Below are 57,671 nucleotides of genomic sequence, written 5' to 3' on the forward strand. Positions count from 1 at the left end.
CTTTTACCGAACGCAGTGCCACCCCAGCCACCCCAGGGCGGCTTTGTTCGTTCTGAGATGCTCCCAACGCCATCAAGCCCGCCAGTTTCCAATGAGTTCAATTGTATATGTCCCATCTTCCGGGACCAATCGAATCTCTGATAGCCGACACTGGCATATATTTAGAGGGGTCCTTAGTGTCATTTCGCAGTTTGTGGCAGTTGGTCAAATCTATGAAAACCACCCGTAACTTATGGATCGATTTTTCAGCGACTTTATCGCAATGAACAATCACTTGGCGGATCTAGGAGACCCGCTTCCTCTATTCCATGTTACTAGGTAGTAGCGCGCTAGAAGCCCCCCTTTCTAACAGTCCTTAAGTATCGTCCGTCGTTCGGTAAGCCTACCCGTTGAGTTATCATACTATCGGAATCTCAAAATTTCGATTAATTTGAAGTTACGTGCCCCAACTCAATCAAACCTATTTCTGAAGGAAAGGGAGCATAGTTTTGTCTATTGATTTTCCAAATTGGCCACCAGAACCTTACAACTCTGACAGTTGGCCACCACCGTGGCTTAGATTTGAGCGCGAGTATCCAAATTCGGAACGGCGTTCGCGACTAATATCGCATTCCGATGCGCCATATATCGCCATCGCGACGGATGAAGAGACTGATCGGGAAACACTTGGAGCTATTGCTTCGGACTATTTGGATAAAGTTGAAGATTATCTAACAAGTCATGGGCAATCGTTGAATTGGCCTGAAGGGTGGGGCGGAAATCAGTTTAATGACAACGCCAAAGCCGGAAACTGGGACTTGGTTCACTGGCTGAATATCTGGCCTCCGGTTGACAGCGGTGCGAATGACAACCCACCTCAAATTGCGTCATGGAACCTGTCCCGCGATGAACTCCACAGATTGCCAGCAACGATAGTCATGGTGGCGACAGAATTCATAAATGATCAGGGGGAACCTGCCGAGTTCTCTATCGGTGTCAGCATTCCTATGCTGGTGGAGGAAACAGATGGTGGTAAACTCCGCGTCATCATTCGCTCGTTCACAGCAGAATACCCGGTTGTATCGCAGCAGAGTTGGTCGACCGTGGATGCCAAGGCCGCATTTCCGTCTCGAGAGGAACGACAGATCGAACTTGGGGCACTTACAAATGATTTGGTAAACTATCCATCTGATATTCTAAATCAAATTGGAGCCGCGGCTTCTGTTGAACCGAGATCCATCGATCTAGAGCAAATCTTTATCTTGTCCGATGTTGACCCGGATTTTCTGGAAGAACCGGTTGTTATCGAAACAGTTTCGAAAGCGCTTGGGTCAATCGAGCGATTTCCAAATCGCTTGAGTTATTCGGTGACCAACAAGATCAAGGCAATACCAATTGGCGGTGCGCAACAGCGACAATTCCACTTCGAATTGCTATCCACTGAAACCTGCCCACTGATCACCCATGTAGGTGAGGGCGAAGCAAAAATTTGGACTCAAGTTCCGCCTGCTTCGAAATTACCTTTTGATCCTGCAAATCCAGCATTGCCTTACGATTGGGATCGAAGGCGACCCACTCGTACAGATGATTTCCTTGATCGCTTCAGAGAGTTGGGAAAACTGACGAACGGGAATGAATTGACGCTGGAAGATCTGGGGTTTCGTGTTCGCCGATGCCCAGATTTTGTTCCAGGTGACCAAGATGGACTTGGCAATCCCGGTCCGACCAAAGTTTTAAGGCTACCCGCGAACAAGGAGATTCTACTACGAAGTAATGAGTATTCAGCACTACTTGCCTATGTTAACTGCGTTGAATTTTTCGATTTGTTGAGATCGTTTGGAATTATCTTGGACGATTTCGTTGTTCGGGCAGAAAGGGACATTCAGATCTTTTACCGGTACGGTATTGCTCCGGGTCCTGGCAAAGATGGGCGAACGGTGAACGCGCAGGTCGCCTATGACTGCAAATCTGATGCTGCGACGTTGCCGACAATTCGAATGAATCTCGCACTTGCAGAACTGACACGTTGGGACCGGCCATTGAACAGCGACGGAGAGCGTACCTGGGCGCAGCCCCTTGGCCTCGCGACTGACAAGCGCTGGATGCTTCATGAGTTTGGGCACTATTTGTTGGCTGCGCGTCTTGGGAAGCTTGAATTTGATTTTGCGCACAGCGCCGGTGACGCAATGGCCGCTATTGTTTGTGATCCGGAGTCTAGGCTGGCTGACCCGCGAAATGGTGTCGCCGAAAGCTATCGTGGAATCACATTCCCATTCGTGTTTTCGACGCGTCGCCACGACAGATCCCCCACGTTAGGTTGGGCGTGGTACGGAGAATTGAACCGGTCTGTTATTGAATCGCCGCCAACTGGTTGTGACGACCTGAAGGGTTATCTGACGGAACAGATCCTTTCGACAACGCTCTTCCGGCTTTATCGTGCGCTGGGTGGAGACTCGATGGATGCGGACGCACCGGATGTTTACCTGCGCCAACGTGCGTCTTTTGTGACGGTGTACTTGTTGGTACGGGCAATCCAATCATTCGGGCAATCGCCATCGAGGGCAGAAATGCTGGAGCTGGCGATCGAACAAATTGACCGTTTGCAGGCTGGAGTGATTGAAATGCCTCCTATCCCAGATCTACCAAATAACCTACCCCAACCGGATTGTTGGAAAGGGGGTATGGTCCACAAAGTGGTACGGTGGTCATTTGAAACGCAAGGCATGTTTGTCGAGAACCTTGAAGAGACACACAATGGCATGGGCAAAGCGCCTGACGTCGATGTCTATATCGAAGATTCCCGCCCGCTTAGAGAGATGGTGAACGGCAGTTGGTTTAATTTCGGCGTGGGCAGTTATTGCCCGGTTTCGCTAGATTGGCGTGATGATGCGCAATGGACAATGCCGGATCAGGTGATTTTCGGGAATCGTGGATCGGTTACAGCTGAGGGCTGCACGCTTCGCCGCTGGTATGGGGTGGTCTTTAATCCAGAAGAGGATTGGGGTCTTTCCTCCATTATTATCTGGCTTCCGCTCTTTTCACAGGAAGACAATTTGCCGGACATTGGAGCAGGCGACAGGCGGGTTCTGCCGTTCAACGATGAGGGCGAAGCCCTGGCAGAGATTGAGCGAATAGTGAACGCCGACCGACCGCAAGGTAGCACAGCATATGGTCTGGCGCTTTATGAAATCACTTGTCCAGACGATCGTGCCAATACAGATCCGCTGCAAAGCCTTGGGGTGGCTGTCGGGACAACATCCAGCAACCTACCCAAAACACCCCGAGCATTGACCGACCTCGTAGCTAATGACAATAACCTTGGGTTGCGGGTTATTCGGTTCATATGACTTCCGGCACAGGATCACTGTCCCATGGCGTGGGCCATTCGACTTTTGACGCGTCCAGCACCGTCATCAGCGTCGGACAATCGATACCCGCTATTGGATTTCCATCGACGTCTGTGTCGTTGGCTCTGTCAAACAGGGCATCCCAAATACCTGCAGCCAGATGGCGACTGGCCGTACTGTCGGTCGGGTAGTGCACGCCAATACGTTCTCGGTTCACTGCTATTCGATGCGCAATTGCAAGCAGTGGTGACTTTATGGGCGCGGTCCCGCGCAAGTCACTCCATCGTGGTTTCCGAAGCAGATGCCCATCCTCTGGGCTTGGAACAATATCCGCACCATCAATCGAAACTTTATCTTTCAGCACTCCGTAGCGGTAATAAATTCCCGGTATTTCTAGCAAAAGAAGCGAAATGAAATGCGCAAGAAATGAATGTCCGCTTGGGAATGCCGGATGTGCGGGTGGGCCGAACGGTACAGTCAGGCCGGGGCGGAGGATCGATGGTCGCACTCTTTTGTAATGTGCTTTGTAAGCCATGTAGATCACGTTACCGATTGCCAGCCCGACGTTTATCAGGTCGAGCGTATTGGGGTGATCAAACGAATTGATGCCCAGAAAATGAATGAGATAATCCGGTAGACCATCTGCCTGGACGTCGCTTTCCACAAGATAGTTCCACCGATCGTCCTCCATATAGATTTTGAGTTTCTCCAACTCGCCCTTGATAAATAGGAACGCGGCCAAATTCTCAGCGGCTGTATCTCCGGGTTGCCATTTCAGGTCGTTTGCTTCCAGCCAACGCAGCTTAATCGGGTCGATACCTGGCGGGATGCGGCCAAGGGAAATCGGTAACCATTTCCCGAATTGCCCAGCGATTTCAAGGGCTGCGAGCGTACCGGGCTCACTCCGGTCAGCGGCGCGCAACCACTCACCCAATTGCGGATCAAACGGAAGTGTCCAGAAACGCAAATCCGGATCCCAGTCGGCGGTCGTCCATTCCAGCGGGTCACTGTTAGGTTGGTAGGGATTGATTATGAATTCGAGCGGAAATGGAGTTTCACCGGAATTGTCTGGTGTGAAGTTAAGCGACCAAGGCAACAGCGCCAGTTCAATGGGGGTAGCATAGTAGCTACGGATAAAGCCAATGCCACCGTCAGCTCCGACCGGGATCGCACCCATGCCCATGCCGTTACCCATGCCCATGCCCATGCCGTTACCCATGCCCATGCCCATGCCGTTACCCATGCCCATGCCCATGCCGTTACCCATGCCCATGCCCATGCCGTTACCCATGCCCATGCCGCTACCCATGCCCATGCCGCTACCCATGCCCATGCCGCTACCCATGCCCATGCCCATGCCGCTACCCATGCCCATGCCCATGCCACTACCCATGCCGTTGGCTGTGTCCTTTCTAGAAGTCATTGGAAATCCCCCTATCGAATAATATGGACTTGAGATTTCGTCGGCTCAAAGTCCTCTAACGCGGCAAACCCGCAATAAATAACCCACTTTTTAGGGCCAATTTGTCTTCTCTACGTACAAATGGATACCACGAAACAAACCGATCCACCGAGAAATCTTTGTCGAGCCTTAGAATCTCGGCTCCAACGGCCCGTGCCTTTTCCTCTTGACCGTTCATTGCAAGACTGGCCGCCAGAATTCTCAAGGTCGCAATAAAGCGAGAGTTGACCTGACGTGCCTTCTGCAACCAGGAAATCGCTTCAGCATAATTTCCCGAGGAAAACTCGGCGATTCCAACCCCGGTCCACCAAGTAAAGTTCAAGGTGTCAAACGGGCTTAGTTTAAATGCATTCTGAAACCGGGGTATCGCCTCGTCTCTTCGGCCTAAATACGACAATGTTACTCCACTGGTTGCCCAGCCGAGTGCATTATTCTGATCAAGGGACAGGGCCAGATCAAACATCGACATCGCTTGATGTGGATCACCCTCAATGAGGCTTGTCAGATGCCCAGCGACCACTTGGCAGAAAGGATCATCAGGATCCAATGCGATGGAATGTCTGGCATGCTCAACAGCCAGCAGTTTGTCGCGCTCAGGATTGTTGGAGCGTTCCTCGCCAACGAGGTAATTCAATCGCCAAGCGGAGTAAGCATAGGCTCTGGCATAGGTAGGATCCAGTTCCATAGCCCTTTGCAACGCTATTCCGGATTGATGATACCCCTCATCTGTGAACCGATACAGTTCTGATGCCGCCTTGAGAACGCAATCATACGCATCAAGGCTATGGGTAGAGCGATTTCGAACGCGTTCAATCCCGTGCGCGTTCAGGCGAGGCTCGAATGAGCCGACAACTGCGGCAACTATTGTGTCTTGAAAATCGAACAGATCTTCGGCGGTCCCGTCGAACGACTCGGACCAGATTGATCGGTTCAAGGCAACATCAACCAATTCCGCTGTAATCCGAAGCCGATTGCCCTGTCGGCGCACGTTTCCATCCATTACATAGTTTACGCCCAACTGCGCCGCGATCTCCTGGAGATCAATCGATCGATTGGCAAAACGCAATGTGGAGGCGCGGGCGATTACGTGAAATGCATGGCTGCGGGATAGGCCGCTGATAATGTCTTCGGTGATCCCTGATCCAAAATACTCTTCCATTTCATGGCCAGAAGACGCGCGAAATGGCAAGACGGCCACTGTAGGTCGCGATGTCCATTCAATGAAAGGTTGGTGTAGGCTCGCGCTTTCTGAGGAAGAAGTTTCCAGTGGCACGACTTGAAACAAGTGGATAACTCGATTGATGTTTTTTAGTCGCGGCGTACCAATATCTCTGAAGCGAACATTGATCTTACTTCCTGCCAGTTCTCGAACCAGTCCTGTCGCAACGATTTGACCCGGCGCTGCAGCGTCATGAATACGCGAGGCAATGTTGACGCCGTCACCCAATATGTTTCCGTGGCTCACCAAAACATCTTCGACATTTACTGCAATCCTTAATTGCAAATTTTCACGGGTGCCCCTTTGCGCCTCTGGATGTGGTTTCTTCTGAGCGTCGACAGCCCATTTCAAGGCAGCCACCACGCTGCTGAATTCAACGAGGATCGCGTCTCCGACAGTTTCGACCAATCGGCCATCATATTGCTTAAGCAATGGCAACAGCAACTCTTCTCTGAGCGATTTCCACTGGTTGCTTGTCCAAACATCGTCTTCTGCCATTAGGCGGGAAAAACCGGCAACATCTGCGAACGCGACAACTGCAAGCCTGCGCGTTTCAGAAATTGGAGGTTCGTTTTCACTCGCCATTGAAAGTCTTTCTGAAGAATCCTGTTCGTTGTTTATGAATGATAACTTGAAGGCAGAGTAACGATAGGATTGTCTTCGGTCTATTGCCTCATCTAATGAATGGCGTCTTCTAACTGCTCTGATATAGTCGATATGCTTCTTTTGCCGAACGTTTTGGCTTCTTTGACTTCCTGTTTGGTCATAGGGCGGATCATCTTGGAATAGAAACTAATTCTAAAAAATCGTGCTGAGGCGGCGCGAGTACCTTCGACTAGCAGACCGATGCTTGAAAAAGTGGTCGAGGGCTTTTGGATTTGAGGCTTCAAACCAGACATTGCAACCGTATTCGACAACGGTGGTTGCACCCTCCCGCAACCAGCGTCAGAAAATCTAAGTACAGCCCGTTCAGACTACAATTGATCCACTGGATCAATTAATTAACGTCTTCACCTCGTCAGGCTCATAACCTGAAGGTCAGAGGTTCAAAGCCTACTCCCGAAACCAAATTCCAAACAACCCGCTCAGACTATTTTTCATCACACGGTTCAATAGTTTAAAGCACTCCAAGCTATAAGTCTCTTGGGGTTAACGAATAGCTATGCAACTGAGCCGCTGTCTCTGATCTCAACTATTCTGGTAATAGAATGATAGCCTGCGGCTTGAACCGCTTGGTGGGCGAGGAAATGGGGCGGCGCGGATGACTTGATCTCTGGCGGCGCGCTCGATCTCGGGTGAGCCTGAGCTGTCGACGATGTCGACCCAAGCCAGTGATCCATCAGGATTAATTTCGAAGAATACCTGCGCAAATCCTCGGACTGGTACATAGACGACGGGTGTTTGATTTAGATGGACCAGAACCTGTCCGGCATAGTTCGTAGTGTCGGAGTTTCCTGCGCCGCGGCCTGAGGATTGATTTCTGCCACTGCTGGTTCGGAACGGGTCAGCCCCTTCCTTTTGATACAGGCTTAAGGGCGACTCTACTGTCCGCGAAGGGTTGCGCAAATTGTCGAAGTTACTGAACCCATCCAGCGATTTTGGCGTATCCGTTGCGGGCCTTTTGTCCGGAAGGCGGGGACGCTTGGAGACAGATACAGCCTGATCGGAAGCCCCGGTTTGTTCTTCCGGCAGCTCTGTTGTTGGCTCATCGACGGTACTTGGGATTTCCGGTTCGACTGCCGCACTCTCCAGTGGAGGGACCGGAGCAGTTGGGGCGTCTGTGGGTGGTAGCACTGCCAAGCGCTCGGTCGCCGGGGGTGTTGCGGTAGTCACCGCGTCTGCGGCTGGTTCGGCGCTGGACGGGGCGACCGGTTCGGTCGGCACCCCTTCCTGCAATTCTGATTGTGGGGCGACGGGCGCTCCGACATCGGGTGAAGATACCTGCTGAGGATTGGGGGAGGCGACGAGTGTTTCGCTGATCGGGATGTCGGCAGTATCGGGCCTAATAGTGTCTTCAACCGGAGGCTCGGGTGCTTCAGCAGATTCCGGTTGCACCGGGTCCGTCGTGTCTTCGGTGAATTCTTCGAATGTGTTGCCAAGCTCGATCAAGCTGACCGATTCCCCCTTGGATCGCAATTGTGGCAGACTTGGTCCGTAGAAACTGATCCCAAGGATGTGCAGGACAAGCGAAAGCGCACCCGCCAACGCAGCGACGGCTGCTGACTTCCGGATCATTTTAACGCCTGCTGGGTCACGAGGAACACAGACGGCGCGCCATACCGTCGAAGGGCACCGGTTAACTCCATCAACCGTTGGCCTGAAACATGGCGGTCGGGGACAATCCTGACCGGTCCGTCATCATGTCTGGCCATGAAAGCCTCAGGGTCGGTTTGCACTCCGCGAAAGCTGAGGATGCCATCAGCGTTCAAGACAAGCGCATCGGGAGGGTCGCGGCCTTCGAGTTCCGATGTGTCGACAAGCTGAAGCTCGGGATCAAGCGGTGGTGCCAGGGTGCCTGCAATCAGAAAGAAGATCAGCATCAAAAAAACGACGTTGATCAGAGGGATGGTCGAGTCTCGTTTGCGGCTTGGGCGACCAAAGCGGATCATCGGTCTACTCCAACACCGTGACGGTCAAGCCATCGCGGCCGCGCAAAATAACCAGCAAATCCACAAGTCGTTGCGCGGACGTATCGGCATCAAGGCTTACCAGAGCCTGACCTGTCCCGATCCTTGCAGACAGGTCATCCAGCGTCAGCGTTTCGCCGTTCAAAGTCACGCGCTCCGCACCGATCTGGATGAAAATTCGCTCGACGGGCTCAGCCGAGGCTGATGCGCCTGAGGTTGCACTGCTGATCTCGATCTCCGCGAATTTTGAGAAGGTTGAAGACAACATGAAGAACAGCAACAGCAAGAAGATGACATCGATGAGCGGCGTCATTGACATAGGTCGTCTGACAAAGGGTGCCGTGTTACACATGTTCAGCGTTCAGAAACTCGGTCGCACCGGTGGCGGGCTGGTTCGAATGGTTTGGGACAAGAACTGTGCGCAGTGCTTTGTCCGCAAACACCCGTTCGCGCGCGGTTCGGCTTTCAAACCAGGACAAGACCATCGAGGTCGGCATCGCCACCGCTAGGCCAACAGCTGTGGTTACCAGGGCAACCCAGATGCCGCCTGCCAGCAATGAGGGATCGACAGAAGACCCGGCAGATTGAAGGCTTTGGAACGCATTGATCATTCCCAAAACTGTCCCGAACAACCCAAGCAGCGGGGCAAGCTGGGCAACCGTGTCTAAAAGTCGAAACCCCCGCTCAAGCCCGGCAAGTGCCAACCCGGCTTCGGCATCCAGCCGTGCGTCCAGATCGGGTGTGTCCGGCGCGTCCATTGCGGCTTCGACAAGTGGTGCAAGATAGCTTCTGCTCTGTGCGAGGCGTGTGCGTGCCTCGGCCCGATCCCCGGCATCCCAGGCTTGCAGCGCTTGTGACAGCACTTTGTGCCGTCCCACGCCACAGGCTGCGAACTGCCACAGCTTATAAAGACTGACCGCCACCGTCAGCACCGACATGACAATAAGAATGGCTACTACGGGCCCGCCAAGGGCCAGGATTTCCCGAAGAGAAGAGAGAATATTCATCCAAGTAACTCCACTTCAACTCGGCTGCTGAGCGTTAGGGTCGATTGGCAGACGTCGCTCTGAGATCCGTTTATCACGCATGAACTCGCGCCATTGATCAATGCTCGCCCAACAGACGTGCAAGACATCCCAGGCAGGTCAAACTGACGGACACGCGGGCGATCTAAGGGTAAGTCTCGAAAATCAAAAAGTGAAAGGGTTACAACACTCCCTTCATTGTCGAATATCACCGTCTCGAATATTGCCTCATCGATGCTGGTTCCGGATTGGTTGGTCACCAGGAAGGTTAATCTACAGGCACCACTAACGTCTGCCAAGGCATTGAGCTCCAAAGAAATCTCAGCGGTAGGTGCCTCAGCGGATTGCGCCAGAGCTCCGCATGAGAGCAGGCATGCGAAACAGGTAAGCAGGACACGGAGAGATCTCATTGAAGGGCACCTATATGCTTGGGCGAACCGCGTTTGTCTGCGTTGTGTAGCCGACAATGGTCCTCTCATACCTGATAGTACTCTCACTTCAAAGGATCGCTAAAACGATTGTGAATTCGACAATATTTAAGGGCGAATTTGAAGATGCAGTCTAGCAAATTGACATAATATATGACAATATGACGGATATCTGCCTCATTTCGTCAAGACATGATCTGCATCCCGAACAATTCGCCCCTCATAATCGAAAGAAATACAGTATGGAGGCGCGTTTTGAGCTGGAATATTTGCATAGTCGGGGCAGGAAAGATCGGTCAGATGATCGCGACCTTGTTGAAATCCTCGGCGCATTACTCGGTAACTGTTGCCGATCATGATCTGTCGGCATTGTCTGTGTTCAACAAGCGAGGGATTTCAACGCGGCAGATCGATGCCCGTGACAGTGCAAGCCTCGAACGGGGGCTCAGGGGGTTTGATGCTGTTGTTTCGGCGGCTCCATTTTTCCTGACGCCAGAAATTGCCGGTGCTGCAAAAACAGTCGGAGCCCATTATTTTGATCTGACAGAAGATGTTGAAGCGACCAATGCGGTACGCCAACTTTCGCAGAACAGCGATACAGCGTTCATGCCGCAATGCGGATTGGCACCCGGATTTGTCGGTATCGCTGGCGCCGCGCTGGCTTCGGAATTCGATGAGTTGGAAAGCTTACATATGCGGGTTGGGGCACTGCCGCTGTTTCCGACCAATGCATTGAAATATAACCTGACGTGGTCCACTGACGGATTGATAAATGAGTATTGTAACCCTTGCGATGCCATTGTGAACGGCGAGCGGGTTAAAACAGCACCACTCGAAGATTATGAACTGATCGGCCATGATGGTGTGGAGTATGAATGCTTCAACACGTCCGGTGGGCTGGGCACGCTGCCCGAAACGCTTGAAGGCAAAGCGCGGGCTGTGTCCTATCGGTCGATCCGCTATCCGGGACATCGGGATATTCTTCGATTGTTGCTGAATGACCTGGGATTAGAGCGGCGGCGCGATCTGTTGAAAGAGATCTTTGAAACCGCACTGCCGCGCACAGATCAGGATGTAGTGCTTGTCTATTGCACTGCCAAGGGAATGATTGATGGTTCCCTGCGCGAGAAGTCCCTGATCAACAAATCCTTTGCCCGCACCATTGATGGGCAAATCTGGAGTGCGATTCAGATCACCACCGCAGCAGGTGTGCTGGGTGTCGTCGATCTGATGCGGACGGGTGCTTTGCCGTCCAAGGGTTTTGTCCGGCAGGAGCAGGTAAAGCTTGCCGATTTCCTGAACACAGAATTTGGTCGGCTCTATCGCGCCGGCGATGTCACCGAACAGAACAAGGCGGCCTGAGATATGAAAGATGTTGTAATGACTGCTGAAGCTACTCTTGCGAAACTGGACCTGACGGCGGCAGAGCTGACTGGTGGATCGCTGCGCGTAACTTCTCCAATTGATGGAAGTGTGCTGGCTGAAGTGCACGAAACGCCTCTGTCCGAGATGAAATCCATATTTGCGCGCTCGAAGGAAGCGTTCCAAGCATGGCGGGTTGTGCCTGCCCCGCGCCGCGGAGAACTGATCCGCCTTCTGGGCGAAGAACTGCGCGCAGCTAAAGATGATCTGGGCGCGCTGGTCAGCTGGGAGGCCGGTAAGATCACCTCGGAAGGGCTGGGCGAAGTGCAGGAGATGATCGATATCTGCGACTTTGCCGTTGGACTGTCCCGACAGCTCTACGGTCTTACGATTGCATCGGAACGACCTGGCCATCGGATGATGGAAACCTGGCATCCTGCAGGACCAGTGGGCGTGATCTCGGCCTTCAACTTCCCGGTTGCGGTCTGGTCATGGAATGCGGCGTTGGCGTTGGTGTGTGGGGATCCGGTAATCTGGAAACCTTCAGAGAAAACGCCCCTGACCGCGATGGCCTGTCAGAAAATATTCGAGCGCGCATTGGCCCGCTTCGGGGATGCGCCTGTCGGCCTGCTGCAGACCCTGATCGGAGGTGCTGCGCTGGGTGAAGCTCTGGTCGCGAGCGAGGATGTGCCGGTAATCTCGGCCACCGGCTCCACTCGGATGGGCCGTGCAGTTGCTCCGATCGTGGCGCAGCGCTTTGGTAAATGCATTCTGGAGCTCGGTGGCAACAATGCGATGATCGTCGGTCCTTCGGCCGATCTGGAAATGGCGGTCCGGGCGATCGTGTTTTCAGCCGTCGGGACGGCGGGTCAACGCTGCACCACGCTACGCCGTCTGATCGTGCACAACTCGATCCGTGAAGAGCTTGTTGCGCGCCTCAAGAAAGCTTACTCGGGCCTGCCAATTGGCAATCCGCTGACGGAAGGGACATTGATAGGTCCGCTTGTCGACGAAGCCTCCGGCGACGCAATGACCGGAGCGCTTAAGAGGGCAGAAGCCGAGGGTGGAACGGTCTTTGGTGGCAAGCGAGTAACCGAGGGAATGCCCGGTGGCGTCTACATGGAACCCGCCATTGTCGAAATGCCCAGCCAGACAGCAACTGTGAAGACAGAAACCTTTGCTCCGATCCTGTATGTCATGGGTTATGACGATTTTGCCGAGGCGATCGAGCTCCAAAACGATGTGCCCCAAGGCCTGTCATCCTGTGTTTTCACGTTGAACATGCGTGAGGCAGAACAGTTCCTGACCGCAGCTGGCTCGGATTGTGGCATTGCAAACGTCAATATCGGCCCGTCCGGCGCCGAGATCGGAGGCGCGTTTGGCGGTGAAAAGGAAACTGGTGGTGGGCGCGAAAGCGGTTCAGATGCCTGGAAAGCCTATATGCGCCGTCAGACCAACACGGTGAACTATTCAGCCGAGTTGCCGTTGGCGCAGGGTGTCAAATTCGACATCTGATTGGCGGGTCTTGATCTTAAGTATATCCGGCGGTTTTAATATACGCCGCCGGAAATCAATCCGCGAAAAGGTAATCCAAATGCATAATCGATTTGGCCTGGACCTCCGTTAGGTTCAGAAACTCGGCTATTGCCTCTTCGTTGACCAAGCGATCAGCAGTTTCGCGCAAATGAAACAAACCATCGTTTTTGGAGTAGCGGATCTGCTCAGATTCATAGGCAAGTGCGTTCCGCAACGTCGGAAGCAATCGGGCCATTGACTCGGCCGAACTGTTCTGACCAGCCAACCCGACACGCAGGGCGTGACCAGCAAGGTATTCGTCGGAATATTCGCATTCGATTTCCAGTACACGCGTCTGGGCTTGATCCCCGCCAAAATCCTGAATGACATCTAAATTCGCAGGATCAACGCATAAGATCAGTTTGTCGCTGTCGAAATGTTCGAACAGCAATTTCGCGACTGCGCGACGATGTCGGGAGCGTTTGGTCAATGTCGTCTCAATACCACCCAGATCGGGAAGCGGAGTGTCTTGCTCATCGTATATGTATTCAATACAGGGAATGCTGGTTTCCGAGGCAATCTGATCAACCAATCGTTTGGCAACGTGCCATTTTTTGCAGACAATCAAGTATATTTCGCGATCGGGTCCCAGGGTGTTACCCGCTTCCCAGAACCGTTGTGTGTACCGCCGTCCGACGCGTCCACGGCTGGTCAAGAAATGATACAGTTTGCGCCCTTCCCCAGAAATACCAAATGCGACCCCTTCGCTGGCATATAATTGCCCTAATCGTTCCTTGAGCTCATGGGCTTCAGGGCTGATCTTGCGTGAGAAGAGGTAATCCTGACCCAGCAGCATGTCATAGTGATCGTTGTAAAAACTAACGGGCATGCCGTAGTCGGAGAACATCAGAAATGTCAGCGTTCGGTTCTCGATCTCGTGCTTTGGTATCAGATGGCGAACGAGAGTTTGAAAGAACGTCTCATCTGGAATCCACGTTGTCTTGAAGAACCGAAGCACATCCGGGCGTTGTTGCAGGAATTCGAGAATCATCTCGACAGTACGACGGCGAAGACACCACCATTGGCTGCCAATCATGATCTGAAGGTCTGACGGTATGTCGCGAGTGAGGCCAAACCGTTTTTGCATCTCGTAAGCGGTGTAGAAGAGGCGCGGTTGATTGCGTTCGTTAAAGTAATGGCGATAGATCAGCCGGTCTTCTTTCATTCCGGTCTTGATCCAGTTGCTTGCGAAAAAATCGTGGCTCTCGATGAAATCCACATCGCGATCATCAAGGAAACCGCACACATATTCAGCGGTCTTGATGGCCATGCAATCGCCAGACAGCATATAGAAATGGGTGGCCCTGGGGAACTGCTCTACAGCCGACTGAAGCGCATGCAGCGTAGCCTGTACCAGGGACCATTCACCCCATCCGCATTTAATGCGCTTCTTCGAAAAGGTGACATTAGGGTTGTCGCTTAGGGCCTCGCGAATTCGCGCATAATCTGTGTCGCTGGCACGGGCATCAAAATGGATCGCCATGCAATCACCGGCAGCGGTCAGCTGACCGGCCTGCGCGATGATCGCGTCCGGATCTTTGTGACACAGCAAGATAAAGGCAATCTTTGCCATTCTATATTCGTATTTCCCCGTTTCTGCCGTTTGCAACCGTGATACTGAGGATGAGCGATTGAATAAACAGAATATTTTTGGTTCTTTGAGCCAATATGCCGGAGTATCAATACGATAACTGGCTAAGGAGGCACAGCAGATGGGTTTTCCCGGTACATGGATGACCGAAAGTCAGAGCATGGTCTATCGTGTCGTGCCAAAATGTGCTTGCTCGACCATTGGACAGATCATGTACTTCTCGGATCATGGCCGGTTTTTTGATGGTGATATTCACGACGCCAATGATGGGATGCATAAGTGGGCTTTTAATGCCAGTCAGGACCCAATTGCGCGGAATGTTCAGTCGCATGGGTCATACACTTTTACCTGTGTGCGCAATCCATATACGCGCATCCTAAGTTCGTTCTTCGACAAGATTTGCGGTATTCAGCGGAACGGTAAACGCTATCGCGGAAATCTGGTGCCGACATTGATTTACAACTACGGGATTGAGGTTGGCGGTGAGGATGGCAAAGGTGAGTTTGACCAAATCGCTAGTTTCCGCAGGTTTCTACTGTTTGCGCGCGATACGATCCGCTGGCGACGCCCGATGGATCCAGACATTCATTGGTCCGCCATGTCCGGTCATGTCTCAACTTTGATCGCTAATGGTGGCCGATATGATCGCATTTTCTGGACCGAGAAATTCAATGATGGAATGCAGGATGTTCTGGATCACCTGGACACAGCGCATAGGGTGACTCTGTCCGAAATTCCACGCTTCAATGAATCTGAAGGCCATGGGCCAAAGCGTGCGCATCCGGTCGAGGACTATTTTGACGACCTGTCCATGCACTTGGTCTATGAAATCTACAAGCAGGATTTCGAGTTGTTCAAATACGATTTCGAGAATCCCGCGAACAAGATGCCAATTGGTGAAATCGATCTGGACGAGATTCACGCAAAACTAGGTGATTGAGCTAAATCAGAAGGCTCCCGCCCATCGTCAACGTCTCTGACAAGACGTCTCCTCTGGTTGGGTCCGGCGCCGCGCATGGCGCGGTGCCGGACCCAAGTCTACAAGGGCTATCGGTGCAGCCGATGCTCCGCTGCGGGCGCGGGAGCACTTACGTTTGAACTAGGTCAAACCTGGCGTACTGCGCCTTTTGCGGCACTGGTTGCCAGTTTTGCATAGGCTTTGAGGGCGGTTGATACCTTGCGTTTGCGTGGGTTGGCGGGGTGCCAGCCTTTTTCGTCTTGTGCCTCGCGCCGGGCCGCAAGCTCCTCGTCAGAGACTGCCAAATGAATTGTGCGGTTGGGGATGTCTATTTCGATTTTGTCGCCCGTATGTACCAGACCGATCTCGCCACCTTCAGCGGCTTCTGGTGAGACATGGCCGATCGACAGCCCCGAGGTTCCACCCGAGAAACGCCCATCGGTCAGCAAGGCACAGGCTTTACCCAGACCTTTGGATTTCAGGTAAGAAGTCGGATACAGCATTTCTTGCATGCCCGGACCTCCGCGTGGGCCTTCGTAACGGATAACCACCACGTCCCCCTCTTTGACCTTACCGGTCAGAATATCGTTCACCGCCTGATCCTGGCTTTCGCAAACATAAGCAGAGCCGGTGAATTTCAGGATATTCTCATCAACACCTGCCGTTTTCACGATGCAGCCGTCGCGCGCGATGTTCCCGAACAACACAGCCAGACCGCCATCCTGACTGAACGCGTGTTCTTTCGAGCGGATAACGCCGCCTTCACGATCGATATCAAGCTCTTTGAACCGGTTTGATTGGCTGAAGGCCTGCGTGGTGCGCACGCCTCCGGGCGCGGCCTTGAACAGATCCTGCGCCTTCGGGTTGTTGGCGATCTTGATGTCCCAGTTGGCAATCGCTTCACCCATCGTACCCGAATGCACCGTATGGCAGTGCTCGTGCAACAGACCCGCGCGGCTGAGTTCGCCGAGGATTGAGAAGATGCCACCGGCGCGGTGGACGTCTTCCATATGCACATTTTCGATATTTGGCGCGACCTTGCACAGACAGGGCACCTGGCGGCTGAGCCGATCCATGTCGGACATGGTGAAATGAACTTCGCCCTCATGCGCGATGGCCAGCAGGTGCAGCACGGTATTGGTCGAGCCACCCATTGCGATGTCGAGGCTCATGGCATTTTCAAAGGCATCAAACGTCGCGATTTCACGCGGCAAGAAGCCTTTTTCGTCCAAATCATAGTGCCGCTTGGTAATCTCGACGATGCGGCGACCGGCCTCGAGGAACAGCTCTTTGCGGTCCGCGTGCGTAGCCAATGTCGAACCGTTGCCCGGCAGGGCCAGCCCCAGCGCCTCGGCCAGACAGTTCATCGAGTTTGCGGTGAACATGCCCGAGCACGATCCGCAGGTCGGGCAGGCGTTTTCTTCGATATGCTGGACCTGTTCGTCAGTGAACTTGTCGTCAGCAGCAGCGACCATCGCATCCACAAGGTCGATCTTTTTGGCCTCTAGATCGGCGATGTCGATTTTGCCGGCTTCCATCGGACCACCCGAGACGAAGATCGCCGGGATGTTCAGACGCATGGCCGCCATCAGCATACCGGGTGTGATCTTGTCGCAGTTCGAGATGCAGACCATCGCATCAGCGCAATGGGCGTTAACCATGTATTCGACCGAATCCGCGATCACCTCGCGCGAGGGCAGGGAATACAGCATCCCGTCATGGCCCATGGCGATCCCGTCATCCACCGCGATGGTGTTGAACTCTTTAGCCACGCCGCCTGCGGCCTCTACCTCGCGAGCAACCATCTGGCCCAGATCCTTCAGGTGCACGTGGCCAGGTACAAATTGAGTGAACGAGTTGACGATCGCTATGATTGGCTTGCCAAAATCGTCGTCGCCCATTCCGGTGGCGCGCCATAGGCCACGGGCGCCGGCCATGTTGCGGCCATGGGTGGAGGTTCTGGATCGGTACATTGGCATGATGCTGTTTCCCTATTGCCCAAGCTGCGATATTGGGTGTGTACGTTATAGCGCACGTATCATATGTACGTTATAACGCACAAGGCAAATCGCAAGGCTTGGGTATGGAATCAGACGAGTTAACGCTGAAACTAAGGGATGTTCGCGCTGCATCGGGGTTAAGCCTGTCTAAAGTGGCCGAACTGACCGGGGTTAGTAAAGCCATGTTGGGTCAGATCGAGCGCGGCGAATCAAGCCCGACCATCGCGACCTTGTGGAAGATCGCGAAGGGCTTCCAATTGCCGCTGAGCGCTTTGATTGGCACCGCCGCAATGCGCGACACGGCAGATACCGATGTGTTCAGTACCGTGACATTTCCGGGAAGCATCGAGGTTAAGATTGTCTTTCCCTTTGATCCGGCATTGGGAGCCGAGACATTTCATGTTGAGCTGTCCCCGAACCAAAGCCACGAGTCGCCAGCCCATGCGGCGGGGGTGACCGAAGAGGTCTTTGTGCTCAGCGGAGTTTTGGAAATTCTGCGCGCGGACAAATGGATTCCGCTGCAAGCTGGGCAGGGATTGCGCTTCGCTGCTGATTTACCGCATGGATACCGCGCTGGTGATCAGGGGGCGGCGTTCCTGAACATGCACCACTATTCCCAATCGGCCGAAAACCTAGAATAGGATCGAATCCCCGTGACTGCCTTCTTTGACAGCCTGACATTCGTCGATGCGATCGGCTCCTTCGGGGCATTGATCGTGGTTGTAGCTTATTTTGCCACCCAGATGCGCATGATGAATTCGGACGATCTGGCCTTTCCAGTGGTGAACCTGATCGGTTCGGTTCTGATCGTGTTTTCGCTGATGCAGAACTTCAATCTGGCATCGATGCTGATCGAAGGCTTCTGGATAATCATCAGCGTGATCGGGATCATTCAGCACTTTCGCCTGCGTCGGGCGGGTTAAATCCAATGCTACCGAAGCGCTAGCGCTATCCAGCCTTGAACCCGCATCGCGCCGAGTATAGGGAAAACCCAAGCTCGCTTAGGGGAGGCTTTGATGCAGGACGATCCAAAAACCCTCGTTTCTACCGAATGGCTTGCCGCTCATATCAAAGATCCGGATCTACGGATACTGGATGGGTCGTGGTACCTACCGCAGCAAGCTCGCGACGCCAAGGCAGAGTATGACGCGGGCCACATTCCCGGTGCACGTTATTTCGATATTGATGAGATTTCCGATCATCGTTCGGATCTGCCGCACATGGCACCTCCGGTCGAGAAATTCATGTCGCGCTTGCGGGCAATGGGAGTGGGTGATGGCCATCAGGTAGTGGTTTATGATGGCGCTGGTCTGATGTCGGCAGCACGGGTCTGGTGGATGTTCCGTCTGATGGGGCAGGAAAACATCGCCGTTCTGGATGGTGGGTTGCCCAAATGGCAGGCCGAAGGTCGAGAGATTGAGGACCTGCCTCCTGTCATTCGCGACCGTCACATGACTGTGCGGGTGCAGAACCATCTGATCCGCGATGTCACGCAGGTTTCTGCGGCTGCCAAACTGCATGATCATGAGATAATCGATGCCCGTTCGGCATCACGTTTCGCTGGTGCCGAGGCTGAGCCACGTGAAGGGTTGCGTTCGGGCCATATCCCCGGTTCTCGCAATGTGCCATTTGGAATGCTGCTGAACAAAAACGGCACGATGAAATCACCCGAAGACTGTCGTGTAATATTCGAATCTGCAGGTGTGGACCTGTCGAAACCCGCGATCACATCCTGTGGGTCGGGCGTGACCGCAGCGATCCTCAGCCTTGCGCTTGAGCGCATGGGTAAGAAAGACCACTCGCTTTATGACGGCTCCTGGGCTGAATGGGGTGCCTTCCCGACCCTGCCCGTCGCAACCGGAGAGAACTGATGTTCGAGAACCTCAAACCGCAACCCGCTGACAAGATTCTGGCGCTGATGCAGATGTACCGCGAAGACCCACGTGATCAAAAGATCGATCTGGGTGTCGGTGTGTACAAGAACGCCGAAGGTGTCACACCGGTGATGCGTGCAGTGAAGGCTGCCGAAAAGCGAATTCTCGAAGAGCAAGAAAGCAAGGCTTATACCGGGTTGGCGGGCGATCCGGCTTATGCAGATGCGATGATCGGTCTGATCCTTGGGGACGCAGTGCCACGTGGCAATATTGCTGCCGTGGCGACCCCCGGCGGAACCGGGGCTTGTCGTCAGGCGTTTGAACTAATCCGCATGGCAAATCCGTCGGCCCGTGTCTTCCTGTCGAACCCTACATGGCCAAACCATCCGTCGATCCTGCGTTATCTGGGGATTGAAACCGCCGAATACCGCTATTTTGACAGCGAAACCCGTGGTGTTGATTTCGATGGTATGATCGAAGATCTGAAAACTGCCAATGCGGGCGACGTGGTTCTGCTGCATGGTTGTTGCCACAACCCAACGGGCGCCAACCTGAACATGGTGCAGTGGCAGGAAGTCGTGAACCTGATCAACGAACGCGGTCTCGTGGCGATGATCGACATCGCCTATCAAGGCTTTGGCGATGGTCTTGAGGAAGATGCGCAGGCGACGCGTCTGGTGGCTTCTTCCGTGAAACGCTGCCTCATCGCGGCGTCCTGCTCGAAGAACTTTGGCGTTTATCGTGAACGTACTGGACTGCTGATGGCGATCAGTGATGATCCAGCTCAGACGGCGTTGAACCAATCCTCTCTGGCGTTTCTGAATCGCCAAAATTACTCTTTCCCACCCGATCATGGCGCGCGCGTTGTGACCACGATCCTGAATGATGAGGCTCTGCGCGCCGATTGGGCCGCCGAGCTGGAAGAAGTTCGCTTGTCGATGCTGGGCCTGCGTCAACAACTGGCGGACGAGTTGCAGCGCCTCAGCGGATCGGATCGGTTCGGGTTTATCGCGCAACACCGAGGAATGTTTTCGCGGCTGGGCGCTGCCCCTGAGCTGGTCGAGAAGCTGCGTGCGGATCATGGTATCTACATGGTTGGTGATAGCCGTCTGAATATTGCGGGATTGAATGCGACGACCGTGCCGATTCTGGCTCAGGCGATCATTGATGTTGGTGTCTGAAGCGCGTCTCTGAAAAATGGAAAACCCGGGCGTGAAGCCCGGGTTTTTGTTTGTATATGGTTGGCTATTAACCTTTGGAGAACTCCGGATAGGCCTCCATACCAAGCTCAGCCATGTCGAGACCGTTGATCTCATCTTCTTCGCTGACGCGGATACCGACAGTGGCTTTCAGTAAGGTCCACAGGATCAGAGCGGCGACAAAGGTGAATACACCGTACGCGATGATGCCGGTCAGCTGCGTGATCAGGCTGGCTTCGCCATAGAAGATCACGGCAATCGTGCCCCAGATACCGGCGAACAGGTGAACCGGGATAGCGCCCACAACATCGTCGATCTTGAACTTGTCCAGCATCGGAACCGCGAAGACTACGATGATACCACCAACGGCACCGATCCATAGGGCGCCGAACAGGGTTGGGGCCAGGGGTTCAGCGGTGATCGAAACCAGACCGGCCAGCGCGCCGTTCAGCACCATGGTAAGGTCAGGCTTTTTGTACAGCAGCTGCGTTAGGATCAAGGCAGCAACCGCGCCTGATGCGGCGGCCATGTTGGTGTTGGCAAAGATGCGCGATACGTCCGAGACATCTCCTACGGTGCCCATGGCCAGCTGCGAGCCACCGTTGAAACCGAACCAACCCAGCCAAAGGATGAAGGTACCCAAAGTAGCCAGCGCCAGGTTCGAACCGGGCATCGGGTGCACTTTGCCGTCTTTGTACTTGCCAATGCGCGGCCCAAGGATGAGGGCACCTGCCAGAGCTGCCCAGCCACCGACCGAGTGCACGATGGTCGAACCCGCGAAGTCCGAGAAGCCAGCTTCGGACAACCAGCCACCACCCCACTGCCACGAGCCCGAGATCGGATACATGATGCCGGTCAGGACAACCACGAAGGCAAGGAAAGGCCAAAGCTTGATCCGCTCAGCCACTGCGCCGGATACGATCGAGGCGGTTGCGGCGACAAAGACCAGTTGGAAGAAGAAATCTGATCCGATCGAGGCGTAGTCAAGTGCGGCTGCATCTGCACCAACGCCCACTGGATCAAGCACGGTTGTCGAGAAGAACGGACCCAGCCAGCCTGAAATGGTCCAGCCATCACCGGGGTACATCAGGTTGAAACCGATCAGCCAGTACATGATCGCAGCAATGGAAAACAGGGCGATGTTCTTGGTCATCTGCATAGCAACGTTCTTGGACCGCACCAGCCCACCTTCGAGCATGGCAAAGCCTGCGGCCATGAAGAACACCAGAAAGCCGCCCATCAGGAACAGCAGCGTGGTGAAGATGTATTGGGTGTGTTGCGCGGGCTCGCCGGTAGCGGCCTCTTGTGCAAGACCCATCTGCGGCAACGCGACAATCGCGGCGGCAGGGATGAGAGATTTCATCAGGTTCATTGTCAGTCCTCGAATGATTGTGAGTGAGCGCGCTTAAAGCGCTTCTTCGTTGGTTTCCCCGGTCCGCACGCGCAGGGCTTGCTCGACATCGAGGACGAAAATCTTGCCATCACCGATCTTGCCGGTCTTGGCGGTGGTGGTGATGGTCTCAATGATCTGGTCGGCCATCGTGGCGGGCACCACGATCTCAAGCTTGATCTTGGGTACGAAATTCACAGCGTATTCTGCGCCGCGATAAATCTCGGTGTGACCCGATTGCGAGCCGAACCCTTTGATCTCAGTCACCATCATGCCGCGCACGCCTGCATTGGTCAGCGCCTCGCGCACCTCCTCAAGCTTGAACGGTTTGATTGTCGCAATGATCAGTTTCACGTCTTTCCCCTCTATTACCCCGGGTGGCCGGGCATTTTGCACCTGCAGAAAAATGCGCATTCGAGGCTCTGAAGGAACGCTCTCACAGGGGAAATGAGGGGGAATAATCAGAAAATTTGCACATTTTTTGCACGAACAGCGCTATTTGATGAAAAAATGGGCAAACAAGTGAGGGGAAATACCAGAATTTCACACCTCTACATGGCCGTTCCGGCGGGGTATGGTGCCCCAAAAGTATAGCCGGGCAGAGTTTGAGCATGACTGAGTCCAACCGCCGAAAACCGCGACTGGTCGCGGATAAAAGGTACCCGTCCAAAGGTCGAAAACCTGCGGCGACCAAGCGGGCTGCAAAACCTGCTGGTAAGAAGTCGGCTGCCCGAAAAACCGCCCCGCGCAAGACAGCGCGGAAGAAGACGCGTCGCAGTTCCGGCGGCAAAGGGGGCGGCATTTTCCGACGCCTGTTCCGTTGGCTCTGGCGTCTGTTCTGGGGCGTCACATGGCGGATTGGTGCGGTAGCGGGCCTGTTGTTGGCGCTGGCCGTCGGTGTCGTTTACACATCACTACCGGATGTGGATGCCTTGTTGGATGGGCGAGCCAAGGGCTCGGTGACGTTGCTGGATCGTGATGGCAAGGTCTTTGCCTGGCGCGGCGATCAGTTTGGCGGCGTGATTACGGCAGATACAGTTTCGCCGCATCTCAAGAATGCCGTGATCGCGACCGAGGATAAGCGGTTCTACCGCCATTTCGGCGTCAGCCCGCGCGGTGTCGCGAGCGCGGTGCGCATCAACCTGAGCGAAGGGCGCGGACCGTTGTCTGGCCACGGTGGCTCGACCATCACGCAGCAGACAGCAAAGCTGCTGTGTCTTGGTGTGCCTTATGATCCCAGCGCGTGGGAATCCGAGGCCGCTTACGAAGCTGATTGCCGTCAGGGTTCGCTTTGGCGCAAAGCGAAAGAGGCGGTTTACGCCATTGCGATGGAGGTCAAATACTCCAAGGATGAAATTCTGACGATCTATCTGAACCGGGCCTTCCTCGGTGCAGGAGCGCGCGGTTTCGAAGCCGCCAGCCAGCGCTATTTCGGGATTTCGGCTGCCGAAGTGTCTCCGGCCGAGGCCGCAATGTTGGCGGGACTTCTGGTGGCACCTTCTCGCTATGCGCCCACGAATAACCTGCAACGATCGCAGGACCGGGCACGGTTGGTGGTTGGGCTAATGGAGGCTCAAGGCTATCTGAGCAGCGCGCAGGCAAGCGAGGCCCGCAGCCGTCCGGCGCAGTTGTCTGAAGCCGCCGCCGCCCGGGCCGGTGGCTATTTTGCCGATTGGGTCATGGCCAGTGGGCCTGAGTTTTTCACACGTAACACAACCGAGGACGTGGTGATCCGGACCACGCTGGATCAGCGCATTCAAACCTCGGCGGAAGAGGCACTGAAGTTCATCTTCCAAGAAAAAGTGCGCGAAGGGTCCAAAGCGCAGGCCGCTATTGTGGTGATGTCCGCGGATGGCGCTGTGCGCGGTATGGTCGGTGGCCGCAAGACCCGAGTATCAGGCGCGTTCAACCGAGCCACGCAGGCTCTGCGTCAGACGGGGTCGTCTTTCAAACCGTTTGTCTATGCGACGGCGTTGGAGCTGGGATATTCACCGTTGGATACGGTTATGGACGAACCGACCTGCTGGGATATCGCAGGGTCGGGTCAGTGGTGCCCGAAGAACTACACCCACAAGTTTTATGGTCGGGTGACTCTTGCGGATGCGCTGAAGAATTCATTGAACATCCCGGCGGTCAAAGTGGCAGATATTTCTGGGCTTGATAATGTCCGCACCGTTGCCAGCGGTTTCGGCCTTTCAAGTGATCTGGCCGAAGGGCTCGCGCTGGCGTTGGGCGCATCGGAAAGCACGCTGATCGAGATGACAGGCGCTTATGCCGGTATCCTGAACGGCGGCTCAGCGGTGGAACCCTATGGCCTGACTGAGCTGAAGCTGCTGGGTGAGTCCGACCCCGTCATGGTCACGACAACCGGTATCGGTGAACGCGTCATCAACGACAAGGCCGCCAAGCAACTGACCTGGATGATGGAGCGCGTGGTCTCGGAAGGCACTGGTGGGCGCGCAAAACTGCCGGGCTGGCAGGTGGCGGGCAAAACCGGAACGACTCAGGCCGCGCGGGATGCGTGGTTCATCGGGTTCACAGCCGATTACGTTGCGGGTGTTTGGATGGGGTATGATGACAATACACCTTTGTCGGGTGTGACGGGCGGCGGTCTACCGGCGGAAATTTGGAAAGAGACGATGTTGCGCGTCACGGAAGGAATGACGCCAACGCCATTGCCGATGCTGGAGCCGGACCCACCGGTCAGAACTGCTCAGCCTCAGCAACAGCGCCGTAAGAAACAGACCGGCTTGGATAAGGCGATCAACAATCTGCTGAACAACATTTTCGGAAATTGACATACAAAAAAGGCGGTGCGCTGGGCACCGCCTTTGATGTCTGAATGATCGTAAGATCAGACGCTTTCGTCGAGTGCCGCCAGAATTGCATCACCCATTTCACTGGTCGATACTGGCTGAACACCTTCTTCTGCCAGCAGATCGGCCGTGCGAACGCCATCGGCCAGAACCTTTTCGATCGCGGCTTCCAGACGACCTGCTTCGTCGCCCTGATCGAAGCTGTAGCGCAGCGCCATGGCGAAGCTGAGGATACACGCGATCGGATTGGCTTTGCCCTGACCCGTGATATCGGGGGCGGATCCATGTACCGGTTCGTACATCGCCTTGGGGCGACCATTGGCCATCGGTGCGCCAAGTGAGGCGGAAGGCAGCATACCCAAAGACCCGGTCAGCATCGCGGCGCAATCGGACAGCACATCGCCGAACAGGTTGTCGGTGACGATCACGTCAAACTGCTTGGGCGCGCGCACCAGCTGCATCGCACCGTTGTCGGCATACATATGCGACAGCTCGACCTCGGGGTATTCTTGGCCCACGCGGGTTACGACTTCGCGCCAAAGGATGCCCGACTCCATTACATTGGCTTTTTCCATCGAGCACAGTTTCTTGTTCCGGCGCATCGCCAGCTCAAATGCCGAACGCGCGGCGCGTTCGATCTCGGACTCGGTGTAACGCTGGGTGTTGATGCCAACGCGTTCATTGCCTTCCTCGAAAATGCCGCGCGGCTCGCCGAAATAAACACCCGAGGTCAGCTCGCGCACGATCATGATGTCGAGGCCGGCTACCACATCCTTCTTCAGCGACGAGAAATCCGCCAGCGCGTCAAAGCATTGAGCGGGGCGCAGGTTGGAATACAAGTCCATTTCTTTGCGCAAACGCAGCAGGCCGCGTTCGGGCTTCAGGCTGAAGTCCAGATCGTCATACTTAGGGCCACCAACAGCACCCAGCAGAACGGCATCGACCTCTTGCGCCTTGGCCATGGTCTCATCCGACAGGGGCTTCCCGTGTGCGTCATAGGCAGCGCCGCCAACCAGATCCTCGCTCACGTCAAATTGAAGACCGCGATTGGCACCGAACCAATCGATGATTTTGCGCACTTCGGCCATAACTTCCGGGCCAATTCCGTCTCCGGGCAGGATGAGGAGCGAGGGGTTGGACATCGACAGTCTCCTTGCGTTTTGTCGCACAGGCCCTAGCGTTTGCGGCGCATCGGGTCAATGAGACGAACCCGCCAAATCACGAGGAAACCACATGCTGACACCCGGAAATCCGGCCCCATCGCTGAAAATCGAAACTGTAGGCCATGGTACCTTTGATCTTGAGCGTGACACGGGCGAAAACGGAACTCTGGTGATACAGTATCGCGGCTTGCACTGTCCGATCTGCATTCGCCAGATGGGTGAGGTCGAAGCTGCGCTGGGTGATTTCGCCGAATTGGGGGTCGAGGTGATCATGATCACTACGGATGCCGGCGAACGAGCGGCGGAAACGGTGGAGAAAGCCGGGGTCTCGAAACTGCGTGTTGGGTACGGCCTGTCCATGGCCGATGCGCGGGATGTCTGGGGTCTGAACATCTCCGTGGCTCGTGAAGGTAGTGCCGAGCCAGCGTTATTCGCTGAACCGGGGCACTTCTATATCAAGCCTGATCAGACTCTCTATTACGTCTGGCAGCAGACAACGCCTTTTGCTCGACCGACTATGTCCGACATCGTCGGCGGTTTGAAATTTACCTTGGCCAATAACTATCCTGCGCGCGGCACCTATACTGGCGCGCTGTAGGCGGCTTTACAGCCGCGCCTTCAACCCTTCGGCCAACAGATCCCAGACCCTGCGGATGCGCGGGGTCTGTCGCATCGCCTGAGGGGCGGCCAGCCAGACCGGCAGCACCGGTATCTCGACATCAATGTCCAACACCTCGACCTCTGGATCAGCCAGCACAATGCTGAGCTGGCTGAACCCCACTCCACAACCTGCGCGGATCAATTCCCAGTAAGCCGTCTGGTTATCGCACCGCGTGGCAAAGCTGTCCCGGCTGGCAGGCCAGCCTTTGTTACGCATCGCGATAATAATGTCTTCGTTGGTGTCAAATCCCACAAGGTCGTGCTGCATCAGCTCTGTCGGCGTATTGGGCCGTCCTGCATGGTCCAGATAGGACCGTGAGGCGCAGAAACATAACGGCACCTCGCCGATATGCTTTGCGACGATGTCGACTTGTTCGGGGCGGTACATGCGCACGGCGATGTCGGCTTCGCGAAACAATAGATTCTCGCTGGCATCCGAGGCGACCAGATCAAGCTGAATAGCCGGTTCAGCCTGACGAATCGCGGCGATTATCGGTGGCAGTAAATGGTGCGAGACAAAGACCGAGGCGGTAATCCTGACCGAGCCCTCCAACTGCTGCGCCTGCCCGGCTGCCGTCAAACCAAGCGCATTGACCGCGCTGTACATCTGCTGCGCCATCGGCAGCACTTGCTGCCCCACCTCGCTGAGCGTCAACCCACGCGCGTGGCGGTCAAACAGCGACACGCCCAATTCTTCTTCCAGCGCATGCACCTGACGCCCCAGCGTTGGCTGGCTGCGCCCAAGTTGCTTCGCGGCCGCGGATAATGAACCCGTTTCCGCAACAGCGAGAAAACTTTGGATCAAGGACCAGTCAGAAAGTTGAAGAGAATTTGCCATTCAAAAACGAATACATAATCTGCGGTTTTTGGCAATTTCCAAATACTGATGAATGAATAGATTGGTGTTGAATGGAGGGACCGATGTCACAAACAGCACTTATTCTCGGGGCCAGTGGCCGCTTTGGTCGCAATGCTGCACAGGCTTTTTCCAACGCGGGTTGGGGCGTGCGCCGGTTTGATCGACGCAGCGACAATCTACACTCGGCGGCACGCGGGGCAGACGTTATCGTGAACGCATGGAACCCGCTGTATCCCGATTGGGCGAAACAAGTCCCTGAATTGCATCGACAGGTCATAGATGTGGCATCTGAACATGATTTGACAGTGATTGTGCCCGGCAACGTTTATGTCTTCGGCGCGGATACGCCTGGACCTTGGTCCAGTGAAACACCCCATCTTGCACGCAATCCGCTGGGGCGCATCCGCATCGAAATGGAAGAGGCATATCGCGCTTCATCCGTGCGGACAATTATGTTGCGCGCAGGTGACTTCATCGACACCACGGCCTCGGGCAACTGGTTTGATCAGATCATGATCAAACACTTGCAGCGCGGTCGCTTTGTGTACCCGGGCAATCCCGACATCCAGCATTCTTGGGCCTACTTGCCCGATCTGACCCGATCCGCCGTGGCCCTGGCAGACATACGCGGCGAGCTGCCGCGATTCTGTGATGTTCCCTTTGCAGGTTACACTCTGACCGGCAATGAAATGGCACAGATGTTGTCACAGATGACTGGGCAAGACATTGCGCTTAAGCAGATGGCGTGGTGGCCGTTGCAGTTGGCCCGCCCCTTCTGGCGTCTAGCCCCACATCTGCTTGAAATGCGCTACCTATGGGATACACCGCATCGTCTGGATGGAAGTTTCTTTAACGAATTGCTGCCGGGATTTTCGCTGACTGAACCGAACGAGGCGCTTAGAAATGCGATCCCAAAACCTAAAGTCTCTGCTGCGGCGCAACGAACCGGTGCAGCTTTGCGATCATGACCGCAGGCGCCTATTGGTTGATGAGATCGACCCAGACAAGCCGGTGACGGCTTGCTGCTTCTGCCGAAGCTCGGGCTTCGGTCTCAGGCCAGTAAATACCTGCATCGTGCACGTGCCAATCGGATGAGGGCAATACGTAATCCACTCTCATTTCGCCTACCCCTTTCCATTGAACTGTTGCGGCCGATCCGGCAGGGTCCAATGGCACAGGGTCTTGGATCAGAGGGTCGGCAAGAAGATCGTTGATTGCAGCCTTGTGCCCTTCGCCGTTGTGCGGGTCCAGATTGGCATCGCCTGCGATGACGAACCGATCTGAAGGAGTAGGCCCCAATTTACCGTCCAGCAGTAGCGACCAGAATCGAACTTCATCCCGGTTGCGTAACCCGTTGCGATCTTCGGGACCATCAAAGACAGGGGGGCTGGCGTGAAACGTCATCAAATTGATACGACCAACAGGGGTGTCGATCGGGACGACCCAATGTGATGTGGATGACAGCCTTTGAATGGCTTGTGCCTGAGGTGAGGGAAATGGATTTCCGTTTATTTTTGGTAGCCGGGCACCGGGAAGTTCGTTCCAAAGCAACTCGGTATAGGACTGGACCTCTCTGGCTGCGATGGGATAGCGGGATAAGACTGCCAGGCCGCTTTGGCCCGTAAAGCGCCCCCATCCCTGTGTGTCGCCCGGACCACCAGTTTCGCCGTCCCCATCTAAATCTTCAACGGTTTCGAGCCCCGAATTGGGTTGCTCGAAATAGCTGTAGGGATAATTCAAGCCATGGCCTTCCAGTGCATCAACCAGAGTGTCGAGCGCTAGCCCGTCCAGATCCCAATCGAGCCCTTGCAGTGAAACGATGTCTGGGCGGGTTGTTACCAACACCTCAATCACCGCCGTAACCTGTGGGTCTTCCCGCAGGATGTCGCGCAGTAACAGGCCAGGTCCATTGCGACTGAGTTCAGTATTGTAACTTGCGACGCGCAATGTCTCTGCCTGCGCCACGCAGGGCAGCATTAACAGGACCAGCAGTCGGATCATGCGATCTGTGTAGACTCGGATGTTGAATAGGCGCGGCGTTTTTCAACGATCAGGTTGGCAATGCGCAGGGTCGCCATACCGCGCATGATCATGCTGGCAGGCAGGAACGCCCAGGCGCAAAGCGTCCAGATCAGAGTCTGGGGATTGCCGAGCGTGATCGGCGTGATAAATTCGGCTGTCAATTTGATTACAGCAGGGATCAGGAAGGGCAGCAACGCCCCAATTGCGATGTTCAACCGCCCATCGCGCTGCAATCGGGCAACAACATCTCCACCCTTGGTTGGGTCAAACAAAGGCAGATTGGTCCAAACGTTGAACGCGCCATTTCCTGTTGGCCATCCTCTGAGTTTTACGGCGTAGGCAAAGCTCGCGATGGTGACCAAAGCCGCGACATAGGCGATGCTGGCTGATATACTGACAAGCTCAATAAGTGGTGCGCTGGCGTTTCCGGGAAGCACAAGAACCACGAGCCGAACAGGCGAATAGGGAAAGTCCACCACATTCGCGACCATCAAGCCAATAGAATAGAATACGCCCGTAAGATCCGTGGGTGCATACGCATTCTTACAGATCAGCGTTAAAAAGGTGACCATCGACATTAGGCCAACAAAACGCAACCTGTTTACCGGCGGGGCGTCACGGAATTCGATAAAGCTGGGGAAGGCTGAATTATATTCAGAGAATGTTAGAATAAACGCGAGGATCGCCAGAAAGACGATAATCTCAGTCCCGTTAGACGTCGATGTGGGCAGGTATAACGCGGGGGTTAGCACCATCAGTGCCACCAATAATCCACGTATCGCCGCGCCCGTCGTGCGTGCAATCACAATCCGAACCCTTTCCAAACCGGAGCTGTCGATTCTAAGTCGACTTGTCGTCCAACTTGCGCGCGCCACTCGTTCACTGGCGGCTACCTGTTAGGTGCCACCTTGGCTGATAAGCGGTAATTCGCTCAAGTCAGAGTGCAGAAAACACTGAGTTTCGGGCAAAATGATGGCGCAACTGGTGCGGGATTGCATCAATTTCGACGCAAATCCGACGTGTATATCAAAATGATACCTAGATGTAGTAGATTGGGGAGATTTAACCCCAAGAATGCGAACGGGGCCGCGCTTGCGACCCCGTTAAGTTGAGTATCAACAGATTCGTCCCCAGAATCATACCCAGGGACGGGCTTGGCTTGCGTGATCCTCGAACTTGTCGATGTGATGGTCTTTTTCCATCGTCAGACCAATATCGTCCAGACCGTTCAGCAGGCAGTGTTTGCGGTGTGGGTCGATGTCGAATTCGATGACCACGCCATCTGATGTGGTGATCTGCTGATCTTCCAGATGCACGGTCATACGAGCATTCTCGCCCTTATGCGCGTCATCCATCAGAATCGCGTGATGTTCCTCTTCCACCACGATGGGCAGGATGCCGTTCTTGAAGCAGTTGTTGAAGAAGATGTCGGCGAAACTGGTCGAGATCACGACCTTGATGCCGAAATCCTTGATCGCCCAAGGCGCATGTTCACGGGATGAGCCGCAGCCGAAATTGTCGCCCGCCACCAGAATCTCGGTTTGGCGATAGGCGGGTTTGTTCAGTACGAACTCTTCGTTCTCGCCGCCGTGGTCGTGATAACGCATCTCGTCAAACAGCACGACGCCAAGGCCGGACCGCTTGATGGTTTTCAGGTGCACTTTGGGAATGATCATATCGGTGTCGATATTGATCAACGGCATTGGGGCGGCCACCCCGTGGACTTTTTCGAACTTTTCCATTTCTACACTCCTGCGGGAGAGGGCCGCGCCCATGCCCCGCGTTTAAGCTTCTTTCGCTTCTGTTGTTTCGTCCTTGGGTGCGTTCTTGACGAAGAACGCCATGAAGACCAATCCGAACCCGTTGAACAGCATCTCGATGCCCAGGAAGATTCCCAGAATGCTCAACAACGCCTGCGGTTCCTGCCCCACATAGCTCCAGATGATGCCTGCGAGGATGATCGACAAGATGCCCGAGATCATCGTGGGCCAGAAAAACTGTGTTCCCTTCATTTGGAACGACAGAATGATCCGCGCGATGCCGCCTGCCATGAACAGGATCAGCACCACAGTCGCGAGCGTCAGCGTGCCCTGCAGCGGGTGATCCAGAAAGGACCAGCCCAGGAACAGCATGACCGCACCCATGATGAGTGACAGGATTTTGTTGCCAGCGCCTTCAACCGTGAAGCCACCAACGATCTGCAATCCGCCTGCGATCAGCAGCAACACACCGGTTACTACTGTTACGGCAACGGACGCCACGACCGGCGCGCCCAATACGAACACACCGAATGCTATGGACAAAAGTCCCAGCAGTAGCCATTTGACCCAATCACTCATGTTAGTCTCTCCATCAAATATCTAGATATGAGAGAGTCTTACATCATTTCACGGACGTCTGTCAGCCGTCCAGTGATTGCCGCTGCGGCAGCCATTGCGGGGCTGAGCAGATGGGTGCGCCCACCGCGGCCCTGACGACCTTCGAAGTTGCGGTTCGAAGTCGCTGCACAGCGCTCACCCGGCTGCAGTTGGTCGGGGTTCATCGCCAGACACATTGAGCATCCCGCCAGACGCCATTCGAACCCGGCATCTTTGAAGATTTCGGCCAATCCTTCTTCTTCGGCCTGTGCACGCACCAAGCCCGAGCCTGGTACGACCATGGCGCGCATGCCGTCCTTGATCTTCTTGCCTTTCAGGATTTCCGCCGCAGCGCGCAGGTCTTCGATCCGACCATTGGTGCAAGAGCCGATGAAAACAGTGTCGATTTCAACGTCGCTCAGCTTTTGACCGGCTTCCAGACCCATGTACTCGATCGAACGGCGGGCCGCGTCTACTTTACCACCTTCAAAATCTTCGGGATGCGGTACGGATGCAGTGATCGGCAGCACGTCCTCGGGGCTGGTGCCCCAAGTGACGACTGGTGCGATATCTTCACCACGCAGCGTGATGACTTTGTCGAAACGCGCGCCCTCGTCGGTATAAAGCGTTTTCCACCAGTCCATTGCGGCTTCCCACTGTGCACCTTTGGGGGCATGCGGGCGGCCTTTGACATATTCAAATGTGGTTTCATCCGGTGCGATCAGGCCAGCGCGCGCGCCGCCTTCGATCGCCATGTTGCAGACGGTCATGCGCCCTTCCATCGACAGATCGCGGATCGCCTCGCCACAGTATTCGATGACGTAGCCAGTGCCGCCAGCGGTACCAGTCTCACCAATCACGGCTAGGGTGATGTCTTTGGCGGTCACGCCTGGCTGCAGTTTGCCAGTGATTTCCACCTTCATATTCTTGGACTTCTTCTGGATCAGTGTCTGCGTGGCCAGAACGTGTTCAACCTCAGACGTGCCGATGCCGTGGGCCAGAGCGCCGAATGCACCATGAGTCGCAGTGTGGCTGTCGCCGCAGACAACGGTCATGCCGGGCAAGGTCCAGCCTTGCTCGGGGCCAACGATGTGGACGATGCCCTGACGAACGTCATGCACAGGATAGTAGTGAATGCCGAAATCCTTGGCGTTCTTGTCCAGTGCCTCGACCTGAATGCGTGATTCCGGGTTTTCGATCCCGTTCACGCGGTCCGGGGTGGTCGGAACGTTGTGGTCCGGTACAGCGATGGTTTTTTCCGGGGCGCGCACCTTGCGGCCCGCCATGCGCAGGCCTTCGAACGCCTGTGGGCTGGTCACTTCGTGAACCAGGTGGCGGTCGATATACAGCAGGCAGGTGCCATCATCGGCTTCATGCGCGACATGGGCATCCCAGATCTTGTCATAGAGTGTTTTGGGGGACATCGGTCCTCTCCCGTATGTAATGAGAAATAGCTGGCGAGGTGGCTCAGGCGACGGGTAGGCGTGCCAGAACCGTGCGGGCGGCCCCAAAGAACCGTTCACGCAACCGCGCGCGATCTTCCAGATTCTGTTCTTGGGCCACATTGAGTCTCATGCGCTCCAGATATAACGGGGTTTACCGTCAATCAAGGTTCAATCCGGGTAGGGGCTTGCATCCCCTCAAATGGATGGCCAAGCTGACAGGCATGAACCAGGATCTGTTACCAGAAACGCTGTCCGAGCTTTACGGCAATATGACGGCAGCCTTTTCAGAACAGATTGAAAATTTGATCGAGCTGATGGTCACGCCCGGTTGGCGGCAGTATCAATTGGTTATCATCCTGTTCCTATGGGCGTTGGCGTTTCTTCTGAAACTTCTGACGCAAAAAAGATGGGATGTATGGGCGCGCGCGCGTACCGGCTGGCCGAAATGGCGGCTGCGCATTCTGATCCAACTGATGCGGCGTTTGACGCTGGTCTATTTCGTGCTGCTGACTTGGGGGCTCTACTGGGTCATGCAGCAAACAACGTGGCCTTCGCGTAGCTATATCATAGGTGTATTTGCGACCCTGGCAGCGGCTTGGTTGGCCATTGCGTTGGCATCGCGCTTGGTGCGCAACCGGACACTGCGGCAGATTTTCAAATGGTCCATGTGGGTCTATGCGACGCTAATCGCGCTGAATCTGACGGATGATGTCGCCGGTTTTCTGGACGGTGTGGCGCTCTCGATAGGTGATCTCCATATCTCGGCGTTGGGGATCATCAAAGCCGTCCTGCTGATCGGCATTCTACTAACGCTCGCAAGGATCGGGACCCGCGCGGCTGAACGCGGGCTTATGAGCAATGATGACATCACGCCATCGATTCAGGTGTTACTCGCCAAGGGAATTCAGGTGCTGCTCTATGGCGCAGTGTTCATGGCCGCGATCCGCACGCTTGGCTTTGATCTGACCGGGATTGCGCTGTTGTCCGGCGCGATTGGTGTAGGGATCGGGTTCGGGCTACAAAAAGTGGTCTCGAACCTGATTTCGGGCATCATCATTCTAATGGACCGATCGATCAAGCCGGGCGATGTGATCTCGCTGGGCGATACGTTCGGTTGGATCAATGCGCTGGGCGCGCGCTATGTCTCGGTTGTCACGCGCGATGGGCGGGAATACCTGATCCCAAACGAGGATTTGATCACCAATCAGGTGGTGAACTGGTCGCATTCGGACAAGTTTGTTCGGCTGGATCTGGAATTCGGAACCAGCTATGGCGACGACCCTCACAAAGTGAGGGCAACGGCGATACGAGCCGTCAAATCGGTTGGTCGAGTGTTAAGTGGAGGATCCCATGAACCCGTCTGCCACATCACCGGTTTTGGCGACAGCAGCGTGGACTATGTGCTGCGGTTCTGGATTAGTGATCCGACCAAAGGGCTGACGAACATCCGGGGCAATGTTTATCTGGCGTTGTGGGATGCGTTCCAGGCTGAAGACATCTCGCTACCCTTCCCACAACGTGAAGTTCGTCTGCTGCCGGACGACGCAGAGGCGCAACAACTCGCCAAAGAGTGAGCCGATGTCACTGCGTGAAGCAGCCAGTTCATTGAAATGTTGCAATCCCCTTGTTACCTTATTAGTACCCCAGCGCCGGGGATTTGGCGGCGCGTTGCAAAGGAGGACTATGTCCTGTCTCTACATACACAGGCGGGTTTGCCCGCCGATGATGGGGCCAAAGTAATGGCCCACTCTGAGTCAATCAGCGATATGCTGCTTGAACGTATCCTTTCCTCACTTTCCGATGACAAGGCCGAAGACGTCGTGCAGATCAACTTGCAAGGTAAGTCTTCTGTCGCGGATCACATGGTGATTGCCTCGGGTCGGTCGACCCGTCAGGTCTCGGCCATGGCGGAAAAGCTGACGGATCGCATCAAGCAGGAATTCGGCTTCACCTCGAAGGTCGAAGGCAAGGATGCCGGCGACTGGGTGTTGATCGATACGGGCGACGTGGTCGTTCATATCTTCCGCCCCGAAGTGCGTGAATTCTATCAGCTGGAAAAGATGTGGCTGCCTCAGGGCGGCAGCGCTTCGGCGAATTAAGGCGCCATCCCGGCCCGTATTGAGGGGCCGGAGGCGAGAGAGACATGCGTATCAGCATCGTTGCGGTCGGGCGATTGCGCGCCGGACCGGAGAAATCCCTGCTTGATGACTACCTGAATCGTTTCGACCGAACCGGCCGTGCGCTGGGCCTTGGGCCTGCAAAGGTGATCGAAGTCGAAGACAAGAAAAACGCAGGCATGGGGGCCGAGGCCGCGTTGCTGCGGAAAGCTCTGCCCAAGGGCGCGGTGATCTGTACGCTGGATGAGCGCGGACGGGTGATGTCCTCACCCGATTTTGCAAAAAAGCTGGGTGGATGGCGTGATGAGGGCCGACAGGATCTGGCGCTGATCATCGGTGGAGCGGACGGAATAGACCCTAATCTGCGGGCCGAGGCCGATTTTTCCCTGTCCTTTGGGTCAATGGTCTGGCCTCATATGCTGGTCCGTGTGATGTTGGCCGAGCAACTGTACCGGGCCGCTACCATCCTGTCGGGCGGTCCTTATCACCGGGTCTGACATGGCGCAGCTTTTGATCGTCTACCATTCGCGCACCGGCGGTGCCCGGCAGATGGCCGAAGCCGCAGCAGATGCAGCGCGCGACGAGGCGAACACCATCCTGAAAACCGCCGATCAGACCGGGCCGAAAGACCTGCTGGCCTCTGATGGCTATATCTTCTGCGCACCCGAGAACCTGGCCGCGATCTCTGGGCTGATGAAAGAGTTTTTCGATCGCTGTTATTATCCGGTACTGGGGAGGATCGAAGGTCGACCCTATGCGCAGATGGTCTGCGCCGGATCAGATGGTGAGAATGCCGCGCGACAGATGGCAAGGATCGCAACGGGGTGGCGGTTGAAAGAGGTGCAACCGCCCCTGATCATCTGCACTCATGCGCAAACGCCCGAAGCAATCCTGGCTGAGAAGATCATTCCTCAGGAACAACTTGAAAACTGTCGCGATATTGGTGCGGCCTTAGCGGCAGGTCTCAGCCTCGGGGTGTTCTGAAGGTCAGTTCAGATCGACCACTGTCGTGTCTTCGCTCCAACCACCGACATTGTCGCGCGCCTGAATTTGCACCTGCGTGGTCCCGTCCGGGATCATCACCCCGCCCAAAGACCGGGTAAAGGGTTGCTCTTCAACATGAGGGTGGTGCAGCACGCGCATCCCCAGTTCGTTTCCCTGCATATCCAGAACTCGCCAGCCGTCGGCATAATCATCCCATCCGGTATCGGGATGACGGATCGTGACATCGAATCGCCAAGTATCACCGTTCGAACGGGTCGAGACCTGTTCGATCGTCGGAGAGTCAGCGAAGGCGGGGCTGGCCAGTAAGGCGCTGAGAATCAGATATCGCATAGGGTCAAACTATGCGCTCGGGCGCGGCATTGCGATCACGACTCTGTGTTTGGTGGCGCTGTCATCATGACGGTTCGCGAATGCGAGGCGAACTCGCGACGATATAGGACTCCAAATGTAACGGCTGAGCTCAGTATTAATGCCATTGGTCCCAAAATCCAGGCAATGGATGCCAAAGCAAAGTAGGTTGCCCGCAACGCGCGATTGAAACTGCGCGCCGCCGTGATGCAGATATCGCCCGCCTGAGCGGCACGGGCATAGGCCTGCGGATGGTCGGGGTCGTTTGGAACCGCGGCCATCAGGATGGCGCAATATCCAAACAAACGATGCGACCATACAAATTTCAGAAATGCGTTCGACAGAAAAAGAAGAATAATCAGTATTTTGACTTCCCACACCATTGCGGGCGCACGGCCAATGGCAAGGTCTTCGGCAACTCCGGCCAAGCGCTCGGTATTGCCAAGCAGCGCCAAGCCACCGCCAATTGCAATCATGATCGTTGACGCAAAGAACGTACTGCCCTGACGCATGGCCGAGATCACCTGCGCATCGAACACACGTGGCTGGCGCGTCACCATCTCTCGCATCCAGACCTTGCGGAAATCATCCATCATCAACGACACCGACGGTTTCTGAGAGGATGGATTCTCGATCCTCCATCCAATTCCCAGCCAAGCTGCAAACAGAAGCAGTACGGCAACGTAGTCTAGCGGAGAGAACAGCAGCGCGCGGTCGATCCAAGTCATGCCGCGACACTATTGCTGGATTCAGAAACTTGCCAGCCGGTAAAATTGGTAATATAATTTTACCAAATGGAGGGTCAGCGATGGAAATGCCCAAGCCAAATCCGGATGTCATGGCGCGTAAGCAAGCTTTGGTTGCGCGGTTGCAGCAGGTCCTGCCGAGGGATGCCGTCATCCACGATGTGGCCGAAACGCGTGCATATGAATGTGATGCATTGACCGCTTACAAATGTCCGCCCTTGTTGGCAGTACTGCCGTCGACAACACAGCAGGTTTCCGATGTTTTGCGCATTTGCCACGAACTGAGTGTGCCCGTGGTGCCGCGCGGTGCGGGGACCTCGTTGGCCGGCGGTGCTTTGCCGACAGCGGATTGCGTGATCTTAGGCGTTGCTCGGATGAATGAAGTGTTGGAGGTCGACTACGACAATCGGTTTATCAAGGTGCAGACCGGCCGAACCAATTTGAGTGTGACCGGAGCTGTTGAAGAAGAGGATTTCTTCTACGCCCCTGATCCTTCGTCCCAACTTGCCTGCGCCATCGCCGGGAATATCGCGATGAATTCGGGCGGGGCGCATTGCCTGAAATATGGCGTGACGACCAACAACCTGATGGGCGTCACCATGGTGATGATGGATGGCAGTGTGGTCGAAATCGGAGGCACGTATCTGGATGCTGGTGGGTTGGACCTGCTGGGCGTGATTTGCGGATCCGAAGGGCAGCTGGGAATCGTAACCGAAGCGACGTTGCGTATCCTGCGCAAACCGGAAGGGGCACGGCCCGTTCTGATGGGCTTTGATGACAATGAAGTTGCGGGCCAATGTGTCTCTGACATTATCAAATCGGGCATTCTACCCGTCGCAATCGAGTTTATGGACCGCCTCTGTATCAGGGCCTGCGAGAATTTCGCCCATGCTGGCTATCCCGATTGTGAGGCGTTGCTGATCGTCGAGGTTGAAGGGTCAGAGGCTGAGATCGACAGCCAGCTTTCGAAGATCATCGAGATTGCCAAACGCCACAATCCCGTTGAGCTGCGCGAAAGCCAATCCGCTGATGAAAGCGCGCGTATCTGGCTGGGGCGGAAATCGGCCTTTGGTGCGATGGGGCAGATCAACGATTATATGTGTCTTGATGGGACGATCCCGGTCTCATCGCTGCCCTTTGTGCTGCGCCGCATCGGAGAGTTGAGCAAGGACTACGGCCTACCTGTTGGCAACGTGTTTCATGCCGGTGACGGTAACATGCACCCCTTGATCCTTTTTGACGCCAACAAACCGGGTGATCTTGAGAAATGCGAGGCGTTCGGGGCGGACATCCTGAAGCTTTGCGTCGATGCCGGAGGCTGCCTGACGGGGGAGCATGGGGTTGGCATCGAAAAGCGCGATCTTATGACCCATCAATATGCAGCTCAGGATCTTGAGGCACAGATGGCTGTGAAAGATGTGTTTGATCCTAACTGGCTGCTGAATCCAGCCAAAGTGTTCCCATTGGCGGCGTCAGCGGGACGCAGGATGGCGGCGGAATAGGGGCTTTGCCCTCACCTTCAAGAAATTTGTGAAAAGATGAACGCAATGAGACCTGAAACCGAGGCTGAACTTGCAGAAACCGTTGCTGGGCTTAACGGACCCGTATGTATTGCCGGCGGTGGCACACGCGGCGTTGTTGGTGCGGAACCGGAGCTGAGTACCGCTGGATTGAGCGGGATTACTCTCTATGAACCCGGAGCACTGACTCTGGTCGCGCGTGCGGGAACTCCTGTTGCTGAGATTGAGGCGGCTCTGGATGGCGAGGGTCAGCAATTGGCATTCGAGCCAATGGATCACCGCGGTTTGTTGGGCACGACTGGTGAACCGACGATTGGAGGCGTTGTTGCAGCCAACATCTCGGGGTCTCGCAGAATTCAGGCCGGGGCCTGCCGGGATTTCCTGCTGGGCGTCCGTTATGTCGATGGCCTTGGGCAAGTCATCAAAAATGGTGGACGGGTGATGAAAAATGTCACCGGCTACGATTTGGTGAAACTGGTGGCCGGGTCATGGGGCACATTGGGGGTTTTGTCAGAAGTCTCGCTGAAGGTTTTGCCCAAGCCAGAGACTCAGGCCACATTGGCTGTCAGTGCCGATGATGTAGGAACCGCAGTTGATCTTATGTCGACTGCCCTGAGATCCCCATACGAAGTGAGCGGCGCGGCGTATGATCCGAAGGATAGACAGGCGTTTTTGAGGATCGAGGGATTTGCCGACTCGGTCGCTTATCGGGCTAGTCGATTGAGCGAAATCCTTGGCAACGAATGCACCGAGTTGGAGGAGTCGCGCAAGCGGTGGGCTGATCTGCGCGATGTGCGTGCGTTCCATGATCTGGAAGGCGATGTCTGGCGCTTGTCGGTGAAACCCGGTGATGCCCTGGTCATTGCGGATCGGATCGAAGCAGGGAGGACCCTGCTTGATTGGGGTGGTGGTTTGATATGGGCGCTGGTGCCAAAGGGCACGGATTTGCGTGCGCGCTTGGGGGCCTTCGAGGGCCATGCGAGCCTTGTACGTGCAGATGCCCATACGATGGACGAATTTGGTCGGTTTCAACCAGAGAACCATCAGGTTAGGGCTCTAACAAGGGCAATTCGGCTGAAATTCGATCCGCGTAGCGTGTTCAATCCGGGTCTTATGGGGTAGACGATGCAGACGACATTTACCGAAAAGCAGCTGCAGGACCCCGCGATTGAGCGGTCCAATGAAATTCTGCGGAACTGCGTTCATTGTGGTTTCTGTACTGCAACGTGCCCCACTTACCAGGTTCTTGGTGATGAGTTGGACAGTCCTCGCGGACGCATCTATCTGATCAAGGATATGTTGGAGAATGAACGTGTCCCGGACGAAAAGACCGTCAAGCATATCGACCGCTGCTTATCTTGCCTCGCCTGTATGACCACTTGTCCCTCGGGTGTGCACTATATGCATCTGGTCGATCACGCGCGGGAATACATCGAAGATAATTACAAACGCCCATTCTCGGATCAGGCACTGCGTTGGATACTGGCCAAAATCTTACCTTATCCTACGCGCTTTCGATGGGCGCTGATTGGTGCAAAGCTGGGCCGCCCGTTCCGGTTTTTGATGCCGGATGCGCGACTGAAAGCGATGCTGGATATGGCGCCCAAGCATATTCCACCGGTTAGTCGCAATGATGATCCCCAAAGTTTTGCACCAAAAGGTTCAAGAACCATGCGTGTGGCGTTGATGACAGGGTGCGCGCAAAAAGCGCTGAATACAGACATCAACGATGCCACGATTCGTCTGCTGACACGCTTGGGATGTGAGGTAGTGGTTGCTGAAGGGGCAGGGTGTTGTGGAGCGTTAACTCATCATATGGGTAAAACGGGCGAAAGCCACGCTTCTGCCGCCACCAACATCCGGGCCTGGACGCGCGAAATGGATGGCGATGGCTTAGATGCGATTGTCATTAATACATCGGGGTGTGGGACTACGGTGAAGGATTATGGCCACATGTTCCGCAACGACCCGCTTGCTGCAGATGCCGCGCGTGTGTCGGCGTTGGCGATGGATATCAGCGAACTGTTGGTTCAGTTGGAGCTGCCATTCAGTGACAAAAAAGAACTGGTCGTTGCCTACCATGCAGCATGCTCTCTGCAGCATGGCCAAAAAGTTACTACCCACCCCAAAAGTCTGTTGAAATCTGCTGGATTCACTGTGTTAGAGCCTACTAATAATCATTTATGCTGCGGCAGCGCCGGAACCTATAACCTTATGCAGCCTGAAATTTCCAGTCAGCTAAAACAGCGCAAGGTGCGCTCGCTTGAGGCCAGAAATCCCGATGTGATCGCAGCAGGAAACATAGGGTGCATGATGCAGATCGGGTCCGGAACCGACACGCCCGTTATCCATACCGTCGAACTGCTGGATTGGGCCACAGGTGGGCCCAAACCGCGCGCGCTGCACGGTGATACCAGCGGCATACCGCAATTACGTTAGCCAATTGCTGCAAGCGGGCATCAGATCAGAGCGAATCCAGAACGGGCCGCATTTGCCCTATTTTCGCCGTACCCACAGCATACGAATGTTGATCGGACCACTTGACCGGAGACCTGTGTGCGCAACTGGATCACGGCTATTACGCTTAGCTTGCTGCCTTTGGCAGGGCAGGCGCAGGATTCAGGGCTTAAAAGCCTTGATACCACTGACGCTGGACGAGAGTGGATGGCGGTTGGTCGGCTGGATATTGATGGAACCGGGTTCTGCACCGGATCGCTCATATCTCCAACGCTGGTTCTGACCGCAGCGCATTGCCTTTTCGATAAAGCGACGAAACAGCGGATTGATCCGGCGCGGATCGAGTTTTTGGCGGGTTGGCGTCTTGGGCATGCGTCGGCATATCGACCGGCACGGCGAACGGTGGTGCATCCGGAATATAAATATGTCGGTGATTTATCGGCGACACGCGTACGTCACGATATCGCATTGATCGAGCTCTGGCAGCCGATCCGCAACACATCGGTCATACCTTTTGAAACCGGACACCGCCCAACTCGCGGTGAAGAGGTCGGTGTTGTCTCTTACGCCCATGACCGGTCCGAAGCACCGTCTCTGCAAGAGGTCTGTTCAGTCATCGGCCGTCAGGCGGGCATCCTGATCATGTCTTGTGACGTGGATTTCGGAGCGTCCGGTGCGCCGATTTTTTCGTTTGAGGGTGAACGCCCTCGCATCGTTTCAGTCGTAGCCGCCAAAGCTGAAATGCAGGGTCAACGCGTTGCGCTGGGCACCGACTTGAACGAATCTTTGGAATTGTTGCAGGCCGAGCTTTCCCAAGGGCGAGGTATGAACGCGTCTCTGGACAACAACACCAAACATCTTGGAGCAAAATTCGTTAAGCCATGACCCGGTTATTATTCAAAATTATTTTATGTTTTTCCGTTCTTGCAACCACATCTCAGGCCCAGACCGGAAACAAGCGCCGTCTGACTGACCGGGATGATCTGTACGGATGGGAAGCGGTTGGCCGACTGGATTTTGGCGATAAGGGTTTTTGCACGGGTACATTGATTGCTCAGGATATCGTATTGACGGCCGCCCACTGCGCGCTGGACAAGGCGACTGGTAAATCATACGCCCCCGGCGAAGTGACATTTCGCGCCGGGCTAAGCGATGGCGAAGCGCTGGCCGAGCGGAAGGTTATCCAGATCGCCGCGCACCCGGATTTTGTCGCGAACGCCCCTGTCTCGGCCCCTCGGGTTCGGGTGGATGTGGCTCTAATGCGGCTCGAAGAGCCGATTCCCTACTCTATTGCTGATCCGTTTGCCCTGCACAGTGGCCGCGTAACCGACAATGAAATCAGCGTCGCATCTTATGGGCGCGGCAGGGAAGACGCGATCCTGCGGCAGCGATCCTGTCACATTCTTCAGCGTGGACAGGGCCTGATCGTGTTTAACTGCGACGTCACATTTGGATCGTCTGGCTCGGCCATTCTGGCAAAGAAGGGGCCGCGCTGGCAGATATTGTCGGTTGCCTCGGCAATTTCAACGAATGGAGGTCAGAAAGTCGGCTACGGTATGGAGTTGTCGGGAATCGTTTCAGAATTGAAGGCGATCCTGCGCCGTGATGCACCCCGGCCAACGGCCACGATCCGCAGATTGCAGCCCGGATCAGACAAATCCAGCTCGGGTGCCAAATTCATCAGCGCCGGCGGGTCTTGAACCCGAACAAACTGCTTCCCATGTGAGTTTTACCGGATCGCCACGATTGGGGTCCGGGAAACTCACCGCCCGTCCATACCGGAGGGCAAATTCGTAAATCGCTCAATGATGAGGATACGACATGCGTACATTTGACTTTGCACCGCTTCACCGCGCCACTATCGGTTTCGATCAGATCGCAGACATGATGGACAGGGTTCTGACCAACGACGTGGCTCAGCCCAGCTATCCCCCTTACAACATTGAAAAGACCGATGCTGACACCTATCGCATCTCGGTCGCTGTTGCCGGGTTCTCTGAAGCTGATCTGTCAGTTGAAGTAAAAGAAAATTCGTTGGTTGTCTCTGGCAAGAAATCCGCCGAGGACAAGGATCGCAGCTACCTGCACCGTGGCATCGCGACCCGCGCATTCGAGCGCCGTTTCGCCCTGGCCGACCACGTTCGCGTCACCGGCGCAAGCCATGAGAACGGCATGCTGAACATCGACCTGAAGCGCGAAGTGCCCGAAGCCCTTAAGCCGCGCCGAATCGAGATCTCTTCGGCAAATGCCATCGAAAAGGATGTGGTTGACGCAAAAGCCGTGAACTAACGCCTTTGATCACGTCGCGATAATCTTCTCCTCTCTGGGTTATCGCAACACACGCCCCGCGTTCCTCCAGACGCGGGGCGTTGTCGTTCCAGAGTAATGACCGAATGGACCGACTTCTGGCAAATTAGCCTATCGCGATTCGAATGCCGAGGTGTGCCGTTTTTGCCAATTTTATCTGGGTACAGAGAACAATGAGTTCCGGTCGCCGACCGAAACAGATATCTATCGTAAATACATCATCTCTGATTTCCTCGGGCTAAATTTTTTGGGCAAGAAGCGTTGAACAGTTATTCTAAGCACCACTTGTCCAAGTTTTCCGTCTCAAATTATTTAATCTGCGCGGCGTGCATTCTAGTCGCAGTGTTCTTTGTCAGATATGGCATGATTGACGCTAGCCTGTATCAAACGCGTGACGATGGTGTCATTACAATGAGTGCAGGGCGAAACCTTGTTGACTTTGGCTTTGTCGGCGTAAGTCCCTCTGGCCCAATTGTCGAAGCATCTTCCAGCCCTGTGCAAATGATTCTATATGCCGCTACCTATGCTATGACCGGCATTAATTACGCATCATTTGCCTTTTTACAAACGCTTGTTGCGACATTGCTATTGGGCGCGGCGGTAGCTTTGGCACTTGGCGTTTCAAGGGCCGAAGGTCTGTTTTCTATTCTGCTATTGTCGCTCGCATTGAGTTTTGTGTATCCATTTTTCCTCTGGCATGGGTCCGGGATGGAAAACGCTTTAACTCATTTCCTAATCGTACTGAGCATCGCAGGGCTTGTTCGGATGATAAGGTGCAAGCGCGTGTCGTTCCTCTGGGCCATTCCCTTGGTCCTAACGTGCTTTGTAAGGCTGGAGCTTCTGCTTACTATAGTGGCTTTATTAGGTTTGTTTTCAGTCTATTGGCAGCGCAAGTTTCATTCATTTGGGGCGCTAAAGTTTTCGTTTTTGGTTGCGGCGCTATGTGTCGTCATTCATGGAATTCGATTTGCCTATTTCGGAGAATTCTTCCCAAATACCGCTGCGGCGCAGGGTATTTCTCCACTTGACCGAGTGCAGGCGCTGTTATCAGGATCCGTTCAACCAATGGTCGAAGGAATGCAGGTATCGGCTTATAACTTTGTGCAAGGTGGCTGGTGGCTAGCCGTTGTTTGCCTACCACTTGTCTTCAGATTGGGGATGGACGCTGCTGATAAATTTCTGATTTCTGCGATATTAGTTGTCTTGTGCGTGGCGCTTATTTCTCCTGTATTCTTGGGCCGTCCTCGGATCGATTGGATGCGCACTTACAGCTATGTCACGGTCGTTTCTCTCCTGCTCCCGACATGGTGTGTTTATCACGCTGTTGCGTCGCGAAGAATTGTTGAACTTCGTACTATTGCTGTAGTTGGCGTTGTTGCTTCGGTCTGGATGTATCGAACGGAGCCTTACTATCTTGGCTGGGCAGTCGATGGTTTTGATCAAGTGCGTCGAGAATTCAATGCGATTGCTCAGAACAACGAAATCCGACGACCGTTGGTATCTAACCCGGATCTTGGTGTGATGTCATGGCACAAGCAGTTCAATATTCTTGATCTTGGAATGCTTGGTAGTCCGGTTATGGCGAACTTGCACAAAAATCCGGGTATTGCCGATTATGTACTAGACTTCACCAAGCCGGATATCGTCGAAAGCCATGGCTTTTGGACGGGACTATACTGTAGGGATCTATTTCAGGATGCCCGCTTCCAAGATCAATATCGATCAGTATCACCTAAGCTCTCAGTCCAAGAAATGTGCGGTGCACGACGGAATGAAAAAGCCATTTGGATAAGAAAATCAATAGAACTCGGTTCTTCCAGCGCAGAAAGGCAGTTCCTGGATCGGCTACAAGATGAGTTTTTGATCGATACGATCAAACAAGAATTTGATCTTTGTGATCCTGAAAAGATTGACTGCCGTTATGTAATGCGAACCGTTTTTCGATTCGTCCCGGAACTGATGGAGCAAAGGCAACTGAATGAAGTTCTTTCTCTTTTTGATGATGATATCGAGCGCGCGTATTTATCGAGTGTCTACGATAATGACGCGACTGACAAAATTACAAATCACTTCTTCATAGATTAAAGAGCAATTTGGATGTTTCGGGAAATCCATCTTGGCGTTTCAGTCTATGGTATCCCTTCTTTCATTTCATGTCTGAATTTGCCAATCTTCGTGGGGATTTAACACTTAGAGGGATGTAAATCTGTGTAACATCCCCTATCTTATTGGGTAGATAAGAAAAAAGGAATAGGACAGATGTCGAACCAGCAGTTTGAAGCGTTGATTCAGGAAACTCAGGCCAAAGTGCGCGAAAGTCAGTCGCAGATCGAAGGGTTGACTTCGCGGATCGAAGCGGCACGGGCCAAGATTGGCACCGCCGAGGCGGATATCGACATCGAAAATGCAACGCTCGAGGATGTGCACGCCCATACCGAGGTGATGAACGCAAACATCGCCGAGCTGATCATGGGTTTGGATGATGTCACCAATGCGTTTTCCAAGGATTTCGACGAGATGCGCTCGAAAACCGGGTGGGAGTCGTTTGTTGGCATCTTCGCCAAAGCCAAATCCGAGTCGATGCGGCAGGAGCGGATGCGCACAGCAAATATCGACGACAAGCTGCAGGACCTGATCGCCAAATCCGACGTGATCGTGAAGCTGCTGGAGGGGCAGTTGTCGGTGCTGGAAGAGCAGCGTGTGAAGGTTGAGGACAATCTGAGTGGCACTTTGGACGACCGCGAAGCCACGGTGGCCGAACTGGAAGCGTTGCGGGCTGAAATTCAGGGCATGGACCCGACGATCATCACGCTGGAGAACAAGATCAGCGTCGAACAGGACGCCGCCGCGCGGACCCAGTTAGAGACTGAACTGGCCGAGTTGAACAAGCAATACAACGCCAAGGTTCAGGAAGAGCAGGTCAAGTTGGCCAAGTCCCAGACGCTGGAGCGGTATATCGAGAAGGGCAAGACCTGGGTCGATTCACTGCAGAACCAGGCGGCGACGCAGATGGTGCTGATCAACAAGCTGCAGACAGACACCCAACAGCGCGTCGTGCTGTATGACGCGCTGACCAAATCGCTGAAAACCGCGCAACAGCAGGACGTGGCCCATCGCATCAACGAGATCGGCGTGCAGACCGACCAAGAGGCGCAAACCGCCATGGCCGCCATCGGTACCGCGACCAACCAGAAAATGGCCGACATGCTTGAGGCGCATGAGGACCACATGGTCTTTGCCCGCGACGTGCTGGAAAAAAAGGCCAAAGCGGATGAACGTTTTGCCCGTCGGTTTGCCTCGATTGTCGAGAAGCATGATAAGAATTTGTATGGGGGGTAAATGGCCTCTTTCATATTGATGTTTGGCCCAATGGTCGTGTTGATGCCGGTATTGGCAATTGCGTTGGTTGTTTATGTATTAGCACTGTGGGTTTTGGCGCTTTTGGGCCTGCACAATGCAGCCAACGTGGAGGGTATCGCAGTTATTTTCGGAGTGCTGCTATTACCGGCCTACGTCTATTTCGTCGTCCGTATTGTGGTGCCAGCTTTTTGGTTCGGCATGGTGAATATGTATGAAGAAATACTTCACAGTGATGGTATGACGTCAGCCGAAGCCTTTGGTTTTTGGCGGGATCGTTTCCGGCTCGTCTTTGAAGATTGGGGCAGATACAGGAAATTTATCCGTGGTCGAAACTAACCCCACCCAAGACCATGTCGGCCTGACCGACACTTTCGCCTCGCAGCGCTACTTCCGCAAATTCGAGGTGATCACCGTCCACCTCCTGCGCGTGGCCGCGACGATGGAGGCCGAGGGCGCGATCAGCAAGCAAGAGGTGCGGATCGTGTCGCGCTACCTATCGGGGCTGCTCTACACCTTCCGCGCGCTATCCATGAAATATCTGCTGGTCGGGCGCGATACGGGGCGGTTCTTTGGCAGCCTCGCCATGGACAAGCGCGACAGCGGGTTTCCGGTAGCGGCCGAGTTGCTGACGATGGCCAATGACGCGCAGCAGGCGCAGGTGCATCTGGCCAATATGCCCTCGGAAGACGACCTGAAAACCGACATGGTGCGAACGATCATCGGCGATCAGGAAATCCCCACCAAACTGCAATTCGCGCTGTCCCAAAGGCTCTATTACGAGGAATTGTTGAAAGGTCAGCTGTTCTGGGCCCGCAACGATCCCGAATGTCACTGGATCGGGAATGAGGACGAGCGGCGCAAGTTTATGATCCACTGGGCGGTCTATGACAGCCAGATCAACCTGCCGGTCATTTATCTGATGCAGTTGGAGGACAGTGGCAAAACTGCCCTGCCCAAGGATCAACGCCGCTGGCCCGAGGTGCAGGCGCATCTGATGGCGCAGTCGCTGGGCGGGTTGAAACTGGTGACGATTGCCAAGGGCTTCGATCAGGATTTCGATGACCTGCATCCCAAGCATCTGCGCCGTATTCATGTAGGGCCGATGTATTCCTCGGCTTATACCGAACAATCCGGCCCGCTGCGGCAGGTGCTTGAGGACGCGCAGTCTCCGCAAGGTCAGGACTGGGCGCTGGCCTGGACCACTGAAGAGCTGGAAAGCGAAGAGGTGATCGAGGAACGTGCCGGCTGGTTCTCGACCGTTGAGCGCGAGGTTTTTGCGCTGGACCCGTTCGGCGGGCATGGGGCTGAGACCGGCGCCACCCGCACCCAGCGATCCATCATCCTGCCCCAGCGTCCGTTTCAGGTTCTCGCCGAACGCAACCCTCCGGGTTTTGCTGATGTGCGCAAGTTCGTGGTCAGCAAGGCCGGACAGGTTTTGAGGTATTGAGACAAGTGGCGGGATGAAGCCCGCCCTACAGAATTTGAGTAGGCCGGGCTTCAGCCCGGCATTGCGAGGAAAAAGATGAGTTTGACGTCAGATCAGATGGAATTGCGCGAAGACGACATTCGCAAGCATTACGCAGCAGCGACCGCAATGTTGAACGGGTTCGAGCATGCGCCGCGTATCGCCAAACCTGTTGAGGCTGCCGCAGAACGGTCGCCGGGTGTTTCGACGGGGCGTCGGTTCCGGTCTACGACACCGGGGCTGGTGACGCGCCGCGTTGCGCGCGCCGACGGGGTGCATCTGGTCGAACGGATTGAGGCCTCGGATGAGGGCGACACGCTGGTCTCGCCGCCTCAGGCCACAACGCAGCAGGCAATCCGCCGTGCAATAGCCATCGCTCTGGCTGTAGCCGAGGCGTATGCGGAGCAGACTCCGCTGGCCGACCTGAAGCGCGCCAACCTTGCCGGAGATCTGCCTGCCTCCCGCAAAACCGAATTCTCGGAATTACTGACCGCCGAAGCGCTGATTACGTCCCATGTTCTGGGCAATGCGCTGGCCTATCTGATGTCCTCTCATCTGGGCGAGACCACCGTCGACATCATTGAGATCGAAGAGGTTCTGACCGACAACGGCCAACTTGCTCTGCATGGCGCGTTGTGGGAGCTGGATCAAACGCTGGCCAAACACGCCCCCGACGACGCCAACCTGATCGCGGCCACCAGCGCCTATGCCGAACAACTGATGGAGAAGGCCGCCCTGCGCGCCCAGTCCGCAGGCCATCTGGCGCCGTTCCAGAATGCTGCCTGGCATATCGAGGCCGATGACCTGACCATTCGAGGGTTCGAACCCGCCTCCAAGGCCAAATCCACCACCCTGACCATGACGTTCAAGAAACCGAACGAGGTGGTGGGCAACCATATCGCCAAATATCAGGCGATGAAGCTGGCCAAGATGGTGATGGCCTATGATTTCGACCGCCGCCTGAACCCGTTTGCCGAGCTTGGCGGGTTCATCTTCACCTTCATGGGCGACGGTAAACCGGGCACCGGCAAAACCACCCTGATCCAGATGATGGCCGGGCTGATCAACGACTATTGCCAGAACGCGGGCTATCCGTTCCGTTATCAGAACCTGAGCACCGACAATATCGACAGCTATCAGGGCAAATCCGGCCAGAACGCCAAAGCGTTTATCAACACGATCATCGACCCCTCGGTCATCGGGTTCGGCACCATCGACGACATCGACCAGCTGGCAGGCAAACGCGGCGACCGGCAGTCGTCAGCCGGGCAGCTGGAAATCACCGCCGTGCTGATGGAGAGCTTTGCGGGTGCCAACACCGTCGTGCGCGGCAACTGCACCTTTGGCATGTTCTCGAACTACCCCGAGAATGTGGACGACGCCCTGCGTCAGCGGGCCGGTGCGCGGTTTCTGGTGGACGGACCGCAAACGCGCGAGGATTACATCGACATCCTGCACCTGCTGATGGGCCGCAACCACGACATCCCGCTGGGCGAACACGAAGCCTACGCCGCGCAGGAAATCAAAAAAGCCGTCGCCGCCAGTTTTGAAAGCCACTCGCGCCCGCACGAGGACGCTCTGCTGCAGGTTTATGACCGGGTGTCCGGCGATATCGGCCAGATGGATACGATTGCCAAGATGGGCACCTACCTCAAGGCGATCCAACAAGCGGATGAGCGTTTCACCGGCCGCGCGATCAAGAACATCACCGACGCGGTCAAGGTCCGCGCGATGGATTTCGAACTGCCCGACGAGTGGATGGAAAACCCCGACCTGTTCCTGTTCCGCGACTACGACACCAAGAAGGCCATGATCGAGGACCTGCGCCAGCCGATCACGGTTGAGATGGTGATACAGGAGATCAACCGCTACGCCGACAGCGAGTTCCGCTATGCCGACAAGAGCGACGAGGTCGCCATCGAAAACGCCGTCCGCGAAATGGGCCGGATGGAAGAGGCCAAGCGGCGGTATTTGGAGGGGAAGGGGTGACTGAAAGTCTAGTCCACTTCCATGAGTTTAATCTGAAGAAGTCTGATCTTGGTTCGATGACCAAGGAAGAGATAGCTGTATTGGGTATGCTGTCTTACATCTGTAATGAACTTAACGTTTTCGCGCGGTTCCTCAGACTTACGGAGCGGCAGGACGACGAAAGAGGTCCAGTAAAATTTGCATCGGATCTTCAGTTCCATGTGGTCCTGAGAACGTTATCTTCCCGCGTTTTTGAGGCATACGAGTTTCTCAAGGAAGCAACCAAGAAAACTGAAAAGCTAGATCCGGAAATGCTGGCGCTCATCCAAAAAAGTACGGAAGAAATTGAAAGATTGGGCGCTTCGGAAGGTCACGCAATAAACCGCAACATTAGAAACGAAACGAGTTTTCACTATAAACTTAATACGGCCCTAAAAAATGCAGGAAGTCTGCCCTGCGATGCAGATGCATCGGTCTATGTCAATTCTCTGGACGGCAACACATACTTCGTGCTCGGAGAAAGCTTGGTGTTTTTTGAAAGACTGCGAAGGTTCTCCGCTGCTGACAAGAAATTTGAAGACCCTGAGATACTGGCAGAAAGCTGGATAAAATGGTCTTTAGAGGTCGTTATGCTTATCAAAGACTTACAAGCGAATTTGTTTGGTATCGTTCTGGATAGGGCGAAGAAAGTACCGAGGAAAACCCACTACTTCGTAAAATCCGAAGTCGTCGCAAAGGATAAGCGTGCAGTAATGCCAGTATTTATACAGAGCGACCAATGATCCGCCTCATCAAAAAAGGCCTGATGTTCGGCAATCTCGTCCACATCTCCAGCCCGGCTCTGGTCGAGCGGTATAACCGCGCGCTGCAGCATCTGGCGGGCAAGACCACGGCGCTGACGGATTTCCATGTCGATATCTCCGGCTATTCGCCGGAGGTGGGGATTGAGCTGGAGGATGAGCTCTACCTCAACCCCAACGGGGTCAACCGGCAGTTCATCCTCCTGACAACCGAGCAGAAACGCGCGCCGCTGCTGAACGTCAAATTCTCAACCTCGCGCGATATCCTGCGCGAATTCATCGAGATGAACGAGGCGCAACTGTTTGCCCTGACCGCCACCGATGCGGTGGCCGGAGAGCTGGTGAACTCGGTCATCAAACTCACCACCCCGCGCGATCTGCTAAACCTGCGCAAGATTGAGGTTGAGGCTGACACCGCTGGCGGCACCCTGCGCAAGGCACAGCAACTAGCGGGCATGGTCGAACGGTTCAAAACCGAAGAGGATGCCTGGTTCGACGATGTTCTGATCGCCAAGATGATCGAAACGGCCAAAGAAACCGGCGACGTCACCCGCAACCCCGTCCGCCTACGTCATACCGCGTTCGAGCAGCGCAATTTCTGGACAGCGCATTTCGACGGGCTCTACCTGTTCCCGGATCTGGATCACCCGGCGGTGATCTGTATGGGCGCCAGACCCGACGATATGCCGATCAAATACGTTTTTGGCCCGTCGCAGCGAAACCAGATTGCAAAGTTTCTGGACTACAACGATCTGGTCGAACCCATCGTCAAGGCCCGCGGCGTGGATGCTGCCGCGATCCTGCAACAGAAAATGGACTTTCTGACCATTGCTGCGGCTGCTGACGCGGATGTTGATCTGAGCGGGTTGGACCGCAGCGACATGCGCCGCCTCGCCCGCAATCACGCGGATCGCCTACCCGAAGCGTATCACGGCCTCGCGCAACTATTGCGCTGGGCGACAGATGGCGGGCGTTGGCCGCGCATCACTTCGGACCATCCGGCCTATTTCTATACCTTGCGCGCAGCCGATACGCCGAACCGCGATCTGGTGAACATGCTGCTGGCAGAGCTTGCACCGCTGGACCCGCGCCAGCTGTTCATCTGCCACAAGGAGCTGTTCTATAAGACCTACACGAACTGGCCCGAGGCCAAGAAAGCCTATGTTGCCGATTTCCTTGCGCGAGAGTATCAGGTGGACAAGGCTGGTGCCCGTGCGGCCTTGTTTGGCCATGAGCCGGACATGAGCGGTAACGACCGGGGCAGCGAAACGGTCATCGCACGGGTTGGCCCCTGGGGCGCGGTTGGGCGGGATTGAGATGTTCGGAGCAATGCGCCTGTTGCTGATCCTGCTGGTTGTCCAGACGATCGCCTATTTCGCGCTGTCCTTTTATTCGCGCAGCGTCAGGCGGCAAAAGCTGGAAACCTGGTGGGACGAAAAGGGCAAAACCGGTAACAAAGAAGCGTTTGTTGCGCGTGGTTTGCACGTCTACGACAATTCGTTCCGGCGCAAATTGATTTTGGGTGTCTATATTGTGCCTTGGGTGGCGATTGGCGCGCTGATCTACATCGTGAATTACATGTGAGGGTTAAGGCATGGCCTATGTAAAATGGGCGTTCATTATCATCTTCTGGGGCACGGTTGCCGTGATCCTGCAGTATTCTCTACCGCAGCACGATGTTGTGCGGATCGTCAACACCTATGAGGAACGTCAGGACCTGACGGATTGGACCCGAATATTCTGGTCTGAACCCGAGGATCAATCCACGAGCCTGTCAAACCGCGATGTGCAGTTCATTCAGGCGGTGCGCGCCAACGGAAAGCCCATTGTCTATCGCAACGAAGACACCGGCTGGGGCTGGCCGCCCTATTTCAAGTTCGACACGGCGAACCTCTATACCGAGGCTAACGACGCGAAATCGACCAAGGAAAACCCCGATTGGGTGGTCGTAACGCATTACGGCTGGCGCAATGAGTTCATGTCGATCTTTCCTAACGCGATCTTCATTCGCTATGTCGATGGACCTGATGTGCGCATCATACCCTGGTTCAATATCATCTTTCTGACGATATTCGCGGCATTGGTATGGGCTATCTGGGTCCGGTGGCGCCGTTTCCGGCAAAAGAAGATCGATCCGGTTTTGGAAAACATGGAAGATGGTCTTTACGCCGCCGGTGATGCGATTGATGAAAAACGCAAAGGATTACGCCGCTGGCTGGATAGTTGGAAATCCAAGTAAGTCGAATTCAGAGAGGTTCTTTGTTGATAGCATTTGCGATACTGCTCATCTGACGATGAACTCAGCATGAAGCGCACCGGCAGCTTTGATGGTTTTCAAAATATCGATCATGTCGCGTGGCGATACGCCCAAGGCATTCAACCCGGCAACCACTTCGGAAAGAGTGGTTGCTTCGGGAATTTCCGCCAGTCCAGTTCCTTCTTCTTCCTCGATTCCAGCAAAAGTACGCGGAACGACGACTGTTTCGCCACGCGCAAAAGGATTGGGTTGAACGGCAATAGGGGCTTCCTCGACGGTGAGGGTCAAGTTGCCCTGCGACACCGCTACGCGCGAAATCCTGACATCTCGACCCATTACGATTGTACCCGATCTCTGATCGACGACAACACGGGCCTTGCTTTGGGGTTCAACCAAAATATTCTCGATCCGACCGATTGCGTGGGCGGTAGAAACTGCGCGCGTTGCATCGATGCTTAGCTCCACAGTGCCGGAGTCGCGCATGAGTGCAACGGCCCGGTTAAATTCGGTGTTTATCGCGGCTTCGATACGGCTGGCGGTCGTGAAATCCGGCTCCCTCAAAGCCAGCCTGAGTTGCGTTAGGTCGGAAAGGGTAAAGTCTATCTCACGCTCGACGCGCGCTCCGGAGGGTATGACTCCCGATGTGGGAACGCCGCTTACGACCGAAGCGGCGTCACCCTCAACCGCAGCACCACCAGCCAATACTGTTCCCTGGGCCACGGCATAGATCTGACCGTCTGCCGCGTTCAGGGGTGTCATGATCAGCGTACCTCCAAGAAGTCCTTTGGAATCTCCAATCGCAGAGACGGTTACATCAATTTGACCACCGACACGTGCGAAGGGCGGAAGTGTGGCTGTAACCAATACAGCGGCGACGTTCTTCGTGCGAAAATCCTCGCCGTTCACGTTCACACCCAACCGTTCGAGAATGTTGGACATGATTTCTTCGGTAAACGGAGAGTTACGCAAGCCGTCTCCGGTACCGTTCAGACCGACAACAAGGCCATAACCCACCAGGTCGTTGCCGCGCACGCCGTCGAAATCAACCAGATCTTTCAGACGGATAGCACCGGCGTTTGCGATACAAGGCAAGATTATCAACAGGAATGCGAGAATTTTCATCTGAGGAAGTTCACCAGCGAAAGGTTGGCGTTGCGGACGGTCACGGAATAAAGACTTTCCAGCTGGAACTGCACAGTTTGCAGCCGTGCCGCGGTTTCGTAAGGATCTGCTGAGATCAATTCACTACGTGCATACTCGGCGCTTGTATTTGCAGCTGCGTTGCGAGTGGCGGCCTGCTCAATGCGTGCTTCGGCGGCACCAACCTGGGCGCGCAGGTTTACCGTCGCGTCCTGAGTATTAGCCAATTCAACGCCGAGCTCTGTGAATAGCGCGGTACGCAGACCTGGAGACCATGCCAGCGCGTCATCTGTGGCCAGTGCTGCAACAGCGACGTCGCGTAGCGCAGACTTTAGCGCGGGATCGGTAGCGGTGATTGGAAGAGAGACCCTCTCGTTCTCGGATATTTGCATCGGGCTCAGGGTGTCGGCGCCACCCTGATAAATAACCGCGTCAAACCCCGTTGGGTCGTCGAACCAGTCTTCGGCGGCTTGGCGGATGTCCGTTGCGGTTGTGAGGCCCGACAACTCTGCTTGCAGTGCCCCCAGCAAAGTTTCAGCTGACAGTAACGGAGAGATATCGGTTGAGGTCCCGGAATACAGGCTGCGCCCACCGGCCCTTGTGTTCAGCGCTGAGATCATTGTGTCGAGTTCGTTGCGGGCCTGAACCGAGGCCTGCTCATGTGTCACGGTCTGATTTGCAGTACCAAATGACAGCAGCGATGCAGATATCTCGGCCACCGATCCGCTGAACGTTTTCAGGCTCAATTGCATTGCGTCCGTGAATAGTCGCGCCTCGGCGGTGGCGATTGAATATGCGTCCAACAGCTCGAGACTGCGATCCAGATCCAGCAGGTGCGCGTAGTCGCCGCCCAGGTGGCCTGAAATATCTTGCACCTTGCCTGTAGACATCTCATAGGACAGAGTTTCAATTTGCGATTTGATTTCGGTGCTGCGGGTCCTGAGGGTCAACCCCCGAGCCAGATCACCGATAGAGTTCAACGCCATGTTTATAGCCTCAACAAGGTATCCATCAATTCATCAACAACCGTAACAACGCGGGCGTTGGCGGCGTAGGTCTGCTCGATCTGCATCAAACGCTGCAGTTCGGCATCGCTGTCAACGCCTTGCTCTGCGACGATTTTCTGCATCTCTAATTGGGCGTTTGCTGCAAAGATGCTGCGTTGGTCCGCTGCATGTGCGTTTGTACCGGCTTTTGAGAGCAATGCTTCGGTAATTTCAGCAGCACGCATCGACCCAGTCCCGAAGCTGGCACTGGGAATCGGGCGTGCGTCTGACAAAATGACACCGAAGGCGTGCAACTGGCTTGCATCTCCAGGGGCACCGGGTGTCAAGGCACCCAATCCTGCGCGCAGTTTCCAGCTGTCGCCTCCGGCATCCGGATCGACGACGACATTTAAGGAGATGCGCGACGCAAGCCCGGTTTCCCTAGTTGCGTCAAAGCGATTGCCATCATCGGTGAATAGTCCGGGATTGGCGGTCGTTGCAGTTGGGTCAAGCCCGGCTGTTTCGAACCGCTCAATCAAGTCGCGGGCCACAGCGTCGAGGTCAGCTTGTGCTTCGACGGCAAGTTCATCCCTAACCGCGAACTGCGCCATCAGCGCGCCGCCCTTGATTTGCGCGAAATCGCCGCTGAGCCGAATGGGGCGCCCATTGACTTCGAGCCCGGACAGCAATCCGTTTGCTACGGTCATATGTGGCATCGTATCGCCGGTGGTCGTGAACGAGAGCTGGGCGGAGGTTCCTTCAATAAGGATCAGCCCGCCCTCCGCGTAGAGTGAAACCTGATCATTCTCACGCGCGACCACATTGACCGGAACTAGTTCATTGACCTGATCGATCAAAATTTGGCGTTGGTCGAGAAGGGCACCGATGTCTCCGCCCGAGTTACGGATCGCAGGAATTCGAGCATTCAGTTTCTCGATGTCTTCCAGTGTCTGATTCAGAGTATCAACGTGCTTACCAATGGTGCGATCAGCATCTGATCGCATATGCCGCAATCCATCGGACGCTGAGTTGAGCGCAGAACTGAAATCGCGAGCAGCGCGCGCGGCTTGATCCAGGCGTCGCGCCGAGTCCGGCAAGCTGGCTGCGGTAATCAGGCTACTCTCGAATTGTGCGAGCCGAGCTGCGATCGAAGTGGCGTCATCTGCGGACCCAATCAGATTTTCATAGTTTGAATGAAACTGAGATATGGTCTTGGCGGCTGCGAAATCCGCATCTGTCTCGCGCTGGTTAGCGATCAGCACCGGATCATGATGGCGCGTGACCCCGACGACACGAACGCCGTTTCCCGAAATTGGACTGGTCGCCAGTTCAAGGGATCTGCGTGCATAACCTGGCGTCAGCGCGTTTGCGATATTGCCAGAGACAACCGCCGCCCCTCGGCTTGCCGCGCTTAACCCTCCCAGAGCGTTGTTCAATGCTGTCGACATGTTCATCGGGCGCGTCCCCTTTGTTGCTTAATCACCGGATCAGCGTTTGATATTGGTTGTTTCCTGCAGCATCTCATCCACGGTCTGGATGACCTTGGCGCTAGACGAATAGGCACGTTGGGTCTGGATCATCGACGTCAGTTCGGTGGCAACATCGGTTGTCGATTCCTCGCGCGCGAAGGACACAAGATCGCCCGTCGGACCTTCACCTGCGTTCCATAAGAAGAAGGTGCCACTGTCACGTGAGGGGGCGTAAGTCTGACTGTCCAAAGCGGTCAGCCCGTTTGGATTGGGCACATCTGCCAACGGAATCTGGAACATCCGGCGACTGACCCCGGTGTCATAGAATGCATAGACATAGCCATTCTCGTCGACCTGTACGCTTGTCA

At 55.1% G+C, this 57,671-nt stretch carries 54 protein-coding genes (1 of these 54 running past the window's edge); 30 read left to right on the forward strand and 24 right to left on the reverse strand.

Going from position 1 to position 57,671, the window contains the following annotated elements:
• Window positions 1–488 precede the first annotated feature (488 nt).
• Window positions 489–3,326 carry a hypothetical protein gene (locus tag G7G_RS0104165; protein ID WP_010438700.1) on the forward strand — a complete coding sequence of 946 codons (2,838 nt, stop codon included), beginning with the start codon at window positions 489–491 and terminating at the stop codon, window positions 3,324–3,326.
• Here the strand turns inward: G7G_RS0104165 and G7G_RS0104170 are convergent.
• The 6 genes from G7G_RS0104170 to G7G_RS0104200 all read right to left on the reverse strand — a co-directional run bounded on the left by G7G_RS0104170 (window position 3,319) and on the right by G7G_RS0104200 (window position 9,641).
• Window positions 3,319–4,749, reverse strand: a complete 1,431-nt coding sequence (locus G7G_RS0104170) for a phosphatase PAP2 family protein (protein WP_010438702.1) — start codon at window positions 4,747–4,749, stop codon at window positions 3,319–3,321. The genes G7G_RS0104165 and G7G_RS0104170 overlap by 8 nt on opposite strands.
• A gap of 55 nt (window positions 4,750–4,804) precedes the next feature.
• Window positions 4,805–6,592, reverse strand: coding sequence for an adenylate/guanylate cyclase domain-containing protein (locus G7G_RS0104175; RefSeq protein WP_010438704.1), 1,788 nt, complete (start codon window positions 6,590–6,592; stop codon window positions 4,805–4,807).
• 603 nt (window positions 6,593–7,195) lie between these two features.
• Window positions 7,196–8,242 carry an energy transducer TonB family protein gene (locus G7G_RS0104185; RefSeq protein WP_010438710.1) on the reverse strand — a complete coding sequence of 349 codons (1,047 nt, stop codon included), beginning with the start codon at window positions 8,240–8,242 and terminating at the stop codon, window positions 7,196–7,198.
• Window positions 8,239–8,616 (reverse strand): ExbD/TolR family protein, encoded by a 378-nt coding sequence (locus G7G_RS0104190; RefSeq protein WP_010438713.1) that lies wholly within the window; start codon window positions 8,614–8,616, stop codon window positions 8,239–8,241. Before G7G_RS0104190 ends, G7G_RS0104185 begins: the two co-directional genes overlap by 4 nt.
• A 4-nt stretch (window positions 8,617–8,620) precedes the next feature.
• Complete coding sequence (locus G7G_RS0104195; RefSeq protein ID WP_029621714.1) at window positions 8,621–8,947, reverse strand: biopolymer transporter ExbD; 327 nt, start codon at window positions 8,945–8,947, stop codon at window positions 8,621–8,623.
• A 31-nt stretch (window positions 8,948–8,978) separates the two neighbouring features.
• Window positions 8,979–9,641, reverse strand: a complete 663-nt coding sequence (locus G7G_RS0104200; protein ID WP_010438715.1) for a MotA/TolQ/ExbB proton channel family protein — start codon at window positions 9,639–9,641, stop codon at window positions 8,979–8,981.
• A 701-nt stretch (window positions 9,642–10,342) separates the two neighbouring features.
• Between G7G_RS0104200 and G7G_RS0104205 the strand changes: the two genes are divergently transcribed.
• Both G7G_RS0104205 and amaB read left to right on the forward strand, forming a co-directional pair.
• A complete protein-coding gene (locus G7G_RS0104205) occupies window positions 10,343–11,449 on the forward strand; it encodes a saccharopine dehydrogenase family protein (protein WP_029621716.1) in 1,107 nt (368 codons plus the stop codon).
• A gap of 18 nt (window positions 11,450–11,467) precedes the next feature.
• On the forward strand, window positions 11,468–12,964 hold the full coding sequence (gene amaB, locus G7G_RS0104210) for an L-piperidine-6-carboxylate dehydrogenase (protein WP_050806438.1): 1,497 nt from the start codon (window positions 11,468–11,470) through the stop codon (window positions 12,962–12,964).
• A gap of 55 nt (window positions 12,965–13,019) precedes the next feature.
• Here the strand turns inward: amaB and G7G_RS0104215 are convergent, their stop codons facing one another.
• A complete protein-coding gene (locus tag G7G_RS0104215) occupies window positions 13,020–14,597 on the reverse strand; it encodes a DUF5928 domain-containing protein (protein WP_010438720.1) in 1,578 nt (525 codons plus the stop codon).
• Between the two features lie 139 nt (window positions 14,598–14,736).
• Between G7G_RS0104215 and G7G_RS0104220 the strand changes: the two genes are divergently transcribed.
• Window positions 14,737–15,555: a sulfotransferase family protein gene (locus G7G_RS0104220; protein ID WP_010438722.1), complete on the forward strand. Its 819-nt coding sequence runs from the start codon at window positions 14,737–14,739 to the stop codon at window positions 15,553–15,555.
• A 164-nt stretch (window positions 15,556–15,719) separates the two neighbouring features.
• Here the strand turns inward: G7G_RS0104220 and ilvD are convergent, their stop codons facing one another.
• Window positions 15,720–17,552, reverse strand: coding sequence for a dihydroxy-acid dehydratase (ilvD, locus tag G7G_RS0104225; protein ID WP_010438724.1), 1,833 nt, complete (start codon window positions 17,550–17,552; stop codon window positions 15,720–15,722).
• A gap of 104 nt (window positions 17,553–17,656) precedes the next feature.
• On the opposite strand from ilvD, the gene G7G_RS0104230 reads away from it, so the two are divergent.
• The 4 genes from G7G_RS0104230 (at window position 17,657) to G7G_RS0104245 (ending at window position 20,628) form a co-directional block, all read left to right on the forward strand.
• Window positions 17,657–18,214 (forward strand): helix-turn-helix domain-containing protein, encoded by a 558-nt coding sequence (locus G7G_RS0104230; RefSeq protein WP_010438727.1) that lies wholly within the window; start codon window positions 17,657–17,659, stop codon window positions 18,212–18,214.
• A 12-nt stretch (window positions 18,215–18,226) separates the two neighbouring features.
• Entirely contained in the window at window positions 18,227–18,496 is a 270-nt protein-coding gene (locus tag G7G_RS0104235; protein WP_010438730.1) for a CBU_0592 family membrane protein, read from the forward strand.
• A gap of 93 nt (window positions 18,497–18,589) precedes the next feature.
• On the forward strand, window positions 18,590–19,444 hold the full coding sequence (gene sseA / locus G7G_RS0104240) for a 3-mercaptopyruvate sulfurtransferase (RefSeq protein WP_010438733.1): 855 nt from the start codon (window positions 18,590–18,592) through the stop codon (window positions 19,442–19,444).
• Window positions 19,444–20,628, forward strand: coding sequence for an amino acid aminotransferase (locus G7G_RS0104245; protein ID WP_010438736.1), 1,185 nt, complete (start codon window positions 19,444–19,446; stop codon window positions 20,626–20,628). The genes sseA and G7G_RS0104245 overlap by 1 nt, the downstream gene beginning before the upstream one ends.
• Before the next feature lie 67 nt (window positions 20,629–20,695).
• Here G7G_RS0104245 and G7G_RS0104250 read toward each other — a convergent pair whose 3' ends face one another.
• Both G7G_RS0104250 and G7G_RS0104255 read right to left on the reverse strand, forming a co-directional pair.
• The gene (locus tag G7G_RS0104250; protein ID WP_010438738.1) at window positions 20,696–22,018 is read right to left on the reverse strand and encodes an ammonium transporter; all 1,323 of its coding nucleotides are present in this window, start codon (window positions 22,016–22,018) and stop codon (window positions 20,696–20,698) included.
• 33 nt (window positions 22,019–22,051) lie between these two features.
• On the reverse strand, window positions 22,052–22,390 hold the full coding sequence (locus tag G7G_RS0104255; protein ID WP_010438740.1) for a P-II family nitrogen regulator: 339 nt from the start codon (window positions 22,388–22,390) through the stop codon (window positions 22,052–22,054).
• A gap of 257 nt (window positions 22,391–22,647) precedes the next feature.
• Here G7G_RS0104255 and G7G_RS0104260 point away from each other — a divergent pair, with 257 nt between their 5' ends.
• On the forward strand, window positions 22,648–24,834 hold the full coding sequence (locus tag G7G_RS0104260; protein WP_010438742.1) for a transglycosylase domain-containing protein: 2,187 nt from the start codon (window positions 22,648–22,650) through the stop codon (window positions 24,832–24,834).
• 56 nt (window positions 24,835–24,890) lie between these two features.
• Here G7G_RS0104260 and leuB read toward each other — a convergent pair whose 3' ends face one another.
• Entirely contained in the window at window positions 24,891–25,994 is a 1,104-nt protein-coding gene (gene leuB / locus G7G_RS0104265; protein WP_010438745.1) for a 3-isopropylmalate dehydrogenase, read from the reverse strand.
• A 91-nt stretch (window positions 25,995–26,085) separates the two neighbouring features.
• On the opposite strand from leuB, the gene G7G_RS0104270 reads away from it, so the two are divergent.
• Window positions 26,086–26,613, forward strand: a complete 528-nt coding sequence (locus G7G_RS0104270) for a redoxin domain-containing protein (RefSeq protein ID WP_010438747.1) — start codon at window positions 26,086–26,088, stop codon at window positions 26,611–26,613.
• A 6-nt stretch (window positions 26,614–26,619) separates the two neighbouring features.
• Here the strand turns inward: G7G_RS0104270 and G7G_RS0104275 are convergent, their stop codons facing one another.
• Window positions 26,620–27,513, reverse strand: a complete 894-nt coding sequence (locus G7G_RS0104275) for a LysR family transcriptional regulator (protein ID WP_010438749.1) — start codon at window positions 27,511–27,513, stop codon at window positions 26,620–26,622.
• A gap of 83 nt (window positions 27,514–27,596) precedes the next feature.
• Between G7G_RS0104275 and G7G_RS0104280 the strand changes: the two genes are divergently transcribed.
• Window positions 27,597–28,502, forward strand: a complete 906-nt coding sequence (locus G7G_RS0104280; RefSeq protein WP_010438751.1) for a Rossmann-fold NAD(P)-binding domain-containing protein — start codon at window positions 27,597–27,599, stop codon at window positions 28,500–28,502.
• A 10-nt stretch (window positions 28,503–28,512) separates the two neighbouring features.
• Here G7G_RS0104280 and G7G_RS0104285 read toward each other — a convergent pair whose 3' ends face one another.
• From G7G_RS0104285 to G7G_RS0104310, 6 genes are all read right to left on the reverse strand, one after another.
• Window positions 28,513–29,535: an endonuclease/exonuclease/phosphatase family protein gene (locus G7G_RS0104285; RefSeq protein WP_010438753.1), complete on the reverse strand. Its 1,023-nt coding sequence runs from the start codon at window positions 29,533–29,535 to the stop codon at window positions 28,513–28,515.
• A complete protein-coding gene (locus G7G_RS0104290) occupies window positions 29,532–30,362 on the reverse strand; it encodes a hypothetical protein (RefSeq protein WP_010438756.1) in 831 nt (276 codons plus the stop codon). The genes G7G_RS0104285 and G7G_RS0104290 overlap by 4 nt, the downstream gene beginning before the upstream one ends.
• A gap of 330 nt (window positions 30,363–30,692) precedes the next feature.
• Entirely contained in the window at window positions 30,693–31,298 is a 606-nt protein-coding gene (gene leuD / locus G7G_RS0104295) for a 3-isopropylmalate dehydratase small subunit (RefSeq protein ID WP_010438759.1), read from the reverse strand.
• Window positions 31,299–31,340: 42 nt separating this feature from the next.
• Entirely contained in the window at window positions 31,341–31,895 is a 555-nt protein-coding gene (locus G7G_RS0104300; protein ID WP_010438761.1) for an HdeD family acid-resistance protein, read from the reverse strand.
• Between the two features lie 38 nt (window positions 31,896–31,933).
• Window positions 31,934–33,337 (reverse strand): 3-isopropylmalate dehydratase large subunit, encoded by a 1,404-nt coding sequence (gene leuC, locus G7G_RS0104305; protein WP_010438762.1) that lies wholly within the window; start codon window positions 33,335–33,337, stop codon window positions 31,934–31,936.
• Window positions 33,338–33,380: 43 nt separating this feature from the next.
• The gene (locus tag G7G_RS0104310) at window positions 33,381–33,488 is read right to left on the reverse strand and encodes a hypothetical protein (RefSeq protein WP_010438763.1); all 108 of its coding nucleotides are present in this window, start codon (window positions 33,486–33,488) and stop codon (window positions 33,381–33,383) included.
• Window positions 33,489–33,561: 73 nt separating this feature from the next.
• On the opposite strand from G7G_RS0104310, the gene G7G_RS0104315 reads away from it, so the two are divergent.
• The 4 genes from G7G_RS0104315 to G7G_RS0104330 all read left to right on the forward strand — a co-directional run bounded on the left by G7G_RS0104315 (window position 33,562) and on the right by G7G_RS0104330 (window position 36,459).
• Window positions 33,562–34,932 carry a mechanosensitive ion channel family protein gene (locus G7G_RS0104315; protein WP_010438764.1) on the forward strand — a complete coding sequence of 457 codons (1,371 nt, stop codon included), beginning with the start codon at window positions 33,562–33,564 and terminating at the stop codon, window positions 34,930–34,932.
• Window positions 34,933–35,097: 165 nt separating this feature from the next.
• A complete protein-coding gene (gene rsfS / locus G7G_RS0104320; protein ID WP_029621719.1) occupies window positions 35,098–35,457 on the forward strand; it encodes a ribosome silencing factor in 360 nt (119 codons plus the stop codon).
• A 44-nt stretch (window positions 35,458–35,501) separates the two neighbouring features.
• A complete protein-coding gene (gene rlmH / locus G7G_RS0104325) occupies window positions 35,502–35,972 on the forward strand; it encodes a 23S rRNA (pseudouridine(1915)-N(3))-methyltransferase RlmH (RefSeq protein WP_010438768.1) in 471 nt (156 codons plus the stop codon).
• Between the two features lies 1 nt (window position 35,973).
• Entirely contained in the window at window positions 35,974–36,459 is a 486-nt protein-coding gene (locus G7G_RS0104330) for a flavodoxin family protein (RefSeq protein WP_010438771.1), read from the forward strand.
• Between the two features lie 3 nt (window positions 36,460–36,462).
• On the opposite strand, the gene G7G_RS0104335 is transcribed toward G7G_RS0104330, so the two are convergent.
• A complete protein-coding gene (locus tag G7G_RS0104335; RefSeq protein WP_010438774.1) occupies window positions 36,463–36,810 on the reverse strand; it encodes a hypothetical protein in 348 nt (115 codons plus the stop codon).
• Between the two features lie 35 nt (window positions 36,811–36,845).
• Window positions 36,846–37,556, reverse strand: coding sequence for a DUF599 domain-containing protein (locus tag G7G_RS0104340; RefSeq protein WP_010438777.1), 711 nt, complete (start codon window positions 37,554–37,556; stop codon window positions 36,846–36,848).
• A gap of 80 nt (window positions 37,557–37,636) precedes the next feature.
• Between G7G_RS0104340 and G7G_RS0104345 the strand changes: the two genes are divergently transcribed.
• The 15 genes from G7G_RS0104345 to G7G_RS0104415 all read left to right on the forward strand — a co-directional run bounded on the left by G7G_RS0104345 (window position 37,637) and on the right by G7G_RS0104415 (window position 53,690).
• Window positions 37,637–39,076 carry an FAD-linked oxidase C-terminal domain-containing protein gene (locus G7G_RS0104345; RefSeq protein WP_010438780.1) on the forward strand — a complete coding sequence of 480 codons (1,440 nt, stop codon included), beginning with the start codon at window positions 37,637–37,639 and terminating at the stop codon, window positions 39,074–39,076.
• 45 nt (window positions 39,077–39,121) lie between these two features.
• Window positions 39,122–40,216, forward strand: a complete 1,095-nt coding sequence (locus tag G7G_RS0104350; protein WP_010438783.1) for an FAD-binding protein — start codon at window positions 39,122–39,124, stop codon at window positions 40,214–40,216.
• Window positions 40,217–40,219: 3 nt separating this feature from the next.
• Window positions 40,220–41,533 carry a glycolate oxidase subunit GlcF gene (gene glcF, locus G7G_RS0104355; RefSeq protein WP_010438785.1) on the forward strand — a complete coding sequence of 438 codons (1,314 nt, stop codon included), beginning with the start codon at window positions 40,220–40,222 and terminating at the stop codon, window positions 41,531–41,533.
• Between the two features lie 117 nt (window positions 41,534–41,650).
• Window positions 41,651–42,436: a trypsin-like serine peptidase gene (locus tag G7G_RS0104360; protein ID WP_010438788.1), complete on the forward strand. Its 786-nt coding sequence runs from the start codon at window positions 41,651–41,653 to the stop codon at window positions 42,434–42,436.
• Entirely contained in the window at window positions 42,433–43,251 is an 819-nt protein-coding gene (locus tag G7G_RS0104365; RefSeq protein WP_010438791.1) for a trypsin-like serine peptidase, read from the forward strand. Before G7G_RS0104360 ends, G7G_RS0104365 begins: the two co-directional genes overlap by 4 nt.
• A 121-nt stretch (window positions 43,252–43,372) precedes the next feature.
• A complete protein-coding gene (locus G7G_RS0104370; protein ID WP_010438794.1) occupies window positions 43,373–43,840 on the forward strand; it encodes an Hsp20 family protein in 468 nt (155 codons plus the stop codon).
• Window positions 43,841–44,221: 381 nt separating this feature from the next.
• On the forward strand, window positions 44,222–45,943 hold the full coding sequence (locus tag G7G_RS0104375) for an LTA synthase family protein (protein ID WP_010438797.1): 1,722 nt from the start codon (window positions 44,222–44,224) through the stop codon (window positions 45,941–45,943).
• A gap of 174 nt (window positions 45,944–46,117) precedes the next feature.
• On the forward strand, window positions 46,118–47,197 hold the full coding sequence (locus G7G_RS0104380) for a coiled-coil domain-containing protein (RefSeq protein WP_010438800.1): 1,080 nt from the start codon (window positions 46,118–46,120) through the stop codon (window positions 47,195–47,197).
• Complete coding sequence (locus G7G_RS0104385) at window positions 47,198–47,554, forward strand: hypothetical protein (protein ID WP_010438804.1); 357 nt, start codon at window positions 47,198–47,200, stop codon at window positions 47,552–47,554. It abuts the gene before it with no gap.
• Window positions 47,541–48,665 (forward strand): hypothetical protein, encoded by a 1,125-nt coding sequence (locus G7G_RS0104390; RefSeq protein WP_010438808.1) that lies wholly within the window; start codon window positions 47,541–47,543, stop codon window positions 48,663–48,665. The genes G7G_RS0104385 and G7G_RS0104390 overlap by 14 nt, the downstream gene beginning before the upstream one ends.
• A gap of 75 nt (window positions 48,666–48,740) precedes the next feature.
• Window positions 48,741–50,672, forward strand: a complete 1,932-nt coding sequence (locus G7G_RS0104395; RefSeq protein WP_010438810.1) for an AAA family ATPase — start codon at window positions 48,741–48,743, stop codon at window positions 50,670–50,672.
• Between the two features lie 56 nt (window positions 50,673–50,728).
• Window positions 50,729–51,433, forward strand: coding sequence for a hypothetical protein (locus G7G_RS0104400; RefSeq protein WP_139056593.1), 705 nt, complete (start codon window positions 50,729–50,731; stop codon window positions 51,431–51,433).
• Entirely contained in the window at window positions 51,430–52,767 is a 1,338-nt protein-coding gene (locus G7G_RS0104405; protein WP_010438813.1) for a DUF6638 family protein, read from the forward strand. Before G7G_RS0104400 ends, G7G_RS0104405 begins: the two co-directional genes overlap by 4 nt.
• Window position 52,768: 1 nt before the next feature.
• On the forward strand, window positions 52,769–53,035 hold the full coding sequence (locus G7G_RS0104410) for a hypothetical protein (protein ID WP_010438816.1): 267 nt from the start codon (window positions 52,769–52,771) through the stop codon (window positions 53,033–53,035).
• Window positions 53,036–53,045: 10 nt separating this feature from the next.
• Complete coding sequence (locus G7G_RS0104415; RefSeq protein ID WP_010438818.1) at window positions 53,046–53,690, forward strand: DUF1523 family protein; 645 nt, start codon at window positions 53,046–53,048, stop codon at window positions 53,688–53,690.
• Between the two features lie 45 nt (window positions 53,691–53,735).
• Here G7G_RS0104415 and G7G_RS0104420 read toward each other — a convergent pair whose 3' ends face one another.
• The 4 genes from G7G_RS0104420 to G7G_RS0104435 form a co-directional block, all read right to left on the reverse strand.
• Window positions 53,736–54,830: a flagellar basal body P-ring protein FlgI gene (locus G7G_RS0104420; protein WP_010438821.1), complete on the reverse strand. Its 1,095-nt coding sequence runs from the start codon at window positions 54,828–54,830 to the stop codon at window positions 53,736–53,738.
• Window positions 54,827–55,738 carry a flagellin gene (locus G7G_RS0104425; RefSeq protein WP_238528763.1) on the reverse strand — a complete coding sequence of 304 codons (912 nt, stop codon included), beginning with the start codon at window positions 55,736–55,738 and terminating at the stop codon, window positions 54,827–54,829. Before G7G_RS0104425 ends, G7G_RS0104420 begins: the two co-directional genes overlap by 4 nt.
• 98 nt (window positions 55,739–55,836) lie before the next feature.
• A complete protein-coding gene (gene flgK, locus G7G_RS0104430; RefSeq protein ID WP_010438825.1) occupies window positions 55,837–57,288 on the reverse strand; it encodes a flagellar hook-associated protein FlgK in 1,452 nt (483 codons plus the stop codon).
• A gap of 33 nt (window positions 57,289–57,321) precedes the next feature.
• Window positions 57,322–57,671: part of a flagellar hook protein FlgE coding region (locus G7G_RS0104435; RefSeq protein ID WP_010438830.1), annotated on the reverse strand (this coding region is incomplete at its 5' end). The annotated region continues 735 nt past the right edge of the window; the window shows 350 of its 1,085 annotated nt.

Source organism: Ruegeria conchae (assembly GCF_000192475.1).
GTDB classification, from domain to species: Bacteria; Pseudomonadota; Alphaproteobacteria; order Rhodobacterales; family Rhodobacteraceae; genus Ruegeria; species Ruegeria conchae.

Bases quoted from the DNA above. Each gene is read 5' to 3' on its own strand.
- G7G_RS0104170 (WP_010438702.1), bottom strand. From the start codon at position 4,749: ATGACTTCTAGAAAGGACACAGCCAACGGCATGGGTAGTGGCATGGGC.
- G7G_RS0104175 (WP_010438704.1), bottom strand. From the start codon at position 6,592: ATGGCGAGTGAAAACGAACCTCCAATTTCTGAAACGCGCAGGCTTGCA.
- G7G_RS0104185 (WP_010438710.1), bottom strand. From the start codon at position 8,242: ATGATCCGGAAGTCAGCAGCCGTCGCTGCGTTGGCGGGTGCGCTTTCG.
- G7G_RS0104190 (WP_010438713.1), bottom strand. From the start codon at position 8,616: ATGATCCGCTTTGGTCGCCCAAGCCGCAAACGAGACTCGACCATCCCT.
- G7G_RS0104195 (WP_029621714.1), bottom strand. From the start codon at position 8,947: ATGACGCCGCTCATCGATGTCATCTTCTTGCTGTTGCTGTTCTTCATG.
- G7G_RS0104200 (WP_010438715.1), bottom strand. From the start codon at position 9,641: ATGAATATTCTCTCTTCTCTTCGGGAAATCCTGGCCCTTGGCGGGCCC.
- amaB (WP_050806438.1), top strand. From the start codon at position 11,468: ATGACTGCTGAAGCTACTCTTGCGAAACTGGACCTGACGGCGGCAGAG.
- G7G_RS0104215 (WP_010438720.1), bottom strand. From the start codon at position 14,597: ATGGCAAAGATTGCCTTTATCTTGCTGTGTCACAAAGATCCGGACGCG.
- G7G_RS0104220 (WP_010438722.1), top strand. From the start codon at position 14,737: ATGGGTTTTCCCGGTACATGGATGACCGAAAGTCAGAGCATGGTCTAT.
- ilvD (WP_010438724.1), bottom strand. From the start codon at position 17,552: ATGCCAATGTACCGATCCAGAACCTCCACCCATGGCCGCAACATGGCC.
- G7G_RS0104230 (WP_010438727.1), top strand. From the start codon at position 17,657: ATGGAATCAGACGAGTTAACGCTGAAACTAAGGGATGTTCGCGCTGCA.
- sseA (WP_010438733.1), top strand. From the start codon at position 18,590: ATGCAGGACGATCCAAAAACCCTCGTTTCTACCGAATGGCTTGCCGCT.
- G7G_RS0104245 (WP_010438736.1), top strand. From the start codon at position 19,444: ATGTTCGAGAACCTCAAACCGCAACCCGCTGACAAGATTCTGGCGCTG.
- G7G_RS0104250 (WP_010438738.1), bottom strand. From the start codon at position 22,018: ATGAACCTGATGAAATCTCTCATCCCTGCCGCCGCGATTGTCGCGTTG.
- G7G_RS0104260 (WP_010438742.1), top strand. From the start codon at position 22,648: ATGACTGAGTCCAACCGCCGAAAACCGCGACTGGTCGCGGATAAAAGG.
- leuB (WP_010438745.1), bottom strand. From the start codon at position 25,994: ATGTCCAACCCCTCGCTCCTCATCCTGCCCGGAGACGGAATTGGCCCG.
- G7G_RS0104270 (WP_010438747.1), top strand. From the start codon at position 26,086: ATGCTGACACCCGGAAATCCGGCCCCATCGCTGAAAATCGAAACTGTA.
- G7G_RS0104275 (WP_010438749.1), bottom strand. From the start codon at position 27,513: ATGGCAAATTCTCTTCAACTTTCTGACTGGTCCTTGATCCAAAGTTTT.
- G7G_RS0104280 (WP_010438751.1), top strand. From the start codon at position 27,597: ATGTCACAAACAGCACTTATTCTCGGGGCCAGTGGCCGCTTTGGTCGC.
- G7G_RS0104285 (WP_010438753.1), bottom strand. From the start codon at position 29,535: ATGATCCGACTGCTGGTCCTGTTAATGCTGCCCTGCGTGGCGCAGGCA.
- leuD (WP_010438759.1), bottom strand. From the start codon at position 31,298: ATGGAAAAGTTCGAAAAAGTCCACGGGGTGGCCGCCCCAATGCCGTTG.
- G7G_RS0104300 (WP_010438761.1), bottom strand. From the start codon at position 31,895: ATGAGTGATTGGGTCAAATGGCTACTGCTGGGACTTTTGTCCATAGCA.
- leuC (WP_010438762.1), bottom strand. From the start codon at position 33,337: ATGTCCCCCAAAACACTCTATGACAAGATCTGGGATGCCCATGTCGCG.
- G7G_RS0104310 (WP_010438763.1), bottom strand. From the start codon at position 33,488: ATGAGACTCAATGTGGCCCAAGAACAGAATCTGGAAGATCGCGCGCGG.
- G7G_RS0104315 (WP_010438764.1), top strand. From the start codon at position 33,562: ATGGCCAAGCTGACAGGCATGAACCAGGATCTGTTACCAGAAACGCTG.
- rsfS (WP_029621719.1), top strand. From the start codon at position 35,098: ATGGCCCACTCTGAGTCAATCAGCGATATGCTGCTTGAACGTATCCTT.
- rlmH (WP_010438768.1), top strand. From the start codon at position 35,502: ATGCGTATCAGCATCGTTGCGGTCGGGCGATTGCGCGCCGGACCGGAG.
- G7G_RS0104330 (WP_010438771.1), top strand. From the start codon at position 35,974: ATGGCGCAGCTTTTGATCGTCTACCATTCGCGCACCGGCGGTGCCCGG.
- G7G_RS0104335 (WP_010438774.1), bottom strand. From the start codon at position 36,810: ATGCGATATCTGATTCTCAGCGCCTTACTGGCCAGCCCCGCCTTCGCT.
- G7G_RS0104340 (WP_010438777.1), bottom strand. From the start codon at position 37,556: ATGACTTGGATCGACCGCGCGCTGCTGTTCTCTCCGCTAGACTACGTT.
- G7G_RS0104345 (WP_010438780.1), top strand. From the start codon at position 37,637: ATGGAAATGCCCAAGCCAAATCCGGATGTCATGGCGCGTAAGCAAGCT.
- G7G_RS0104350 (WP_010438783.1), top strand. From the start codon at position 39,122: ATGAGACCTGAAACCGAGGCTGAACTTGCAGAAACCGTTGCTGGGCTT.
- glcF (WP_010438785.1), top strand. From the start codon at position 40,220: ATGCAGACGACATTTACCGAAAAGCAGCTGCAGGACCCCGCGATTGAG.
- G7G_RS0104365 (WP_010438791.1), top strand. From the start codon at position 42,433: ATGACCCGGTTATTATTCAAAATTATTTTATGTTTTTCCGTTCTTGCA.
- G7G_RS0104370 (WP_010438794.1), top strand. From the start codon at position 43,373: ATGCGTACATTTGACTTTGCACCGCTTCACCGCGCCACTATCGGTTTC.
- G7G_RS0104375 (WP_010438797.1), top strand. From the start codon at position 44,222: ATGATTGACGCTAGCCTGTATCAAACGCGTGACGATGGTGTCATTACA.
- G7G_RS0104380 (WP_010438800.1), top strand. From the start codon at position 46,118: ATGTCGAACCAGCAGTTTGAAGCGTTGATTCAGGAAACTCAGGCCAAA.
- G7G_RS0104385 (WP_010438804.1), top strand. From the start codon at position 47,198: ATGGCCTCTTTCATATTGATGTTTGGCCCAATGGTCGTGTTGATGCCG.
- G7G_RS0104395 (WP_010438810.1), top strand. From the start codon at position 48,741: ATGAGTTTGACGTCAGATCAGATGGAATTGCGCGAAGACGACATTCGC.
- G7G_RS0104400 (WP_139056593.1), top strand. From the start codon at position 50,729: ATGACCAAGGAAGAGATAGCTGTATTGGGTATGCTGTCTTACATCTGT.
- G7G_RS0104405 (WP_010438813.1), top strand. From the start codon at position 51,430: ATGATCCGCCTCATCAAAAAAGGCCTGATGTTCGGCAATCTCGTCCAC.
- G7G_RS0104410 (WP_010438816.1), top strand. From the start codon at position 52,769: ATGTTCGGAGCAATGCGCCTGTTGCTGATCCTGCTGGTTGTCCAGACG.
- G7G_RS0104415 (WP_010438818.1), top strand. From the start codon at position 53,046: ATGGCCTATGTAAAATGGGCGTTCATTATCATCTTCTGGGGCACGGTT.
- G7G_RS0104420 (WP_010438821.1), bottom strand. From the start codon at position 54,830: ATGAAAATTCTCGCATTCCTGTTGATAATCTTGCCTTGTATCGCAAAC.
- G7G_RS0104425 (WP_238528763.1), bottom strand. From the start codon at position 55,738: ATGTCTACAGGCAAGGTGCAAGATATTTCAGGCCACCTGGGCGGCGAC.
- flgK (WP_010438825.1), bottom strand. From the start codon at position 57,288: ATGAACATGTCGACAGCATTGAACAACGCTCTGGGAGGGTTAAGCGCG.